A 57,671-nucleotide genomic window follows, 5' to 3' on the forward strand; every position below is an offset into this window, starting at 1 on the left:
TCTCTTGGCTTTCCCCAACCGAGTTCCTTGTCCAATTTGTTTGACAATCCTACAGGCGGGTCCCCTGAGGGACCCGCCGAGACTGTCGAAAAAACGGATTGCTTTCAGTTTTCGGAAAGGAAGATAGTATGAAAGACAGCGCAGCCCTTGGCGGCTCTGCCGCTTAGGGATGCGGCGTGCCCTTTACGGGTAAACCCATCAGGGGTGTCTTTCATGTTCAATCAATAAGTTTACAAAACTTTTTTGAAGTTTTGTAAACTTGCTCAGCCTGTCGAAAAGACTTTTTCGACAGGCTGAGCGGGTCCCCTGAGGGACCCGCCTTTGTTCTCAGATAATTTTTGTTCTCAGATAATTTTTGTTCTCAGATGGTTACAGTCCGCCGAAGACGGTCTGACCCCGGAACAGCACCGCTTTCAGCTCCAGGTTCCGGTCCAGCACGGCGACGTTGGCGTCCTTGCCTGCGTCCAGACTGCCCACCCGGTCATAGATGCCCAGGACCCTGGCGGGATTCACCGCCGCCGCGGTCACAGCGTCCTCCAGAGGAATCCCGAAGGAAACCGCCGTCCTCATGCAGCTCATCAGGTCCGTGACGGAACCGGCAATGGTGCCGTCCGCCAGAGTGGCCAGCTTGCCCTGGACCCGCACCGCCTGGCCGCCCAGGGTGTAGTCCCCGTCGGGCATGCCGGCGGCCCGCATGGTGTCGCTGATCAGCACCATCCGCTCCCGGCCCATCAGACGGAAGGTGGCCCGGACCACTGCCGGGTGGATGTGGATGCCGTCGCAGATCAGCTCGCAGTATACCTCCGGGCTGTCCGCCGCCGCCCCGACGACGCCGGGGTCCCGGTGGGCGAAGGGAGGCATGGCGTTATAGAGGTGTGTGACCTCCCGGGCTCCCGCCTGGAAGGCGGCCAGGGCCGTGTCATAGTTGGCGGTGGTGTGGGCCACGCTGACGGTGACATGCCTGCTGGCCTCCCGGATGAAATCCACGGCTCCCTCCAGCTCCGGCGCCACCGACACCAGCTTCACCAGTCCCTGAGAGGCCTCAATCAGCGCCTCCAGCTGAGGCAGGCTGGGCTTTTGGAGCCAGGCGCCGTTCTGAGCGCCCTTCTTCGCCTCGGAGAGGAACGGCCCCTCCAGGTTCACGCCCACCAGCTCGGCCCCCGGTTTTCCGGCGGCGCGGTGAGCGGCGGCGGTTTGGCAGATGGTCAGAAGCTGTTCTGCCGCCAGGGTCATGCCGGCGGGGCAGATCTGGGTGACGCCCCGGCTGAGCTCATAGGCCGCCATGGTCTCCAGACCCTGAGGGTCGCCGTCGGAGAAGTCCGCCCCCCGGCAGCCGTGGAAATGGAGGTCCGTCAGACCGGGAATCAGGAAGCAGTCCGCCGCGGCGATGGGGTCCCCGGCATCGGGGACAATTTTTCCGCCCTCGATGCACAGGTCCCGCTCCACAAAGCCCGCCTGGGGGTCAAATACCCGTGCGCCGGTGAGTCTCATACGGTCATGACCCCTTCCCGGTTATCCAGACGGCTCAGGGCCGCCTTGTCCGCGACCAGCACCACGTCCGGGTGGAGCCGGAGGATGGAGGCGGGAAGCTTGGGGGTGACGGGGCCGGTGAGGGCCTTGGCCAGGGCGTCGGCCTTGTCCTCGCCGCTGACCACCAGAAGAATTTTCTTTGCCTGCATGATGTGCCTGATGCCCATGGTCAGAGCCTGGCGGGGCACCTCGTCCTCGGAGGCGAAGAAGCGCTTGTTGGCGTCAATGGTGCTGGGGGCCAGCTCGATGATATGGGTGCCCAGCTCAAAGCAGTCTCCCGGCTCGTTGAAGCCGATGTGGCCGTTCCGGCCCATGCCCAGCAGCTGGAGGTCCACACCGCCCAGACTCTCAATAAGCCGGTCGTAGCGGGCGCACTCCGCCCCGGCGTCCTCCGCCAGGCCGTTGGGCACATAGGTGTTTTCCGGCAGGATGTCCACATGGTCAAAAAGGTGCTCCTGCATGAAGTAACGGTAGCTCTGGGGATGGGTCCCGCTGAGGCCCCAGTACTCGTCCAGGTTGACGCTCTTCACCCGGGCGAAGGACAGGTCTTTTTTCCCGTACCACTCCACCAGCTGTTCATAGGTCCCCACAGGGCTGGAGCCGGTGGCCAGACCCAGGACGCAGTCCGGCTTCATGATCACCTGGGCGGAGATCACATTGGCTGCCTGACGGCTCATGGCGCGGTAATCCGCGCATTCGTAAATTCTCATGGCAATCTCTCCTTTTGACGTTCTTGACGTTGGTTTCGGCGCTTCATCCCGCCGCCCGTGCCCCGGCGGAAGCCGGCTTTCAGGACTTTTGTGCTTTTCGCCAGAATACATGAAAATACTATACTAAATTTTGTCAATCCAATCAATGGATTTTCGTCCGTGCTTTTTGTTTTTTTCTCCGCCGGGCCGGGGAGCCGGTCTGCCGTTTAAATGCTGTTAATTTCCCTCTGCCGCTTGCAATTCCGGTGGAACGTGCTACAATGGAAGCCGGAAAAGTCCCGGCGTCGGTTTGGCCGGGGGCCGGGAGACCGATTCTAATTTTTCTAAAGAGGGTGACTCAGGAACTATGGAATGGACGATGACAGCCAACGCGCCGGGCACGGCTGCGCTGATGCAGGGCAACGAGGCCATCGTGCGGGGCGCGGTAGAGGCGGGCATCCACTTCGCGGCGTCCTATCCCGGTTCCCCTTCCTCCCAGATTCTGGGGATGCTGGGGAAGATTGCCCGGGAGCGGAATTTTTACGCCGAGTGGTCCACCAACGAGGTCTGCGCCATTCAGGCCTGCATGGGCGCGTCCTTCGCCGGGGCGCGGGCGCTGTGCGTGGTAAAGCAGAATGGTCTTCTCTGCACGGCGGACGCCCTGCACTGCGGGGCCCAGCAGGGCGTGAAGGGCGGTCTGGTGGTGGTGACCAGCGACGACCCAAGCGCTCACTCCAGCACCAATGAGTTCGACTCCCGCTGGCAGGCCCAGTCCGCCAGCGTGGCGCTGCTGGAGCCCACCACCATGCAGGAGGCCAAGGACATGATTCCCTATGCCTTCGAGCTCTCGGAGCGCGTCGGGCAGATTGTGATTGTCCGGCTGACCACCCGGGTCTGCCATGGCCGGGGCTGCGTGACCCTGGGGGAGCTGCCGGAGGAGAACAGGCCCCTGGAGCGGGTCCGGGAATGGGACCGGATGGTGTGCGTGTCCTACATGCACGGCCCCATGCTGGAAAAGCTGGAGGCCCTGCGGGGGGCCTTCAATGAGAGCCCCTATAACCACTATTCCGGCCCGGAGGGGGCCCGGGACCTGATTGTGGCCGGCGGCACCGGGCGGCTCTACGCCCAGGAGGCCGTGAAGCGGCTGGGTGTTCAGGACCGGGTGGGACTCCTCAGCCTGGGCGCCCTGTGGCCCCTGCCGGAGGACTACATACTCAAACACCTCCGCGCCGCGGAGCGGGTTTTGATTCTGGAGGAGGTGGACCCCTTCCTGGAACAGGGCCTGGAGGCCCTGGCGGGCAGGGAGAGGCTGTCCCTGACCTTCCTCGGCCGCGACCACGGGGCCCTGCCCAAAATCGGAGAGCTGGACCCGGACAATGTGGAAAAGGCCATTTCCGTTCTCACCGGCGCGCCCCTGCCGGAGAAGCGCCTGCCGGAGGGGGCGGGGAAGACGCCTCTGCCTGTCCGGGAGCTGACATTCTGCGCCGGCTGCCCCCACCGGGCCACCTTTTACCTGCTGAAAAAGGCCCTGCGCCAGGAGAAGAACCCCGGCATTGTGGTGGGCGACATCGGCTGCTACTTCATGGCGGGCCAGTCCGCCGGGCAGTACGGCTATCAGGCCTGCAACTGCATGGGCTCCGGCGTCAGCATGGCCGAGGGCCTGGGCCAGCTGACCCACTACGGACTGGACCAGAAGGTAGTCACCATCTGCGGCGACTCCACCTTCTTCCATACCATCATGCCCGGCATCGTCAACGCCGTCTATCAGAGCGCCAACATGCTCCTGATTGTGCTGGACAACTCCGCCACCGCCATGACCGGCTTCCAGCCCCATCCCGGCACCGGCCTCACGGCCATGGGGGACCGGGCCAGACCCATGGATATTCAGAAGATTCTGGAGGCCATCGGCTGCGAGGTGGAGGTGGCCGACCCCTTCGAGACCGTCCAGGCGGAGAAGACCCTCCGGCGGATGCTGGCCCGGCGCGGCATGAACGTCCTGATTATGCGCCAGCCCTGCGCCACCCTGAAAACCAAGGAGCGAAAGGGGAAGAAGCCCAGGGTCTGGGTGGACCAGAGCAGGTGCATCGGTGAGGGCTGCGGCTGCGACAAGCATTGCAGCCGGGTCTGGGGCTGCCCCGGCAACACCTGGGACTTCTCCACAGGCAAGGCCCAGATCGACCCGGTTACCTGCGTGGGCTGCGGCGTGTGCGCCAAGCTCTGCCCCGCCGGGGCCATTCAAGTGGAAGGAGGAGAGGAAGCATGATTCAGCTGAAATACGACCCTCTGAACATCGTGGTCTGCGGCATCGGCGGCCAGGGCAACGTCCTGGCGGCGGAGGTGGTGGGCAGCGCCATGATCGACCGGGGCTGCCGGGTGGCGGTGGGTGAGACCTACGGCGCTTCCCAGCGGGGCGGCTCGGTCATGAGCCATGTCCGGGTCTCCCTTCAGGACGACCCCAGCGTGCTGATTCCCTCCGGCGAGGCCCACATCATCATCGGCTTTGAGCCTCTGGAGACCCTGCGCATCGCCCGGAAATACGCCGGGGCGGACACCGTGGCGGTTTACGACCCCCGGCCCGTCTATCCCCTGGGCGTTCTCCAGGGCGTCCAGACCTATCCGGATTTGGACGCGCTCCAGGAGGAAATCCGCAGTCTGACCACCCTGGCCCTGGCGGTGCCCGCGGCGGACATCGCCATGGAGGCCGGGGACTCCCGGGCCGCCAACATCGCCCTGCTGGGGGCCTTCAGCCAGGTCCCCGGAGCGCCTCTGAGCCGGGAGGACCTGGAGAAGATTCTGGCCCGGCGCTTCAAGGGCCCGGTGCTGGAGCTGAATCAAAAGGCCTTCGCCATGGGCTGCGGGGCCGCAGGGAAAGGAGGGGCGCAGTGATGAATTCCATTCAGGTGCGCTTTCTCCACCCCTTCAGCGGCGAGGCGCTGACCGTGTCCCTGCTCAGGGACACCCGTTTCTCCGGGCTGACGGCGCTGCTGTATGAAAAGGGCTTTCTGGAGCCCCAGAAGCCCGGCTACCGCTATCTCTATCAGGAACACCTGTGCGGCACGGGCCGCGTCTTGGGGGACTATATCCCGGAGAGCGCCGGGGAGATGACCTTGGAGATCTTCGCGTTCCCGGAAGTTCTGGTTTAAAGGAGGGAGAACGACCATGCTGAGTACGATTGCGCTGGATACCCAGGTGCTCCGGCCGGGCCTTTGCACCGGCTGCGGCGCCTGTCAGGGGCTGTGCCCTTATTGGAGCTCCGTGAAGGGACGGACGGTTCTCCTCTTCGACTGTGAGCGGCTGGACGGCCGCTGCCAGCGGTTCTGTCCCCGGATGCCCACGGACCTGGACGCCCTGCGGAGGAAGTTTTTCCCGGCGGAGACCATTCTCCCCGAAATCGGCCCCTATCGGGGGCTCTGCCTGACCCGGGCCGCCGACCCGGCGGTCCGTGCCCGCGCCCAGCACGGCGGCACCGTGACCGCCCTGGTGGAGCTGGCGATGAAGGAGGGCTTTATCGACGCCGCCGTTCTCACCCGGTCCCACGGCGGACTGGACCCCGAGGGGGTCCTGGCCGCCACGCCGGAGGAGGTCCGGCAGTGCGGGGGGAGCAGCTTCCAGATTCCCCCTACCCTGGCGGAGCTGAACCGGGCCTTGAAGGAGGACCGTTATCACAAAATTGGCGTGGTGGGCACCCCCTGCAAGACCCTGGCGGTCTATAAGATGATGGCGAACCCCCTGCCGGACAACGACAACCACGCCGGGAACATCGGCATGGTCTTCGGTCTCTTCTGCGGCTGGGGCCTGGACTGGGAGGGCCTCCGCGACCTGGCCCTGTCTCACTGCAACCTGAACATGCTGAGCCATATGGATATTCCTCCCAGCAAGTTCCACTCTCTGGAGCTGACCGAATACAGGAGGAGCGTGTCTGTGGATTTGGATGAAGTCCTGCCGCTGGTCCGGCCCGCCTGCCGGGCCTGCACAGACATGACGGCGGAGTTTGCCGATCTCTCTGTCGGCGGAGCCCGGAGCGCCAACGGCTGGGACGTGGACAAGGGGTGGAATCAGGTGATTGTCCGGTCCGAAAAGGGCGAAGCCCTGCTGAAGCTGGCCCGGGAACAGGGCGTGCTGGAGTTCAGGGACCCCATGGAGGGGGGACTGGAGAAGCTGAAAAAGGCGTCTCTGGGCAAGAAGCGCACCGGCGTGAAGGCCGTGCGGGACCTCACCGGCGGCCTGGGCTATCTGGAGCCCAGCGCGGCGCTGTTTGAAAATCTGTAAGTCTGCAAAAACTGGAAAAGACCCGTTTCCCGGCGCTGCTGAGAGCCCGGGAGACGGGCCTTTTTTACGTGTTCGACTTCTTTTGCGCGTTCGACTTCTTTTGCGCGTTCAGTCAAGGAATGCCGCTCGCAAGGTCTCTGCCACGGTCCGGCAGCGGTTCGGGATTTTCTCCCGGAGCTCCGGAGCGGCGGTCTCCATGATATAGGGCCGGCCCACCCGCTCCAGCATGGGCAGGTCGTTGTAGTTGTCCCCGAAGGCCATGACCTCCTCCAGGCCGATGCCCAGGGCGGCGCAGAGCCGGGTCAGCCCTGTGCCCTTGTCCGCCAGGGTGAAGTCCACCCAGGCCTCTCCGGCAATGGCGGCCCGAAAGACGCCGCCCCAGCGGGGGGACAGGGCCTGCCAGGTCTCCTCCAGACAGCCGGGGCACCAGGCGGAGACCTTGACGATGTCCTCAGGGACCTGGTCCGGCGAGGCCAGGGTCACGGTGCGGTTGCCCACAAAATCCCGGACCAGCTCCAGCATGCCCGGCCTCTTGGGGAAGATGTAGCTGGTGTTCTCCCCGGAGACCAGCACCTCCGCCTCTGGCAGGGCGGCGATGTCCCGGCACAGGGCTTCCGCCCGGGGGCGGTCCATGACGGTCTTGGCCAGAACGGGGCCGGGGCTGCCGGGGCCGAAGACCACCGCCCCGTTTTCACAGAGAAAGGGGAGCCGGTCCGCCGCCGGGGCGAAGAGCCGCCGGAGGCTGCTGTACTGCCGCCCGCTGGCGGGGCAGAAGAGAATGCCCCGCTCCGCCAGACGGCGGATTTCCTGAAAAATTTCCTCCGGGATTTCCGTGGCTCCGTTTTGAAGCAGGGTCCCGTCAATGTCGCTGGCAATCAGGCGGATCATGCCGCGTCCTCCTTTTCCTCCGCCGGCGCTACCGGCAGGTATCCTGATATTCCGAGGGGCTCATGCCCGTCACCTTCTTGAAGGTGGCGGAGAAATGGGTGATGTCCCGGTAGCCCACCTGCTCCGCCACCTCGTAGACCTTCACCCGGCAGTCCCGCAGCAGCTCCATGGCCTTCTGAATGCGGTAGCGGGTCAGGTAGTTCAGCAGGGTGTAGTCCGTTTCCTTCTTGAAGGTGTGGCTCAGGTGCCCCTCGCTGAGGCCCAGGTTCTGGGCAATGGCGCTGATGGTGATGCCGGGGTCGCTGTAGTGGACGCCGATGTAGTCCATGGCCTCCAGGACGTATTTGCTCTTGTCCCCCTTTTTCAGCCCCGGCAGGGGAAGGGGGCCGCCGCCCCGCTCCGTCCGCCGCCGCAGGGCCGTCACCGCCTGCTCCAGGTCGCCGTCGTGGAAGGGCTTGAGAAGAAAGTCCACCGCCCCCAGCCGCAGGGCGCTCCGGGCGTAGGTGAAGCTGTCATAGGCGGTGAGGATGATGACATAGACCTGGTTCCCCCTCTCCCGGAGGCGGCGGACCATCTCCAGACCGTCCATCTGGGGCATTTTCAAATCCGTGATAATCAGGGAGGGATTCAGCCGCTCCACGGCCTCCAGGCCCTCCAGCCCGTTGGAGGCCTCTCCCACGACGACGCAGTCCAGCGCCGCCCAGTCCACCGCCAGGACGATGCCCCTGCGGATCATCTCCTCGTCCTCCACTACCAGCACTTTCAGCATGCTTGTTCCTCCTCCCGCCGGGCGGGCAGCAGGGCCGTCACCGCGGCGCCTCTGCCGCCGGGTCCCGCTGCCAGGTACAGGCCGCAGTCCCCGCCGTAGTGCTTTGTCAGGATTGTGTCCACGTTGTAAAGACCCAGGTGCTTGCGCTCCTCTCCGCCGGGCCGGCGGTACCGGCCTGAGGCCATGTCCGGGGGCAGACCCCGGCCGTTGTCCGTGACGGTGATTTCCAGCATCCCCGCCGTCTCCCGGGCCGTCACCGCCACCACGCCGTCCTCCACGCCGTCCAGCCCGTGGAGGATGGCGTTTTCCACAATGGGCTGGAGAATCATCTTGGGAACCAGGCAGTCCTCCAGGTCCCGGGGCAGCTCCAGTTCGAAGGAGAAGGCCCCGGACATGCGGATGCGCTGGATTTCGATGTAGCGCCGGAGAATCGCCGCCTCCCGCCGCAGGGAGACGAACTCGTCCGGCGAGATGCAAAAGCGCAGGATGTCCGCCAGATCCGTGGACATCAGGGCCACCTGGGGCACCTTGTTGATTTTGCTGATCCACTTCATGGTGTCCAGGGTATTGCAGAGAAAGTGGGGATTCAGCTGGGCCTGAAGCATCCGGATCTGGGCCTCGTTCAGCTCCCGCTGGTTGTCAATCAGGGCCTCCCGGTTCTGCTTCAGGGCGGAGACCATGCCGTTGAACCGCCGGGCCAGCTGGCCCAGCTCGTCGTCCCGCTCCGCCGGGACGGACACGTCCAGGTTGTCCCGCTCCACCTCGCCGATAACCCGGTGCAGCCGCTGGATGGGCCGGAACATCTGGCGGCTGAGCTTCCAGCTCATGAGGATGGAGATAGCCACGCAGATCACCGCGCAGCCGAGGCTGACGGTGTACAAAAGCCGCCGGGTGGCCCGGGTAAACACCTGGGGCTGCTGGAGCACCAGCCAGAGCCCGCTGGCGGCATGATGGGCCTGGGCGTACAAAAAGGCCTCCGAGTCCCCCTCCAGACTCTGGCCCGCCAGCAGGCGGCTCCGCAGCCGGGGGGCCAGCTCCTCCGCCAGAGAGGGCTGCTCGCAGTACACCGGACGCCAGTACCGGCTGAGGAGAAGCAGGTCGCTCTGAGCGCCGTGGGTCCCCGCCAGCAGCTGCCGGAAATGGGAATCGTACAGACTGACCAGCAGATAGCCGGCGGGGCGGCCCCGCCCGTCCGCCAGCAGGACGGCCCCCTGGAGCAGGGGAGAGGCGGCGTCCGTCACGTCCTCGCAGGCCGTGAAGACCGGGGGCTCTCCCGGCCCGGCGGCGGCGAAGAGCGCGCCCCAGTCCGTGGGCAGACGCTCCGCCTGGGGAATCTGACGGGTGGAGTACCGCCAGAGGCCCTGAAGATCATAGAGGTCGAAGCTGGCCCAGCTCCGGGCCTGGGCGGTGGCGCTGAAGAGCTCGTTGTAAACCAGGGTGTCCTCCACGCCGCCGCCGGCCAGCGCGCCGGCGATGATGGGGTTTCCCTGGAGGCGGGCCGCGGTCTGGGCGAAGGCGTCAAAGGCGGCGTCCAGAGCCTGGGCCGCCGTCTCCAGACGCTCCTCCATGCCCCGGCGGGCCTCGTTGGTCATCCGCAGGCGGAAGATTTGCAGCAGCATGGCGGAGCACAGCAGCAGGGGCACCAGGGACGCCACCAGAAAGCCCCAGAACAGCCGGGTCTGAAAGGAATGCCGTTTCATGACGGGGCCTCCTCTCCGCTGAGGTAAAAGGCCCAGGACATCAAAAGCGCCTCCCGGCGGCCGCTGGCCCCGGCCACGTCGTAATCCACCAGAGGGATGTCCGCCAGGGGGGTCAGGGTTTCCGCCGCCCCGCCGGGCTCCCGGACGGAGCGCCGGCAGAGCTGTTCCGTCAGCAGCCGCTGAACCTCCGGGCTGACGGTGAAGTCCAGAAACCGCCGGGCGTTGTCCCCGTGGGCGGCGTTTTGAATCAGGGCGCTGGCGTCCGGGACGCAGCTGGTGCCCTCCGCCGGATAGACCATGGCCACGTCGTCCCCGGCGGCGATGCGCTTCAGGGCGGTCTCCTCCAGGGTCACCCCCGCCAGGGCGGCCCCGGAGGCCACGGCGCTGAGGACCTCGCCGGAGCCCTCCAGCTGCCGCCCGTCCAGGTGGGCGGCGAAGCGCCGGAGGGTGTCCCCGCCGCCGTCCTCCTCACCCAGGGCCTGGAGCAGGGTCACCAGGGCGGTGAAGCTGGAGCCGGAGACGGCGGGGTCCGCGAAGGCCACCCGTCCCCGGAGCTCCGGGGCCAGCAGGTCCGCCCAGCCGGTGAGCCGGCCGGGGCGCAGGAGCTTGGTGTTGTAGACCAGCACCACCGGCAGGGCGGAGAAGGGGGTCCACAGGTCCTGGGCGTCCCGGAACTGGGGCTGGAGGTCCTCCGCCTGGGCGCAGGCATAGGGGGTGAAGCAGTCCCGATAGGCCTCCAGACTCTCCACGCCGCCGCCGAACATCACGTCTGCCCCGGGGGCGTCCGCCTCCCGGCGGATGCGCTCCAGAAGCTCGTTGGTGCCCCCGGTCACCACCTCCACCCAAATGCCGGTCCGCTCCTCGAACTCCTTGACAATGGGCCAGTAGACCTCTTCCTTGTGAGAGGTGTAGAGGACCAGGCGGTTCTCCTGGCCGGGAGCGCCCTCCGGGGCCGCTCCGCCGCCCCCGGCGCAGCCCGCTGCCAGCACCAGGGCCAGAAGGACCGCCGCCAGCCGTATCCCCTTCATTTCCGGCACCTCCTTCCTTTGGCACTCAATCAATTCAACTACAGTATACCATATTCCGCCGGGGGTTTTCATCTGAATTTCACAAAAATCTCAGAGGGAGACAAAAAACCGCAGGTTTGTCCCCTGTTCTTTTTTTTCAGAACCCGCTAGAATAAAATTACCAACCGGCGAAGACTTTCCTATTTTCATTTTGTGGAAAACAACGAAGGAGGACCTGTATGAAAAGAATCACAGCTTTGTTCCTGTCTCTTGCCATGCTTCTGGCTCTGGCTGCCTGCGGCGGCGGAAGCAACCCGCCCGCCCAGACCGGCGGCGACGCCCAGACCCCCCCTGCCCAGACCGGCGGCGGCGAGCAGACCCCGCCTCCCGCCGATGACAAGGACCTCACCGAGACCCAGAAGATTATCAGGGAAGCCGAGGGCATGACCCTGGAGGAGCTGGCCCGGAAGGCCATCGAGGAGTCCAACGGCAAGATGTTCTACGGCGTGGGCAACTCCAGCCGCGGCAAGAGCGCCCTGCCCCTGTTCATCGAGTATCTCCAGACCATCGACCCCGGCTACAGCATGGAATTCGAGTGGCAGCAGCCCAAGAACAACAAGATTTTCGACCAGCTTACCGCCGACTCCCTGAAGGACACCGGCACCTTTGCCATGACCCTGATTCAGGACGGCAACCAGATTGAGAGCAAGATGGTTCAGACCGGCGTGCTGGACACCTTCGTGCCCAAGGACTGGGCCGACGCCAACGGCACCAGCGCCGACGCCTATGAGGGCTATCTCCCCCTCCAGACCCTGAACAAGGTCTTCATGTACAACAATACCGGCTCCAAGTCCTATGACAACTGCTGGGACTTTGTGGCCGAGGGCGAGCACGGACTGTACATGGACATCGACTCCGAAATCGTGGGCAAGAACTTCCTGTACATGCTCACCGAGGATACTTACGCCGGCTGGCTGAAGGATGCCTTCAACGCCCTGCCCGCCGAGGAACAGGCCTATTTCCAGCCCACCGTCAAGGCCATGGAGTCCGAGGCCGCCGACTTGGGCCTGGGCGCCGACGGAGCCTATGCCCTGGCCTGGATTAAGCTCTGGGTAGAGAGCTACAACGCCCAGACCGACGACGGCCCCATCTGCAACACCCTGGTGGACAAGTCCGCCACCGACCAGTTCGGCCTGCTGGTGTATTCCAAGCTCCGCAGCGTGGAGGAGTCCAGCTCCGTTTCCGTGAACAACATCAATGTGGCGGCCTATGACGACGGATTCACCGGCATCGGCGGCTATGGCTACTGCCACTACCTCTTTGTCACCGACAACTCCCCCCTGCCCTGGACCGCCTGCGCCTTCATCGCCTACATGACCTGCACCGTGGACGGCTTCTCCGCCTGGGGCAAGGACATGGGCGGCTATTCCTCCAACCCCACCGTGGCCGAGGGCACCGAGGCCCAGTATGGCCACTCTAAGGGCGGCATGGCCGAGGACGGCACCACCGTGGAATTCGAGGCCAAGAACGACCGGGGCTATGACTGGTGGACCACCGACGGCAAGCTGGTTCTGGAGGACCCCGAATACTGCGCTTCCGTCTCCTTCACCGTGGGCAGCTGGATTGAGATGCTGAGCAAGTATTCCGCCGGTTAAGAGCCGTCGGAAATGACGCTCCTTTGTCCCTCCTTTCCCCGGCGGAATCGTTTGCCGGGAATCCCGGCCCCGCCTGAGCGGGCGGACCTTTCAGCGCCATGAATCCGAAGGGGAGGGGACAGCCCCTCCCCTTCATTACTTCCAGGTCTTTCGAACCGAACAGCCGGAATGAAAAACCCGGAAAGCATACATACCAGACATACCAGAAAGGAGAGAGGCCTATGGGCGCCACCGTGGTATTTGACATGGGCGGCGTGCTGATGGACTATGATACCCGGGGCCTGACGGCGGCGGTCACCGCCGGCGGGGCGGACGCCGCGCTGCTGCACCGGGAGATGTTTGAGGGCCCCGACTGGCTCACGCTGGACCGGGGCGGCACGGAGGAACAGGCCCTGGCCCTCATGAAGCGGCGTCTGCCGGAGCGGCTTCACCCGGCGGCGGACCGGGCGATGGCCCGCTGGGACGAATTCCTGACGCCCGTTCCGGAGATGAACGCCCTGGCGGCGGAGCTCCATGGGCTGGGCGTGCCGCTGTATTTGCTGTCCAACACCTCCGCCCGGTTTTACAGCTTCCGGGAGCGGGTGCCCGCCTGGCCGCTGCTGAAGGGGGCTCTGCTCTCCTTCGAGGAACATCTGCTCAAGCCGGACCTGGACATCTACCGGCGGCTGTTCGCCCGCTTCGGCCTGCCGCCCCACGACTGCTTTTTCATCGACGACGTCAAAGAGAATATCGAGGCCGCCCGCTGGTGCGGGATGCAGGCCTTTCAATACCGGAGGAACCCGGAAAGCATCTCCAAGCTGCGTGACGCTCTGCGGCAGGCCGGTATCCCGGTCTCCCCGGAAGCTGAGAGGAGAGATCTATGAATCAATCGACTGCCGGCAGGGGCGCCATCCTGCTCAACAAGGTGAAGACGTTTTTCTCCAAGCCTCACAACGTCATTCTGGTGCTGATGGGCATTGTGCTGACCTTCAGCACCGTGGCCCCGATTCTGGCCATTGTGGAAGACACGTTCAAGATTCACCCCGGCACCATCGACGCCCACCTCACCGGCCAGGCGGCGGGCTATACCACGGTGAACTATGTGGACCTGTTTACCAGCCGCCTGGCAAAGACAAATCTCTGGACGCCCCTGCTGAACACGGTTCTGCTGGCGGTGGGCACCTGCGTGGTGTCCATCCTCTTCGGCGGCGTGTTCGCCTTCCTGATTACCCGGACGAATCTGGCCTGGAGGAAGTACCTCAGTTCCATTTTCATTTTCCCCTACATCATGCCCCAGTGGACCCTGGCGGTGGTGTGGCAGAATCTGTTCAACTCCAACGCCGTCACCGGCACCTCCAACGGCCTTCTGGCGGCCACCCTGGGCGTGAATATGCCGCTGTGGTGGTGCCAGGGCCTGTTCCCCAGCCTGGTGGTGCTGGGCCTGCACTACGCCCCCTTTGCCTACATCCTCATCGGCGGCATCTTCCGCAACATGGACGCCAACCTGGAGGAGGCCGCCACCATCCTGGACACCCCCAAGTGGAAAATCATGTGCAAGGTCACCCTGCCCATGGTGAAGCCCGCCATTCTCTCCACCATTCTGCTGGTCTTCGGCAGCTCCATGGGCTCCTACCCGGTGCCCCACTACCTGGGCCTCACCACCCTGTCCACCAAGTACGTTTCCATGAACTCCAAGTACACCGGCGAGGCCAGCATCCTGGCCATCATCATGATGTTCTTCGGCGTGGCCATTATGCTGCTCAACCAGCTGTCCCTGACCAGCCGGAAGAGCTACACCACCGTCACCGGCAAATCCGGACAGATTTCCAAGATTAACCTGGGCCGGGCGGGGAAGTATGTCATTGCCCTGGCTCTGGTGATTGTGACCTTCTTCACCAGCATCTTCCCCATCGTCTCCTTCGCCTTTGAGACCTTCCTGCCCAATCCCGGAGACTATTCGTTCCTCTACACCGGCGACGCCGATAACCTCACCACAAAGTGGTGGGTGACGGATGAGAACGTCTCGGAAAACGGCATGTACGGCCAAAAGGGCATTCTCCACAACGAAACCATCTGGCACGCCTTCCGGGGCACCATCTGGGTCAGCGTCTGCTGCGCCCTGATTGCCGGCACCATCGGCACCCTGATCGGCTATGCCGTGTCCAAGAACCGACGAAGTAAATGGGCCAATTACGTCAACAGCGTGGCATTTCTGCCCTATCTGATGCCCTCCATCGCCGTGGGCGTGGCCTTCTTCATCCTCTTCTCCAACGAGCATGTGAACCTGTTCAATACCTATACCCTGCTGATTATTGTGGGCACCATCAAATACATCCCCTTTGCCTCCCGCAGCTCCCTGAACTCCATGCTCCAGCTCTCCGGCGAGATTGAGGAGGCGGCCATCATCCAGGACATTCCCTGGATCAAGCGCATGACCCGCATCATCATCCCCATTCAGAAGTCCTCCATCATCAGCGGCTACCTGCTGCCCTTCATGACCTGCCTCCGGGAGCTGAGCCTGTTCATGCTGCTGTGCACCCAGGGCTTCATCCTGTCCACCACGCTGGACTACTTCGACGAAATGGGCCTGTATGCCTTTTCCAGCGGCATCAACCTGATCCTGATTATCACCATTCTGGTGTGCAACACCTTGGTGAACAAGGTCACCGGCGCCAGCCTCGATAAAGGAATTGGAGGATAATATCATGCCTGAAATCAAATTGGAACATATTACAAAGCGCTGGGGCAGGTTCTACGCCGTAGACGACCTGAACCTGACCATTCAGGACAACGCCTTTGTGACCCTGCTGGGTCCCTCCGGCTGCGGCAAGACCACCACTCTGCGGATGATTGCCGGTCTGGAGACCCCCACCAGCGGCCGCATCACCATCGGGGACAAGGTGGTGTTTGACAGTGCCCTGGGCATCAACGTCCCCGCCAACAAGCGGAAGGTGGGCTTCCTGTTCCAGAACTACGCCCTGTGGCCCAACATGACGGTGTATCAGAATATCGCCTTCGGCCTCTCCAATATCAAGGAGGCCCTGCCCAGGGTGGACTTCGAGACCAAAAACGCCGCCCGTCTGGCGGAGATTCTGAAGGAGCCCGGCGAGGTGGCTAAGATTGTGGAGGACTGCCGGGACAAAACCGGAAAAATTGACGAAAACAAGGCCTGCATCAAGCTGATTGACGCCTTCACCCTCTCCATGTACACCGCCAAAAAGCTCTTTGCCTATCACCTGGAGTCCGGCAGGGACGTATCCGGCGAGATTGCCGCCCTGGAAGCAAAGGTCAGCGCCGCCAGGGCGGGGCTGAACGAGGAGTTCCAGGTGGTCCAGGGGGGCCAGGTGGTGACGGAGGTCCGAAAGCTCACAAAGGAGGAGATCGACCTCTCCGTCCGCAGGGTGTCCCGCATTGTGAAGATCGGCATGTTCATGGACCGCTATCCGGCGGAGCTCTCCGGCGGCCAGCAGCAGCGGGTAGCCATTGCCCGGACCCTGGCCCCGGAGCCCTCGGTGCTGTTCATGGACGAGCCCCTCAGCAACTTGGACGCCAAGCTGCGGCTGGAAATGCGCTATGAGCTCCAGCGGCTCCACGTGGAAACCGGGTCCACCTTCGTCTATGTCACCCACGACCAGATGGAGGCCATGACTCTGGCCACCCAGATCTGCCTGATTAACAACGGCGTGCTCCAGCAGTATGACGCCCCCCTGACCGTCTACAACCGGCCCAGCAACCTCTTTGCCGCCGATTTCGTGGGCAATCCCTCCATCAACTTCGTGGAGGCCCGGGGGACTCAGCGGCCCGACGGCGGCGTGGCGCTGACCATCTTCGGGGACCGTCAGGCGGTCTTCCGGCCCGCCCGGCCCCTGAAGCTGGACGAGTGGTTCCGGGACCGGGACGCCCGGGACGCCGCGGCGGAGGAGGAGCACAGGAAAAAGCTGGCGGACAGGTCCTATGTGGAAAAGGGCAACAAGGATGAGACCTTCCGCTATCACATTGCCAAGGTGGACGAGGAGGACGACTCCCTCCAGGAGGCCCCCGTCCTTACCAACGAGGATTTTGTTCTGGGCATCCGGCCGGAGTTCATCGATATTGTGGAGGGCGGGGCCCTCTCCGGCGAGATCTACGGCGCCATGCCCACCGGCATGGAGTCCACCATCAAGGTCCGCATCGGGGACTTCCTGCTCACCGGCGTGGTGTTCGGCAGCACCCTGTTTACCATCGGCTCCCGGGTCCATATCGACATCTCCGGGGAGAACGTCATGCTCTTTGACCGGAAGAGCGGAAAATGCGTCGCCTTCGGCGCACTGGAGTGCTGACGCGGCGTAAGGCATCAATGGAAGCAGCACAGCAGCCGGAGGGAGAGAAGAGCGGTCCTCTCTCCCTCCGGCTGTGCCAAAACCGGGCGGGCCGGATGGAGGCAGGCCTCCGGTGGCCGGTCGGTCCGGGCAGGCATCGGCAGCCCCGGAATGACCGCCGGCCCCTGCCGGGAAGGGCGTCCCCGCGCCGTTTGGCGCGGTCCGGTGATGAAAACGAGAGGAACCCCCCAGGGGTTCCTCTCGTTTGTTTGTCTTGGGATGCCCGCATTTTCAGGAAAACCGCTTTCTCCCGATGCTGTGAGTCCGCCCCGGCGGTTACTGGGGCTTCACAATGAGGTTAATCAGGCGGTTCCTGACGAAGATGGTTTTCACCACCTTCATCCCCGCTGTGGCCTTCTGTACCTTGTCCACCGCCATGGCGGCGTCTGCCACGGCCTGTTCGGAGCTGTCCGTGGGCATGGTGACGGTGCCCTTCAGCTTTCCGTTCACCTGGACGGCGAACTCCACGGAGGAGGCCACGGTCTTGCTCTCGTCGTAGACCGGCCAGTCACTCTGACAGCACATTTTTCCGCTTTCGGCGGCGAAGCCGAAGCGCTCCCAGAGCTCCTCGGTGATGTGGGGGGCGAAGGGGTTCAGCAGCTGAATCAGAATCTTCATGTCCCCCTTGGTGACGCCGTTGGCCGTCAGCTCATTGACCGCCGTCATCATGGCGGCAATGGCCGTGTTCATTTTCAGGCTGTCAATATCCCCGGTGACCTTTTTGATGGTCCGGTGGAGAATGGCCTCGTTGGCGGGCGTCGGGTCAGTGGAGTCCCTGGCGTTCTCCGCCAGGTTCCACACCCGGTCCAGGAAGCGCTTGGAGCCCTTCACCGCCTCGGTGGACCAGATGGCCGCCTGCTCGAAGTCGCCCACGAACATGATATACAGCCGCATGGTGTCCGCGCCGTACTGGGCTACAATGTCATTGGGGTTCACCACGTTGCCCCGGGACTTGGACATCTTCTCGCCGCCCTCGCCCAGAATCATGCCGTGGCTGGTCCGCTTGCCGTAGGGCTCCCTGGTGGGGACCACGCCGATGTCATAGAGGAACTTGTGCCAGAAGCGGGAATAGAGCAGGTGCAGGGTGGTGTGCTCCATGCCGCCGTTGTACCAGTCCACGGGAGACCAGTAGTTCAGAGCCTCCTTGCTGGCCAGGGCCTTGTCGTTGTGGGGGTCCATATAGCGGAGGAAATACCAGCTGGAGCCCGCCCACTGGGGCATGGTGTCCGTCTCCCGCTGGGCGGGGCCACCGCAGCAGGGGCAGGTGGTGTTTACCCAGTCGGTCATCTTTGCCAGGGGGCTCTCGCCGGTGTCGGTGACCTCATAGCTCTCCACCTCGGGGAGAAGCAGGGGCAGCTGGTCTTCCGGCAGGGGGACCCAGCCGCATTTCTCGCAGTGCACCAGGGGGATGGGCTCGCCCCAGTAGCGCTGGCGGCTGAACACCCAGTCCCGGAGCTTGAAGTTGGTCTTGGGCCGTCCGTAGCCCTCTTTGGTCACGTGCTCCTTCATGGCGGGAATGGCTTCCTTCACCGTCATCCCGTTGAGGAAGCCGGAGTTGACCATGATGCCGGTGTCGTCCTTCAGGACAAAGGCCTCCCTGGTGATGTCGCCGCCCTGGACCACCTCCACAATGGGCAGGCCGAAGGCCGTGGCGAAATCCCAGTCCCGCTGGTCGTGGCCCGGCACGCCCATGACGATGCCGGTGCCGTAGCCCATGAGGACGTAGTCGGAGACGAAGAGGGGCACATGCCTGCCGTTGGCGGGGTTCACGGCCTCGATGCCCTGGAGGCGGACGCCGGTTTTCTCCTTGTTCAGCTCGCCCCGCTCGAAGTCGGATTTCCTCGCGGCCTCGGCCTGATAGGCGGATACCTCGTCCCAGTTCTGAATCTGGTCCTTCCACTGCTCCAGATAGGGGTGTTCCGGGGAGATGACCATGTAGGTCACGCCGAAGAGGGTGTCGCAGCGGGTGGTGTAAACCGTCAGCCTGTCGCCGTTGGTGGCGGTGAAATCCACCTCGGTGCCCTCGGACCGGCCAATCCAGTTCCGCTGCTGAATCTTCACCCGGTTGATGAAGTCCACATCCTCCAGGTCGTCAATCAGCCGGTCGGCGTATTTGGTGATGGCCAGCATCCACTGGGCTTTCTCCTTGCGGATGACCTCGCCGCCGCAGCGCTCGCAGACGCCCTCCACAACCTCCTCGTTGGCCAGGACAATCTTGCAGCTGGTGCACCAGTTCACAGGCATGGACGCCTTATAGGCCAGGCCCTTTTTGAACATCTGGAGGAAAATCCACTGGGTCCATTTGTAGTAATCCGGGTCGGTGGTGTTTACCTCCCGGTCCCAGTCGAAGGAGTAGCCCAGCATATGGAGCTGCCTGCGGAAGTTCTCCACGTTGTCATGGGTCACTTTCGCGGGGTGAATTTTGTGCTGGACGGCATAGTTCTCCGTGGGCAGGCCGAAGGCGTCATAGCCGATGGGGAAGAGGACGTTATAGCCCTGCATCCGCTTCTTCCGGCAGATGATGTCCATGGCGGTGAAGGGCCGGGCGTGCCCCACGTGGAGCCCCTGGCCGGAGGGGTAGGGGAATTCAATCAGGCCGAAAAACTTCTCCCGGGTCGTGTCGCCGTTGACGGCAGTGAAGGGCTTTTCCTCCAGCCATCTGGCCTGCCATTTCTTCTCAATGGCGGTAAAATCGTATTTCATCATGCGTTTCTCCTTTATTTCACTGAAAACTTTTCAGATGCTTGCCGTTTGGGCCCTCAGGGCCCGCTGACGCCTTCCCCGTCTCTCAGAAAGGAGACATATCTCCGTTCGGGAAGGGGCGCTTCCGGCTGAAAGGTCAGCCGGCCCCGGTCCCCCTCCGACAGGCGGCGGTATTCCTGTTCGCTGACGCTCAGCCAGACTTCCGTTCCGTCCGCCAGACGGAAGCCGATGTGATGAGAGAGCTCCGGGCGGCTCCTGGGCCGCTGCCTGGTCTTGGTCCGCCTGCCGGTGACGGCGGCGGGGACGGTCTGCGGGGGAGACGGTTGTTTCCGGGCTTTTTGCCAGGATTTTGGCGCGGGGATTTCCTGCCCCTTGGATTGCAGGTATAAACGCTGAATCCACCGCTGAAGGCCATAGACGATGCCCAGCACGGCAACATTCAGAAACAGCTCAAAGAAAAACCTGCCAAACTCAGACCCGGTGAAAAACCGCATCAGCCACTGGGGAAGATAGGGGATGCACTCCCAGACGAGCAGTATGGCCACCTGCCAGGTCAGCAGCATAATGCCGATCCAAAAGACATGCTTGAGGAATTTCAAAGCGGATCCCCCTCCCTAGAGTCTGTTTTAAAACAGACTCTTAGACAGCCGGAAAGAAAACACCCCCGGCCAAACCGGCCAGGGGCGTCAATCAAAAACGCGGTACCACCCTGTTCAGCCGCCGGGGAAACGGTGGCGGCCCTCATGGCCCGGTAACGGGGGCAGGCCGTTCCGCCCTACTGCCGGTTCAGGCGGGAGACTCCGGGACCAGTCATCCACGGACTTCCCCCGCCGGCTCGCAGCGTCCGCCGGCTCTCTGAGGGCGGGAAGGCCCGTCTTTTTTCCCTTCATCGTCTTTCAACAGGCCCTATTGTACGGGGAAGGGGGCCGTTTGTCAAGGGTAAACAGGGAGATTCTTTGCTGTTTTTCGGAATTTCCGGGTCCTCCGAAGGGGAATTTCAGAAAACGCACCGGGCCGTGAAGCAGGAGCCCCGGGGTCCCAGGCCCTCCATCTGGTAGACGTCCGGACCCTCCCGGACGCCCTCCAGCCGCAGCTCCTCCCCCAGACCGGCCTCCCGGCTGTAGTTGATGTAAAACTCCCTGGGGACCCGCACCTGCAAGTCCTCCGGCAGGGCGTCCCACACATAGTCGCCGTAGTTGCCGCTGAACAGGTGGCCGTTTCCGTCCAGGTCCGACCAGCGGACCGTCCGGGAGCCCCGGTCCTCCCGGCCCTCCCTGGGCAGGGTGATTTTCCGGGGCTCCGGGCAGTCGATCTCCCGGGGGCAGACGGTGATGGCCTTGGCGGTGAAGGCGCTGGGGCGCAGAATCTTCCGGGTGACGGGGTCCACCAGAATCCAGTCGGTTTTCGAGGAGACCCGGAGGGCTCCCGTCCGGTCCCGCATCTCGTAGACCCGCTGCATGTGGGCCCCTCTGGCCCCGTTTTCCCATGTGGTGATGTCCAGCACGTCCCCGGCGTGAGGGCAGTCGTGAATCCGAAGGACCGCCCGGGAGATCAGGAAGACCTCCCGGTTGGCCCAGAGCACATCGTGAGTCAGGCCTCTGGCGTCGTAGTCATAGCCGGCGAAGGCCCCCAGCTTGCTCAGCAGGGCCGACACCCGGGCCCGCTGTTCCCGGTCACAGTCCCAGAATACCAGTTCCTCCTGGCGGGAATAGCTGTTTTCCGTCAATGTCTGTCTGAATGCTTCCATAGTATCCTCCGGCAAAAAATGTTTTCCGGAGGACAGTATAGCACCATTCGCCCCTTTTCTCAAGAGAGCATTTGTCAAGGGGGATTTCACCCAAAAGGTGAAATCCCCCTACAGGCCGGAAGTTATTCTCAGGAGCACTTCAGTTCTTTCGTATGTTCTCTCGTCAATCTGCTTATCCGTTGAAAAAACTTGCCCAAGTCTGAAATTGCTCATACTGTTCCGGGGTGTTGAGACGCCGGGCGGAATCGTCCTCAATGTCCGGTGTCCGGTCGTCATCGGACATCGAGATGAAGCAGAGGGTCTCCGGGGCGAAGACGCCCTCCGCCTGTAGCGTTTCGAAGACCAATGCCACCGTCTCCAGAAACTGCTCCTGGAACTGCTCATGAACCTCGTCATAGGCATCGTCGTCCGTATCGGAGAGGGTCGCCTCTTGGTCGTAGAGTTGCCGGCTGACCTGATTGAGTTCACTGTTGGTCCCATCGGAGTAGCCCCACTCGTCGGGAATATAGCGGTTCAGACTGAAAGAGCCGTCCGCCACATGGCTCACCAGTTCCTCGGACCAGTACTTCCGTAACTCCGCCAGACGCTCCGGTGTCCGGTCCGTCTCGTCCCGCCTTGCCAAGGCCTCCTCGGTGTTCACTGCCAGGAAAAGGGTAATACAATCGCTGTCGGTGACCAAGGCCGCACTGTAGATATGCTCCTTCCCAATTTCCAAGCGAATCTTCTCCATTGTATGCCGTACCGCTTTCTCAATGGCGGGCTGTAGGTCTAAGAAAAATTGTTCCACCTCTGATTATCCTCCTTTTTTGCGAATTGATATGAGCAAAGTATAGCACAAAGCCAACTGGCATTCAACTTCTGTTACAGGGTCTTCACCTACTTTTGCAAGCAATGCCCTGGTATATACCGAGGCCCGCTTGTTGGTGGCTGAAGGCCCCTAAGCCCCCGGTGATCGGCGCAGCTGCGTCCGATGCACAAGCCGCCGTTGGCGTCTGCTGTATATACCAGCAGGGGAGGACTGGCAGCGGAGCCACCCCCGCCCCCGGAGGGCGCACGATGGCCGCAGGCCATACCACCACCAGCTTGCGGGTGGTGAGTAAGTGCGCTCTTCGCAGAGGGCCGGCAAAGAGAACGGAGCGCCCAGGTCATTCCCAGACGCTCCCGCTTCGGTTCCCTCCTGCTGGTCGATCACCGCCTTTCCAGCCTGTGTCATTCTGCCACAAATGAGCCGCCAGCCATGTAATGTATTCGGTGGTGAAACCACCCTTTACACAATACATCTCAATAGGCATTGCCGGTCCTGCTGTCCGGTTCTTACAGGACGTTTTCCATCAGCCGGGTGAGGATGACTGCCGCCTGGGCCCGGGTGGCGCTGCCGCCGGGGGAGAGGGTGGCGGCGCTGGTGCCGTTGACCAGACCCTGGGCGTTGGCCCACTGGAGAGGCTCCACGGCATAGGAGGCAATCTGTCCCGCGTCGGTGAAGGCGGAGAGGTCCGCCCGGTCTGACACGTCCCCGCCCTTATAGCGGACATAGCGGAAGAGGAAGGCGGCCAGCTGCTCCCGTGTAATCCGGTTTCCGGGGCGGAAGGTGTTGTCGTCATAGCCGTTGACTATGCCGTTCTGTACAGCCCAGGCCACGGCGGAGGCGTAATAAGCGCCGGGGGCCACGTCGGAGAAGCCGGAGGAACCGGCGGCGGGAGAGCCCTCCAGCCGGTAGAGAATGGCCACGATCATGCCACGGTTGGTGGCTGCGTTGGGGGTGAAGGCGGTGGCGGAGGTGCCGTTCATCAGGCCCATCTCATAGACGCGGCGCACCGCGTCATAGCACCAGGCCCCCGGCTCGATGTCCAGGAAGGGCAGGCTGCCGTCGCCGGGGGCGAACACGGCCTTGACCTCCACGTCCCGTCCCGGCATGGTGAAGGTATAGCTGCGGGCTGCGGCGGAGACGGTCCGGATGCTCCGGCCCTGACTGTCGGTAACGGTGAGACTGTCCAGGACATAGCCGCTGTCCGGCACAGGGGTGATGGTGACGGTGGCGCCCTCCGCCGCCGAGGAGGGGCGGACGGAGAGGCTGCCGTGCTCGGTTTCCGCCGTCCGGACCCGCCAGAGGGGCCTGCTGCCGGAGGAGGAACCGCCGCCGGAGCCGCTGTCCTCCCGGAGCTGCACCCGGATGCTCCCCCCCTCCAGAGGACGGAGAGAGCGGTCCAGCAGCACCAGAGAGGCACGGGCCGGCAGGGTGCAGCTTCCGCCGGGGTACAGGGTTCCCAGAGAGAGGGAGCGGCCCTCCATCAGGCTGTCCCCCTCCGCCGTCAGGCAGATGGTGACGGAGGTCTGGCCCTGACCGGCATTCACCAGGCAGTCCGGGCTGTAGACGTCCCGGGAGGCGGGGGTGAAGGAGGCGTCGGGGCATTCTCCCTCCAGGGTCAGCTCCGCCTGAAGGGCGGAAAGCTTATCTTCCAGCCCCTTCAGGGTCAGGACGATGCCGTCGCCCTCCTGACGCCAGGTGAGAACCGGGTCCTGCCCCGCCGCCAGGGCGGGGGTCCAGAGCAGGCACAGGGCCAGAAGGCCCGCCAGAAATCTATGAATGTTCCGCATGGTCTCAGCCCTCCTTTAACTCAAAGACAGGCAGATCGCTGCCGCCGGGGCTGTCGATCCACAGGGTTTCCGCCGTGACCCGCTGGCTCTCCGGAGCCGTGGGCAGGTCCGTCCGGGACAGCACCGCCCGCATCCGGCTGGGCAGAAGGCGCTCCGCGGCGCAGCCGCTGACCTCGCCCTGAAGCTCCGCTTCCCGTTGGACGTTGGGGACGAAGAGGAAGAGTCCGTCGCTGATGTCGCTGACCGCGCCGTCCTCCGGAATCTCGGCCAGAAGCAGAGCCTTGCCGTCCAGGGGCCGGACTTCCTCCGTGGTGGTGAATTCGCCGTTCGCGTCCACTGTGGTCTTGACGAACTGGCCTTCAATCCGGACGATCTGGTACAGGGGATTGCCCCGGTAGGTTCCGGCGATGACCAGGGTTCCGGCGGGGAGCTCCTGGTTCGCGCCCTCGCCGTAGCGGTAGGGCTGGGCCAGGATGCCCGCCGTGCAGCCCTCCAGGAAGGCCACGTCATCCCCCGCGTAGCTGACCAGCTGGATGTCCGCGTCGGGAATTTCTTCCGGGTCCGCCGGGATGCCGGTGATGACGACGGTTTTGGCGTCATAGGTCCAGATGCGGGTGTCCGTCTCCGGCGCGCCGGGCTTCTGGAAATAGGTGAGATAGCTGTCCGTGTCGTCCTCCGCCTGATTGCCCTGGCTGAAATCTCCCTGGCGGGCGGAGACGGTATTCCCGGCTCCGTCGGTGATGGAGACGCTGAACGCGCCGTCGGCGGGGAACCGGGTGAGCTTCAGGCCGGAGACGGGGGTCTCCTCCTTCAGCGTCAGGGTGACGGTATCGCCGTCCCGGGTCAGCTCGTAGGCGTCGGGGTCCACGGTCTTGTCATAGGCGATTCGGAGCTCGGGCGCCTCGTCCTCGGCAAAGCAGCTGCCCAGGGTGTCGTAGGCCCGGACGGCGTAGGTATAGGTGCGGTGGTTGGCGGAGCCGATGATGTCGGTAAAGGTCCCGGCCACGGTGAAGGCGATGGGCTCATTGTTGCGCAGAATCTCATAGCCCTGGACCTGGTCCGGCGCGGCGGTGGAGGAGATTGTCAGAAGGACTTCCCTGTCTCCCTGCTTTTCCGCCGTCAGGGACACCGTGCCGGAGGCGGGCGTCTTTCCCGCCAGGCGGTCCCGGCGGCTCTGGTCGCTGAGGTACCAGACCGCCCGCTCCTCCTCCGGATAGGCGGCAAGGGCGTTCCGGGTCTCCTCGCTGAGGCTGACGCCCCAGCGCTGGAAGAATTCCGTCAGATTCCGCCCGGCGGTTCTGGAGGCCGTCAGGGCCAGCCGGTCGCCGTAGCTGCCGCTGCCGGCAGAGGTCTTCCAGTCCTTGAAGAAGCGGCTGTAAAAGTCCATGTTTCCGCCGTCATAGGCCAGATGGAGCTGCCAGTAAAGGCCCAGCTGGGTGAACACGTTGCTGGACTCCCCGGGGAGACCCGCCGCCGTCTTGGAGAAAACGGAGGGCCAGCGGTTTTCCTTTTCCAGCCGGGAGGGGAGGATGTTTTTCCCGCCGTCGGCGGTCTGGACCATGAGGGAGTAGAGGTTGTTGGTGATTTCCGCCTGTCCCAGCTTATCCATGTTGTGGCCGATTTCGTGGGCGATGCCCCAGCCGAAGAGCCGGTTGATCTGCGCGCCGGGCTCCAGGCTGCTGAGGGGCTTGCCGCAGACCATGCCGCTGCAGGAGCCGTAGCCGATGCCGATGTGGCTGCCCGCCGCGTACATGAAGGCCCCGGCGAACATCTGCATGCAGCGGATGTTCTGGCGGGAGGTCATGCCGCCGGCCCCGGTCTCGTCAATGCCCTGGGTGGTTTCGCAGATGCGCATGACGTCCTCCCAGGCCAGCACATTGTCATAGAGGGTTTCCACAGCCTCCGCCCGGTTGGGGCCCAGGGCGCTCTGCACCGCCGCCGCCGGCAGGGACAGCAGCACGGAGGGCAGGGACAGCTCCGTGACGTTGAGGCAGTGGGTGTCCCGGTTGGCGCTGGTGATGCCCTGGGCGGCGCAATAGTCGGTCAGGGCGTCCACATAGAGGCCGATTTCCGTCCGCCGGTCGTTTTCGCTCATGTCAAACCAGCCGTCCAGAGCCAGCAGGGGAATCTCCACCGTCCGGCGGATGTGGAGCTGGATGTCCTGAGGGGCGCTGCCGCCGTAGGTGACGTACAGACTGCCGCCTCTGGGCGTGTTCTGGCTGCCGATCTGGGGAACGGTCAGCACATTCCGGCCGTTTCTCAGGGTCCCCATGGAGGCCCGCCAGGTGGAGGCCTCGGCGTTGAACTGGGTGGCGTACACCGTCACCGTCTCCCCGGCGGGGATGCCGGCGGCGTAAATCGTGATGTCCTCCCCGGCCTTGGCGGCGGCTCCCAGGGGCTGGAGGTCGCTGGCGCTCTGTCCGAACTGCTGGCCGTCGGCGCCGCCGCTGCGGCTCCGGAGACCCCGGAGCACTCTGCCGGGACCCTTGCCCTGAAGCAGGTCTTCCGCCAGATCCAGCTCGTCGGCCAGAATCTCCGGGTTGAGATAGTAGTTCCCCTCGTCGCTGTTCAGGCGGGCCCGCAGGGCGTCGATGTCCGCCTGGGAAACGCCGGGGCGCAGGGTGGTGCGGAGCTCGTCGGAGAAGAGGTCCGCGATGTTGTCCGGCAGGCACCGGGCGGGGTCGTATTCCAGGAACATCAGCTCAGAGAGGCTCACCGCCGAGTAGCCCGCCTGCTCGATGGTGACAGCCGCCCGGACCACGTCCGTCACCGGCTCAACAGGCAGCACGGCGAAGCGGGTGGAGGCGGGATTGTTCCGCACCGGCAGCCAGGTCTCCGCGTCGGAGGCGCTGCCGCCCTCCAGCGGGTTCGGGGCCAGCAGGGTGCCGGGGCCGTTCAGGTCGTCGCCCTCCCGCCAGACGGTGACGGTGTAGAGCCGGAGGTTGGAGGCATAACTCCCGTCCAGCCGGGGCACCCAGATCACGGCGCTGATGTCCGCGGGCTCCTTGAAGTCGCAAAGAACCTGCTTGTTGTCCCACCAGTTGCCGTCTCCGTAGGAATGAGAGGTCCAATGGGTGGAGAAATCGCCGTCGGCCATGAATTCCGGCTGGAAGGGCCGGCTGGCCGGGTAAGAGGTGGGCGAGACATTGTTGGGCGCGGCCAGCCAGACCCGTTCAAGGTTCTGCCAGTCCAGCACGCCCGCCGTGGGAATGCCCTCGGGGCGGCTGTAGTCCGGCGCCTCAGGCGTGCCCAGGGAGGTGCGGGAAGGGCCGCTGAGACCGGCGGAGTTGCCCGCCGTGATGTAAATAGAATAGGTTGTGCCGTTCTGCAGTCCGGTGATGACGGTGCTGGTGCCGGTGAGGCGGCTGCCCCACTGGACAAAGCTCCCCGTCTCTCCGGCCCGGTACCAGACTTCATAGTAGGACGCGGATTTGGAGGCCTTCCAGGACACGGACAGGGCGCTGTCCAGAGGACTGACGCTGACCATATCCGGCGCGCTGGGGGCCTTGACGGGCTGAGGCGCCGCGGTGACGGCTTCGGAGGTCCGGCCCTCCCAGCTTCCGTCCACAGGGGTGACGGTGAAGACATAGGTTTTCAGATTCTCCAGGCCGGTGACTTCCGCGCGGGGCACATCCACCCGCAGAGACCGGGGGGTTCCGTCGTCCCGCAGCCAGTAGTCCACCCGGTAGCCGGAGACGTTGGGCAGCTCCTGCCAGCGGAGACTGACCCGGCTGTCGCCGGGGTCCGCCGTGAGATTTTTGATTTCACTGTTGGGGGGCACGGGGTTTTCAGGGACGATATCCCGGAGGAACTGGATGGACTCCAGAACGGTAAAGCCCGTGCCGTCCTGGGAGCGGGTGACGGTAATGGTAATCTCCTTGACAGCTGTCCGGCGGCCCAGGGGAATGGTCACCAGGGTCTTTCCGGGGAGGGGGCCGATGGCCCGGACGCCCTCCGGCAGGCTGTGGTCAAAGGGGATTTCCTCCAGACTGCCGTCCTCATATTCCACAGTGACGGAGCCCGCCTCCGGCGCTCCGGGGCCCTCGGGGGCGAGGATGCGCAGCTCCGCCAGCTCCTGAGGCTCCCTCAGGGGAATGGTCAGGCTCAGGTTTTCGCCGGCGGGGGTGAAGGTCACCGCCTGGCCGTCTCCGCTGAACAGGGCCTCCGGGTCGCCGTTCACGGTGACGCCGGTCCGGTTCAGGGCCTCCCACATCCCGTCGGCGTCCACCGGCGGGGCCAGCAGGGCGGTGTCCCGCACCTGAGAGTCGCCCTGGGCGTTCAGATTGCGGCTGGCATAGGCCAGGTCGTAAATATCAATGGCCCCGTCGCCGTTGAGGTCGTACTGGAGCAGGTCCCGGCGGGACTCCGAGCCCAGGGCGTCGGCAACGAGCTCCCGGTCCGCTTTGGTGATCCGGCCGTCGCCGTTCACATCGCCCAGGGTGAAGGTGGCGTCGCTGGTGCCCAGGGTGATGTGCTGGGAGCAGTCCTCCAGGATTACGTCCTGGCGGAAGGGGACAAAGCCCTCGCCGGTGAATTCCAGCGTGTAGGCCCCCTGGGGCAGGCCGGAAACGCTCAGGTCCAGAAAGCCGGGCCAGTTTCCGCCGCCCAGCTCTCCGCCGTCCTGATTCCGCAGGGTCACGGCGGCGGGGAAGCCGTCCAGGTCCGTTTCGTCTTCGCGGGTCAGGTCCAGGGTTCCCAGGGAGCGGCGGCCCTGGAACAGCTCCGCCTGAACCGACCGGTCCCGCAGAGCCTCCAGGCTTTGGGGATAGTCCACCCGGAGGGTGGCGCTGACGGAGCCGGTTTCCCCCTCCGCCGCCCGGGCCGGCGGGAGGGCGGGCAGCAGCAGTGCCGCCGACAGCAGCAGGGATAGGATTCGTTTGTGCAGGCGCATACAGGCGTCCTCCGTTTCCATACTGCCGGGAGGAGGACTGGGCTCCCTCCGGCAGACGCAGTTATATAGGGGCACGTTCATGATATGAACAGTTCCCCCGGCTGATTATAGCAATTTTTCCGGAACCTGGCAAGCCATTCACTGGCTTTTTTTGACGGAAGGCGGAAGCGTTGGAAAAACCGGTGTTTGAGGGCCGGCAGGGCCCGAAAACAGGCCGGGCACCACACTTTTTCTGCCGGCAGAACACCCTGTGGGGCCCGGTCCCCGGACCAGGCCATTCCCCCGGGAGCGCCGGAGCCCCAAAAGACGGGGCACAGCACCCGCCGGCAGAACACCCAGTGGGGCCTGGTCCCCTGACCAGGCCATTTCCCCGCCGAAGCCCATCCCCGTTCTTCCCTTGCAAAGCCCGCGGGCTTATGGTATACTACCAGTCTGGATTTTCAGGAGCCGTGCCCGCCGGCGGACCCATGTCCCCCGCCAGTCCCCCGCGTCCGCCGGCGGCTGCGCTTCTTACCCTACAAAAGGAGGGCTTTTATGGCCACTTTACAGGAAGAGATCTCCCGGCGGCGGACCTTTGCCATCATCTCCCACCCGGACGCCGGCAAGACCACGCTGACGGAAAAACTGCTGCTTTACGGCGGAGCCATCGCCCAGGCCGGCGAGGTCAAGGGCAAGCGGGCCCGGGCCGCCACCAGCGACTGGATGGAGATTGAGAAGCAGCGGGGCATTTCCGTCACCTCCTCGGTCATGCAGTTCCAGCACGACGGCTACTGCGTCAACATCCTGGACACCCCGGGGCATCAGGATTTCTCCGAGGACACCTACCGCACCCTTATGGCGGCGGATTCCGCCGTCATGGTCATCGACGCCGCCAAGGGCGTGGAGCCCCAGACCCGGAAGCTCTTCCGGGTCTGCGCCCTGCGGCACATCCCCATCTTTACCTTCATCAACAAAATGGACCGGGACAGCCGGGACCCTCTGGAGCTGTGCGGCGAGGTGGAGGCGGAACTGGGCATCGACACCTATCCCGTCAACTGGCCCATCGGCTCCGGAAAGGAGTTCCAGGGGGTCTATGACCGGGAGTTGGCCCGCATCCTCTTCTTCTCCGGCGAGGGACACGCCAAAAAGGCCGAGGCCACCGCCGTGGACCTGGACGACCCCGCCGTCGGGGACCTGATCGGTGAAAACCGCTGGCGGCAGCTCCAGGAGGAAGTGGAGCTGCTGGGGGCGGGCCGGGACTTTGACCTGGAGGCCGTCCGGGCCGGGACCCTCTCCCCGGTGTTCTTTGGCTCCGCCCTGACCAACTTCGGCGTGGAGCCCTTCCTGAAAGCCTTCCTCCGCATGACCACGGCTCCCCTCAGCCGCAGGGCAGGGGAGGAGGAGATCGGCGTCTTCTCCCCGGAGTTCTCCGCCTTCGTCTTCAAGATTCAGGCCAATATGAACAAGGCCCACCGGGACCGGCTGGCCTTTATGCGCATCTGCTCCGGCCGCTTCCAGCGGGACGCGGAATACTTCCACGTCCAGTCCGGCCGGAAAATGCGTCTCTCCCAGCCCCAGCAGATGATGGCCGCCGAGCGGGAGATTGTGGACGAGGCCTATGCCGGGGACATCATCGGCGTCTTCGACCCCGGCCTCTTCTCCATTGGGGACACCGTCACCGTGCCCGGCAAGAAGTTCCGCTACGCCGGCATCCCCACCTTCGAGCCGGAGCACTTCATGCGGGTGGCCCCCAAGGACACCATGAAGCGCAAGCAGTTCATCAAGGGCACGGAGCAGATTGCCCAGGAGGGCGCGATTCAGATATTCAAGCGCCCCGGCGGCGGCCTGGAGGAGGTCGTGGTGGGCGTCGTGGGCACGCTCCAGTTCGACGTGTTCCAGTACCGCATGCGGGCGGAGTACGGCGTGGAGCTCTATATGGAGGGCCTGCCCTACGACCACCTGCGTCTCATCACAGCGTGTCCCTGCAAGCCCGACGAACTGGTGCTCTGCACCGGCGCGGCCATTTTGGAGGATTTCAGAGGCCGGCTGCTGGTGGCCTTCGGCGGCGAGTGGTCCGTGGGCTTTTTGACGAAGCACAACCCCGGCCTGACGCTGGAGGATTCCCTTTCCGTCTCGTAAGCGGTCGGAGGCTCCCGCCGCGGGCGGTTTGCCGGCGGAGGGCCTGAGAGCCTGATTAAAATCCGTCGAAACGCCGTCACAGGGCATCTTTTTCCGCCGATGCTGCGTTGGTTTGACTTGAAATCCGCCAGGATTCCTGCGTCAAACCGCCTTGCCCGGCAAAAAAATCTGCCCCAATCCGGCACTCCGCCGGATTTTAAACAGGCTCTGAGAGGTGCGAAGAGGTGCGATATGAAATCTGTTTTGATTGTGGAGGACGACAGGGCCCTGGGGGACGGGCTGTGCCTGGCCCTGAAGAGTCCGGAGCTGGACCTGACCCTCTGCCGGACCCTGGCCGCCGCCCGGGCCGCCCTGGCGGCGGGGAACTTCGGGCTGCTGATACTGGACGTGAATCTCCCCGACGGAAACGGCCTGGACCTCCTGCGGGAGGTCCGGCGGACCAGTGGGGTTTCCGTCATCCTGCTGACGGCCAACGACCTGGAGACGGACATCGTGGCGGGTCTGGAGTGCGGGGCCGACGACTATGTGACCAAGCCCTTTTCTCTGGCGGTGCTCCGGGCCAGGGTCAATGCGCAGCTCCGGCGGACCGGCGGCCCCCGGCCGGCCGGGCCGGTGGAGCAGGGCCCCTTTGTCTTTGATTTTGAGAACATGGAGTTCCGCCGGGAGGGACAGCCCGTGGAGCTGAGCAAGACGGAACAGAAGCTGCTGCGTCTTCTGGTGGAGAACCGTGGCCGGACCCTGACCCGGGCCCAGCTGGTGGACCGGGTCTGGACCGACGGGGCGGAGTACGTGGATGAAAACGCCCTGTCGGTGACGGTGCGCCGCCTCCGGGGCAAGCTGGAGGAGGACCCGGCCCATCCCCGGTATCTGAAAACGGTCTACGGCATCGGCTATACCTGGACCGCCGCCCCCTGAAACCCGGCGCTCCCGGGCCGGGAATGGCAGACGGGGGAGTCTGCGCGCCGGAGAAGAAGCGTTCCGGCGGCTGCGGATGCAGAGAAACAGGAAAGGAGTCCGGTGTGATGGACAGAGGGTGCTGGCTGTGGATTCCGGCGGCGGCTGCGACGGCGGCGGTTCTGCTTTTGTGGTGCCGCTGGCGGATGAACCGCATGCTCTCCCGGCTGAACGATATGCTGGACGCTGCCGTCCGGGGGGAGTTTCAGGAAACGCGCTATGATGAGAGCCGACTTTCCGCCGTGGAAGTCAGGCTGAGCCAGTACCTGGCCGCCTCCGCCGTCACCGCCGGGCGTCTCCGGGAGGAGAAGGAGACGGTCAAGACCCTGATTGCCGATATTTCCCACCAGACCAAAACCCCCATCGCCAACGTCCTGCTGTACGCCCAGCTTCTGGAGGAGCAGGTTCCGGAGGACTGCCGGCCCTATACGGCGGCGCTGAACGCCCAGGTCCAGAAGCTCCGTTCTCTCATTGACGGCATGGTGAAAACCTCCCGGCTGGAGGCGGGGGTGCTGGTGCTCCACCCCCGGCCCGGCTCTCTGGGGCCCCTGCTGGAGGAGGCTGCCGCCCAGTTCGCCGTCCCGGCGGCGGAGAAGGGTCTGACGCTGACCCTGGTTCCCACGGAGGTCCGGGCCGTCTTTGACGCCAAGTGGACCGCCGAAGCGGTGTGCAACCTGCTGGACAACGCCGTGAAATACACCCCCGCCGGGGGGCGCGTCACCCTCAGCGCCGTGCCCTACGAGCTGTTCTGCCGCGTCGACGTGGCCGACACCGGCCCCGGCATTCCCGAGGAGGAGCACGCCGGGATCTTCCGGCGCTTTTTCCGGGGAGAGGCCGCCTGGGAGACCGAGGGCGTGGGCGTGGGGCTGTATCTGGTCCGGCAGATTGCCGCGGGCCAGGGGGGCTATGTCAAGGTGTTTTCCCGGCCCGGGGAGGGGGCGAGGTTCTCGCTGTTCCTGCCCAGGCGCTGAGAGTCCCGGCGGTTTTCCCCGTGAAGCCGGAAAAGCTGAAAATTCGGAAGATTTGAAAAAGGGGCTTGACAAACGGGAAAAAATCCTGTATCCTACATGCCATCGACCCACAAGAGCATATGACAGAAATACGATGACAGGGAAAAAGTCTTTTCGGGACGTTTCAGAGAGCTGCCGGGCGCTGCAAGGCAGTACGGAAGGAAAAGACGTCACTGGCCCTTGAGTAGGTTCGCTGAGACCGGCGGCGGTTTAGGCGGAAACGGGTTTCCTCACCGTTATCAAAGAGGCGGGATTCGTCCGGCGCGCCGGACTGATGCCGGGAGCGGGCGCATAGACGCCAATGAGAGTGGTACCGCGGAAGCTGAGCTTTCGTCTCTTCAGGGAGAAGAGACGGAGGCTTTTTTGTTTCCCCGCGGTCCCGTGAATCCGATATCCTGAATATCCTGATTATTTTCAAAACCTAAGGAGTGTGACAGTCATGGGAATGACAATGACGCAGAAGATTCTCGCCCATCACGCCGGTCTGGAGTCCGTCCGGGCGGGCCAGCTGATTCAGGCGAAGCTGGACCTGGTGCTGGGCAACGACATCACCACCCCTGTGGCCATCAACGAGTTTGAGGCCGCCGGATTTGACCGGGTGTTTGACAAGAGCAAAATCGCCCTGGTGATGGACCACTTTGTGCCCAACAAGGACATCAAGGCCGCCACCCAGTGCATGCAGTGCCGGACCTTTGCCCGCCGCTTCGACATCGACCACTATTTCGACGTGGGCGACATGGGCATCGAACACGCCCTGCTGCCGGAAAAGGGCCTGGTGGCTCCCGGCGAGGCCGTCATCGGCGCCGACTCCCACACCTGTACCTACGGCGCCCTGGGCGCCTTCTCCACCGGCGTGGGCTCCACCGACATGGGCGCGGCCATGGCCGCCGGCGAAACCTGGTTCAAGGTTCCCTCCGCCATTAAGGTCAGCCTCACCGGCAGTCTCCGGCCCCACGTCTCCGGCAAAGACGTGATTCTCACCCTCATCGGCATGATCGGCGTGGACGGGGCCCGGTATCAGTCCCTGGAGTTCACCGGCCCGGGCGTTGCCTCCCTCTCCATTTATGACCGGCTGACCATTGCCAACATGGCCATTGAGGCCGGCGGCAAGAACGGCATCTTCCCGGTGGACGAGATTACCCGGGCCTATGTGGCGGAACGGGTAAACCGGCCCTGGACCGCCTATGAGGCGGACCCCGACGCCGAGTATGAGCGGACCATTGAGATTGACCTGAGCCAGGTGGACTGCACCGTGGCCTGGCCCCACCTGCCTGAGAACGCCCACAGCGCCCGGGAGGGCAAGGACATCGCCATCGACCAGATTGTCATCGGCTCCTGCACCAACGGCCAGCTGCCCGACCTGGCTGCCGCCGCCGCCGTGATGAAGGGAAAGCATCTGGCCAAGGGCGTCCGGGGCATTGTGATTCCCGCCACCATGAGCGTCTACCGGGCCTGCATGAAGGAGGGCTACGCCGATATCTTTATGGACGCCGGCTGCATCGTCTCCACCCCCACCTGCGGCCCCTGCCTGGGCGGCTACATGGGCATCCTGGCCCAGGGCGAGCGCTGTGTCTCCACCACGAACCGCAACTTTGTGGGCCGCATGGGCCACGTGAAGAGCGAGGTCTATCTGGCGTCCCCCGCCGTGGCCGCCGCCTCCGGCATTGCCGGACACATCGCGCACCCCGATGAAATTTGAAGACAATTAAGAATTTCTGTGAATTAGGAATGAGGAATGAGGAGTTAGGAATTTTTCCCGGCTTCGTTACAATTCCTAATTCCTAACTCCTAATTCCTAATTAAAAGAAAGAGTGATTCCAATTAGAAATGAGGAATGAGGAATTTGAGGTTCCTGATTCAATTCCTAATTCCTAACTCCTAATTCCTAATTTCTAACTCCTAATTCCTGATTTAAACGGAGGTTTATGCTATGAACGTACAGGGAACTGTCCATAAATACGGGGACCACGTGGACACCGACGTGATTATCCCCGCCCGCTATCTCAACACCCAGGACCCCAGAGAGCTGGCCGCCCACTGCATGGAGGATATCGACAAGGAATTCACCGGCAGAGTGCAGGAGGGCGACATCATGGTGGCCGGGGCTAACTTCGGCTGCGGCTCCTCCCGGGAGCACGCCCCCGTCGCCATCAAGGCCAGCGGCGTCAGCTGCGTGATTGCCGCCACCTTTGCCCGGATTTTCTACCGCAACGCCATCAACATCGGCTTGGCCATTCTGGAGTGCCCCGCCGCCAGCGCCGGCATCTCCGCCGGGGACCAGGTATCCGTGGACTTTGACACCGGCGTGATTACCAACCGCACCAAGGGCGAGACCTATCAGGCGGAGCCCTTCCCCCCCTTCATCAAGGACATGATTGCCCGGGGCGGCCTCATGGCGTCTCTCAGGGCGAAGAAGGCGGAGGCGTAACCATGGACAGGAGAATTGCGGTGATTCGGGGCGACGGCATCGGCCCCGAGATTGTGGGGGAGGCCGTGGGCGTGCTGGACGCCGTGGCGGCGAAGTTCGAACACAGCTTCCGCTATGCCGAGGCCCCCATGGGGGGAAACGCCATCGACGCCTTCGGCGTGCCTCTGCCGGACTCCAGTCTGGAGACCTGCCTGAGCAGTGACAGCGTGCTGCTGGGAGCGGTGGGCGGGCCCAAGTGGGACAGCCAGCCTTCCGCCAACCGCCCCGAAAAGGGCCTGCTGAAGCTCCGGGCCGCCATGGGGCTCTATACCAATGTCCGGCCCGCCCGGATGTTCTCCGAGCTGGCCTCCGCCTGTCCCCTCCGGGCGGACATCGCCAACCGGGGCATTGATTTCGTGGTGGTCCGGGAGCTGATTGGCGGACTGTACTTCGGCGAGCACACCACCGTGGAGGAGAACGGGGAGAAGAAGGCCCGGGATATCTGCGAGTATTCCGAGACGGAGATCCGCCGGGTGGCCCGTGTGGCCTTTGAAATGGCCCGGAAGCGCCGGAAGCGGGTGACCAGCGTGGACAAGTCCAACGTGCTGGACACCTCCCGCCTCTGGCGGGCGGTGGTGACGGAGGTGGCCGGGGAGTACCCGGATGTGGAACTGCTCCATATGTATGTGGACAACGCCTCCATGCAGATGGTAAAGGACCCCAGCCAGTTTGACGTGCTGGTGACGGAAAACCTCTTTGGCGATATCCTGTCCGACGAGGCCAGCCAGATTACCGGCTCCATCGGCATGATTCCCTCCTCCAGCATGGGCGAGGGTACCCGGGGCCTCTACGAGCCCATTCACGGCTCCGCCCCGGACATCGCCGGGCAGAACAAGGCCAACCCCATCGGCACCGTTCTGGCCGCCGCCATGATGCTGCGCTACAGCTTCGATATGGCCGCCGAGGCCGCCGCCATCGAGAACGCCGTGGACCAGACCCTGAAGGCCGGCTTCCGCTGCGGCGACATCATGGAGCAGGGCTGCACGCTGCTGGGCTGCACGGAGATGGGCGCGGAAATCCGCAAGCGCATCTGAATCAGAAAAGACCGCCGTCCGGCGGTCTTTTTTGTATCTTCCCTCTGATTCAGCCGTCTGACGGAGGCAGATTGCGGTCGCCCCACTCCTTCATCACATTCAGCACAGAAATGAAGCTCTGCCCCAGCTCCGTCAGTGTGTACTCCACCCGCGGGGGAACCTCGTGAAAATCGCGGCGCAGAAGAAACCCGTCGGCCTCCAGCTCCCGCAGCTGCTTGGTCAGGGAGGACTCCGTAATCTCCCCGAGCTGCCGCCGCAGCTGGCCGAAGCGGTGTATGTCGGACACGGCTATGTAGTAGAGTATTTCGATTTTCCACTTTCCGCCCAGCAGCTTTTGCAGAGTGGAAATGGTTCTGCACCGCTCAACGGCCTGTTTGGTTTTCCGCATGGCGTATTCCTCCCTCCGGATGGTCCTGCTGGCTACACCATATCAGACCCGCAGCAAAAAATCAAGACGCCGCCGGGCTTTACGCCTGCCCCCGCAGGAACGCCTGTAGGGGCGGGCCTCTGCGCCCGCCCGTTCTCCCAATGATGCTGGGCCTCCGGCAGACGGGCCGGGACAGGCCCCTACATAAAATCTTCGCCCTGTTCACTCCTCAAAAATCAAGGCGTCGCAAAAATCAGGGTACTGCAAAAAAGTACCGTACTTTTCTTTTCACGGCGGCCCGGTATAATGGACCCATCAAAGAGACGTCAGGGAGGTATGACGATGCACTACACAGGGACCATTTGGCGTCCGCCCTACGAGGCGGCGTCGCTGCTGCTGGAGGTCACGGCGGGCTGCACCCACCACAGCTGTAAATTCTGCACGCTGTACAGTGAGCTGCCATTCAAGTTTAGAATGTCGCCGCTGAAGGACGTGGAGAGCGATTTGCAGGAGGCGCAGATTTGGGCCGCGGACCCCATGGCCCGGCTGTCGGCCCGCTTACAGGGGCTTCCGGAGCCCGGAGGTGTGGAAAGGGTGTTTCTGACCGGGGCGAACCCCTTCGTCCTGCGCTGTGACAGGCTGCTGGAAATCGCCGGTCTGATCCGGCAGTATCTGCCCTCTGTCAGAACGGTGGGCTGCTTTTCCCGAATCACGGACATTGCCCTGAAATCTGATGAGGAGCTGGCGGCCCTTGGCCGGGCCGGCTACGACGGTCTGACCATCGGCATTGAGACCGGCGACGGCGAGGCTCTGGCGTTTATGAACAAGGGCTATGCGCCTGGGGACATCCTGACCCAGTGCCGCCGTCTGGACGAGGCGGGCATCGGGTACAGCTTTTTCTACCTGGCGGGGATTTCCGGAGCCGGGCGGGGCGAGGCGGGGGCGCGGGCCACCGCCGCCGTGTGCAATCAGCTGCGCCCCTGGCTGATTGGGGTGAATATGCTGACCGTCTACCCGGATTCCGAGCTCAGCCGGGAAATCCGGCGGGGGGCCTGGAGGGAGAGCGGGGAGCTGGAGAAGTACCGGGAGACCCGGACGCTGCTGGAGTGCCTGAACATTCCCACCGTCTTCGCGGCCATGGGGGCGTCCAACGCCTTTCAGTTTCAGGGCGCTCTGCCGGAGGAGCAGGACGCGCTGCTGGCGAGACTGGATGAAATCATAGCCTCCGGCCAGGAAGACCGGCTGCGGTCCTACCGGGAGCAGCTGCCCCATTTATAAGCATTGGGCCTCCCGGCTTCACAGGCAGCCCACGGCGCAAATGCGCCCCCTCGAAAACCACTTGCCGGTTTACGGGCCCACCAGCTCCGTAAAAGGCCGGAGAGTAGGGCGGCGGAAAAACGAAAAAACAAAAAAACGAAAAAACGAAAAAACGCCGGGGAACGCATTGAGAGACGTTCCCCGGCATTTTGGTGAGACAGAGGATTCAGCGGTGTTCCGAAGGGCCTGGCTCTGCGCGCTCTTCTTCCGCGCGCTCCTTTTCCGTGCGCCCTTCTTCCGCGTGCCCTTCTTCCGCGTGCCCTTCTTCCGCGTGCCCTTCCTCTTCCGCGTCTCCTTCCTCCTGGGCCTTCAGACGCTCCAGCCAGGCCAGAAGGCCGGGCCGCCGGGTTTCCCGGCAGAGCCGGTCGATCAGGGCCCGGCGCTCCTCCAGACGGCCCATTCTGCCCAGGACCTCAATCCGTTCGCATTCGATGTGCTCCCGGAAGGTGATGACGCCTGTGTCCGCCCGTTTCAGCACGTCGTTTTCAGAAAAAGCCGGGGCGCACCGGTCCAGGGCCGCCAGGAATTTGTCTCCGTCCCGGTCCTGCTGATAGGCCCGGGCGGCTTCGTTCAGGGGTTTGAGGGCCTTCCGGAGCGGACGGGAATTGCTCCAGGCACAGGCAAACAGATACATCGCCAGCAGCGCGATGATGGCCAGAGTCCTGGCCATGGGCGGGAGCTCCAGAGCGTTCAGCCCGAAGCCCGCCGCCGCTGTCCCGGCGATTGTCAGCGCCAGCCGGAGCCGGTGGCCCTTGGAGGCCGCGAACCCCGCTGCGGTCAGGATTACGCCCAGGACCAGGGCCAGAATCCGGAGCACTCCGGCCAACTCGAAGCGGCCTCCTCCCCTCACGGCGGCCACAGCGACGCTCAGCATCACGGCCCAGAGGAGGAGGGAGAACAGGCCCAGAGCCGTCTTTCTGTTCATGGCGCGGTCTCCCCGACAGTGACCGCCAGATGAAATTCATCGGTAAGGGACAGCCGGTATCCAGGGATGTTCTCCCGGTTCCACTCCGGGGTCTGAGAGGACTGCCAGGTTCCTCCGGGCTCAAAGCTGAGTTCCGCCGGGACGTATACCGTCAGCGTCTCGCCGCCGGCGTCCCGGACCTGGTACTGCGTCAGGTTCTTCTCCGGCCCGAAGTACCCCGGCAGGTGGGTGGACATGCTTCCGGGGAGAAACCAGACCTCCCGCTCCGCCGTCTGGCTGGATTCAATCTGCTTCATATCCGCTCCCGTCTTCCCCAGCAGGGGCAGGACCTCGCTGTTCAGCATCAGGCCGCAGATGCCCACATGGATGGCCAGGGGCAGGACGGCCATTTTGGCCAGGTCCTTCCACACGCCGGAGGCCCTCCGCTTTTTCAGGGCCCGGGCGGCCAGCACCGTGATGAGAAGGATGACGGCCAGCCCCAGCGCCGCCGCGCCCAGCATCAAAAAGCACCAGGTCCGGGCCGCGCCGAGGATGCCGTAGGCGGTGCTTTTGCCCGCCTGGCACCAGCGCTGAACGGGCTCGGACAGGGCCCCCAGCACCAGCAGCAGGGCGGGGAAGATGGAGAAAAAGGGACTGATGACCAAAAACAGGTCGGAACGGCGGCTGTATGGCTGTGACATGACTGCGCACTCCTTTTCCGGCGGATTCTGCCTGAAATTTCTATGGAGAGTATAGCGCGGAACGGCGGGAAATGCAAGAGGCCGGAGCGCCGGGGGAATTTTATTCGGAAGAAGGGGGCGGGCTTTACACCTGACCCCCGCAATGATGCCTGTAGGGGCGGGCCTCTGTGCCCGCCCGTTCTCCCAATGGTTCCGGATTCCCGGCAGAGGGACCGGGACAGGCCCCTGCAAAATAAAATCTGCCAATAAGAACATCCCCCGGCGCCAAAGGCGTTGGAACAGCCGTCCGGCGGACCTTAAACCAGACGCCAGACTAAAAGGCGGTCCGCGCCTGTGCCCTTGAGGCTGCGGACGAGAGCGTCCCAGGCGGTCTGCCCGGCAGTCCCGTAATCGGCCTGGAAAAATTCGCAGATGAACCGGGAGAGCCCCTGGAAGTCCATGGCCTCCTCCAGCGCCAGGACCTGTTCCCCTTCGCGGAACACCACCACGTCAAAGTCGCCGGTGGCCCCCCGCCATGCCTCTCCCACCGCCTCCATGCCGCTTCGGACGTCCACACCGCAGACCGTCTGGAGATAGCGGAACAGGGCAAGGAAGACCTCGCCGGAACACCCGGCAGCTTCCATTGCGCCTGCGGGGGACTCCATTTCGTCGAGCATCCTGCTGATGAGACTGTCCGCCTCGCCGGGAGCCCCGTTTTGGATGAGGACTGCCAGCTCCTCGAAGCTGCCCCTGGCGCAGGTTCCGAAAATGCCAATCATGGACATGGTGTGTTCCTCCTGTCGTGATGTGAGGCGCTGCCGTGCCGTCGCGCCTGATGGATGATTCTGAGTATACCATGTCGGCCGCCGGGGCGCAAGACGGGACAGGCTTCAGGGAGTGTCCATCTGCGCATATTACAGCGGGGATGCCATGCAGAAGGATGGCCCGGTCAGGGGACCAGGCCATTTCCTCGGGAGCGCCGGAGCCCCAAAAGACGCAGCACCCGCAGGGACCCCCTGGCCGGCCCGTTTGCCGGGAATTTTGACGCTTGGAATCAGGCGGGTTCCAAAGTATGCAAGGTTCCCTTTGACAAAGGTCGGCCTTTTTGCTATCATCAGCTTAATGGCGTATGATGCGGAAAGTCCGGAGCGCGCTCCGGCGGGCGTCTCTTCCCCTGAGAGGGCCCGGCGCCGCCTACTTTTGAAAAGGAGCAGGGCTATGAAACACGTAAAATACGGCAAGTGCGTCCGCTGCGGCAAGACCTATGAGGCTGTGCCGGACCTGACCAGCTGCGAATGCGGAGGCATTCTGGACATCGTCTATGACTATGATTACATCAGGACCCGGCTGACCAAAGAGAAGCTGGCGGAGCGCGGGGAGCGGAGCATGTGGCGTTACCGGGAGCTGCTGCCCATTGAGGAGACCACGGAGCCCACGCCTCTGCGGGTGGGCTGGTCCCCCCTGTACGAGGAGCCCCGCCTGGCGGAGGCGCTGGGACTGAAACGCCTGTGGGTGAAGGACGACGGCCAGAACCCCACCGCCTCCTTGAAGGACCGGGCCAGCGCCATGGCCGTGGCCAAGGCCCGGGAGGCCGGGGCGAAGGTCATCGCCTGCTCCTCCACTGGCAACGCCGCCAGCTCTCTGGCGGGCAACGCGGCGGCGGCGGGCCTGTCCACCTATATCTTCGTGCCCTCCCGGGCCCCCAAGGGCAAGGTGGCCCAGCTGATGACCTTCGGGGCCACGGTTGTTTCCGTCCAGGGCAGCTATGAAGAGACCTTCGAGCTGAGCAGGGCCGCCATTGACAAATGGGGCTGGTACAACCGCAACGCGGCCATCAACCCCTATCTCTCCGAGGGCAAGAAGACCGTGGCCCTGGAGATTATGGAGCAGCTGAACTGGGAGGTCCCCGACTATATCGCCATCTCCGTGGGAGACGGCTGCACCATCGCCGGGCTCTGGAAGGGCCTGAAGGACCTGCACGCCATCGGCTTTATTGATAAGCTCCCCCGGCTGATCTCCGCCCAGGCGGAGGGCTGCTGCCCCCTGAACCGGGCCATTGAAACCGGGGAGCCCTGGCGTCCCATGGAGGAGAACACCCTGGCGGACTCCATCGCCGTGGGGGTGCCCCGGAACGCGGACAAGGCCCTCATGGCGATTCGGGAGAGCAGCGGCCTGACGGTCAACGTCTCCGACCGGGAGATCATGGCGGCCCAGAAGCTGCTGGGCCGGACCTGCGGCGTCTTTGGCGAGCCGGCCGGCGTCACCGGCGCGGCGGGGGTGAAAAAGCTCTGCGAGCAGGGGAAGCTGGGAAAGGACGACACGGTGGTCTCCGTGGTGACAGGGAACGGCCTGAAGGACGTTGCCAACGCCATCGCCGCCTGCGGCGAGCCCATCACCATCCCCTCCGACATGGACCGCCTGCTGGCGGCCTTCGCTGAGAAGGGCATCACCGTGGACTGAGCGCCGCCGCGAACGGGAAATAACAGAAAACAGCAAAAGGGCAAAGAAACAAAGAAACAAAAAACGAAAAATCCGGCTTCGACTGCGGGGCCGGATTTTTTGACCGGTTTTTGCCCGTTTTTTGGCCGGATTTTTGTCCGGATTTTAAGCCCTTCCCGTCCTGCCGCCCTCCGCCGGAGGGACGGTCCGGGAAAAAGGAAGCTGAGATGGAAAATGAAAAAATGCCGTTGCTTTAGCGGCGGGAGCGGCGTATGATAGAGTCAGCGCAGATGAGCGCCCGGCGGCTGAAACGGCTTTTTAGTGCCGGCGCACGCGTACAAAAAATTCATCCGGGAAAGGAAGCTGCGATGAAGGCATTGGAAGACAAGCACTGCTGGGCGGAGATTGACCTGGACGCCCTGCTGCATAATTTTTCCCTGGTGCGGCGTCTGGCGGGGGAGACCCCCGTCTGCGCCGTGGTGAAGGCCGACGCCTACGGCCACGGGGACCTGATGGTCTGCCGCGCCCTGGCAGAGGCCGGAGCGGCCTGGTTTGCCGTGTCCTGTCTGGCGGAGGCGAGACGCCTGCGCCGGGGCGGCGTCCGCCGGCCCATTCTGATTCTGGGCATGACCCAGCCCGGCCAGGCGGCGGCCCTGGCGGAGGACCGCATCACCCAGGCCCTGTTCAGCCCGGAGTACGCCCGGGCCCTCTCGGAGGCGGCCCGGGCCGCCGGGGTGACGGTGGACTGCCACCTGAAGGTGGACACCGGCATGGGCCGCATCGGCTTCGGGGCCCGGGAGGATTTTGAGGGAGCCGTGGAGGGCCTGCGGGCCTGCCGGGAGCTGCCGGGTCTGTCTGTCTCCGGCATCTTCCAGCACTTTTCGGCGGCGGATTCCCTGGCGGCGGAGGACCGGGCCTATACCGAAGCCCAGTACGCCCTGTTCCGCCGGGTTCTGGACCGGGTGGCCGGGGATGCGCCGCTGATGGTGCACTGCTGCAACTCGGCGGGGCTGGTGTCCCACCCGGAGTGGGCCCACGATCTGGTCCGGGCGGGCATCATTCTCTACGGCCAGGACCCCAGCGGGGAACTGCCCCTGCCCGGCCTCCGGCCCGTCATGAGCCTGAAGGCGGCGGTGAGCCACGTCAAGACCCTTCTGCCCGGGGAGTCCGCCGGATATGGCCGGACCTATACCGCGGAGCGGCCTGTCCGGACGGCTACCCTCTGCTGCGGCTATGCCGACGGCTATCCCCGGCTGCTGTCCGGCCTGGGCGTGGCCTCCCTCCACGGAAAGCCCGCCCCCATTCTGGGCCGGGTGAGCATGGACCAGGTGCTGGTGGACGTCACCGAAGCGCCGGAGACCGCCATGGGGGACGAGGCCGTTCTGCTGGGGGCCGGAGGCGGCGACAGCTTCGCCCGGGCGGCGGAAAAGATTGGGACCATCTCCTATGAACTCCTCTGCGCCGTGGCCCGAAGGGTGCCGAGGGTCTATCTCCGGGGCGGCGAGGCCGTGGCCGTGGACGACTATCTGGCGGATGTGAACTGAATTAGGAATTAGGAATGAGGAATTAGGAATGGCTTCTTAATTAGGAATGATTCCGTTCTTTCGGCAATTCCTAACTCCTAACTCCTAATTCCTAATTTCCGAAAGGGGTGTGCGTATGTGGCTGCTGTTCGCCTTTGGCTCCGCGCTGTTCGCGGGCCTGACGGCCATTCTGGCCAAGTGCGGCGTCCGGCGGACGGATTCCACCGTGGCCACCGCCGTCCGCACCGTGGTGGTGCTGGCGTGTTCCTGGATGATGGTGTTTCTCACCGGGGCCCAGGCGGGACTGGGGTCCATCGGGGGGAGGACGCTGCTGTTCCTGGCGCTGTCGGGCCTGGCTACCGGGGCCTCCTGGCTGTGCTATTTCAAGGCGCTGCAATTGGGGGACGTGAACCAGGTGACGCCCATCGACAAGAGCGGCACCGTGCTGACGATCCTGCTGGCGCTGGTGCTGTTCCGGGAGTCGCTTACTCCGCCGAAGATGGCGGGAACCGCCGCCATCGCCCTGGGGACCTGGCTGATGCTTGAACGGAGGGAGACGGACAAGACGGGGAAGGGGGGGCTGACCTGGCTGCCCTTCGCCCTGGGGTCGGCGGTGTTTGCCAGCCTCACGGCGATTCTGGGAAAAATCGGCATCAGCGGCGTGGACTCCAACCTGGGCACCGCCATCCGCACCGGCGTGGTGCTGGTCATGGCCTGGGGGATGGTCTTCGCCGCGGGAAAGGGGCCGGCCCTGCGGGAGGTGCCCGGAAACGAGCTGGGCTTCATCTGTCTGTCCGGCGTGGCCACCGGGGCCTCCTGGCTGTGCTATTACCGGGCCCTCCAGACCGGCCCCGCCAGCGTGGTGACGGCGGTGGACAAGCTGAGCCTGCTGGTGACGGTGGGGTTCTCCTGCCTGGTGCTCCGCGAGAGGCTGAGCCGCCGGGCTGGGCTGGGACTGGCCCTGATGACCGCCGGGACCCTGTCCATGCTGCTGTGAGGGTTTCCGGCGGCGGAATGATTTTAAATAAGAAAGGAAGGCGGCTATGAAGGAAGCGCGGAAAAAGCGGATTTTGCTCATCGGCACCGGCGGCACCATTGCCTCGGAGCTTACGGAGAGCGGCGGCCTGGCCCCGGAGCTGACCACGGAAGAGCTGCTGGCCCGGCTCCCCGCCATCTCGGACATCTGTGAGACGGACTGCCTCCAGCTGCTGAATCTGGACAGCACCAACATGACCCCGGCCCACTGGCTGGAGATGGTCCGCTGCATCCGGGACCGTTATGAGGCTTACGACGGCTTCGTGCTCACCCACGGCACCGACACCATGGCCTATACGGCGGCGGCCCTCAGCTATCTGATTCAGGACAGCCCCAAGCCCATCATCCTCACCGGGGCCCAGAAGCCCATCGGCTTCGACTCCACCGACTCCAAGACCAATCTGATGGACGCCTTCCGCTGCGCCGCCGCGGACCTGCCGGGGGTCTCCATCGTGTTCAACAGCCAGGTGATTCTGGGCACCCGGGCCAAGAAAACCCGGTCCAAGAGCTTTCAGGCCTTTTCCAGCATCAACTTTCCCCACCTGGGCATCCTCCGGGACGGGGTGCTGCTGCGCTACATCCGCCAGGACTGCGGCGGGAGCCCGGTGTTTTACGAGACCCTGGACACAAGGGTGTCCCTGCTGAAGCTGGTCCCCGGCATGGGCCGGGAGCTGGCGGACTTCCTGCTGGCCCGGAACGACGCCCTGATCATCGAGAGCTTCGGCGTGGGGGGCCTGCCGGAGCACGGCGGTTTCTACGACTGCATCCGGGACGCCATGGCGGCGGGGAAAATCATCGTCCTCACCACCCAGGTGGAAAACGAGGGCAGCGACGTGGGGGTGTACCATGTGGGACACGCTCTGAAAAACGAGCTGGGGGTTCTGGAGGCCTATGACATGACCACCGAGGCGGTGGTGGCGAAGCTGATGTGGATTCTGGGCCGGACGAGGCGCCGGGAGGAGGTGGAACGGCTGTTTTACACCCCCGTGGCCCGGGACATTCTCTGGCCTGTGGTGTGATACGCATTTCAAATAAAACGATTTCGGTTTATTTGAAACAGAACCGCATTCTGCATTTCTGTTCTGCGCCGGAATGGCGCAAAACACGTCTCATAAGAATCCAATGCGCCTTTGGCGGTATCAAAAGCTTTTGAATGGAGTCTAATATGAAAGACCGCCGGAAAGCCGGCGTATGGCTTGTTTTTCCGGCGGTTTCGTGATATAGTCGACGGGACTGAAGGGCGCGCCTGCTCAGTCCCGGGACGGTAAACTCCGAGTGAAGGCAGGCAAACCGGCCGCCCTCACAGACCGGCGGCGGACGCCCGGGAAATTTCCGGATTCCGACAGATAAGGAGGTCCTTTTGGATGTTCTCGATTTCCCCTATGAAAGATCTCTACGAAAGCCCCATGCCCCCCATGGCCCTGACGGACTATGAGGCCATGTCCAAATTTCTGAACCGGGGCGCGCAGCGCTGCAAGGCCTCCGGGCGGAATTTCGATTTGTTCCTGGACTGGGTGATTCACGCCCTGACCCAGAGCCTCACCGCCGACAGCGCCTCCCGCATCTTCCTGCCCAAAACCAAAACCTGCCCCTTTGAGCTGGACGATCTGATTCCCCTCTCCCCGCTCCGGTCCCAGCGGCGGCAGCGGGTGCAGCTGCGGGAGACGAACCTGATTGCCCCGGTGTGGAACAACAGCGATCTGGAGTCGGCCCTGGAGGCCTTTTACGACAGCGGCTTTGCCGGAACGGACCTGGAGGAGGTATTCGGCGGCGTCTACATCCAGGAGCTCCGCCTGGCCATCATCGACGCCCCGGCGGACGTGGACGTGCCCCAGGTGCTGCGGGTCTGGAGCCGGGGGAGCATCCTTCTGAACAGCTGGTCCCTGGGGGAGCTGGAACCGGTGCTGTCCACCGACGGCGAACACTGGTATCTTCAGGGGGAGGACGGCGAACAGAAGCTGCCGGTGCTGGAGACCCGCATGGCCGCTCTGTACAACTGCGGCCTGCGGCGTTACGCCGGCAGGGAGTGAGGACAGGCGCCCCCGGGTCCCCCCTCAGGTCCGCCGGGGAGGAAGCGCCCGGCTGAAGGAGCTTTTTGCAGGCCCCGCCTTCCGGTGAAATGGGGAAAGGACGCTTCCGGAGGAAGCGCCCTATTCGGAGATTTTTTGGATACTTTTCGGAGACTTTTCGAAAATTTTTCGGAGGCTTTTCGGGGGCTTTATGCAGGGGCCTGCCCCGTCCTCCGAAGGCATGGAGAGCCCGGAGGAACGGGAGGGGGCCGACCCCGGCAGAGGCGTGTAGGGGCCGCCGCCCTCGGCGGCCCGCTGGCAGCAATGATGAAGGCTGCTGTAAAATGCGCTGGGGGAGCGTCCGATTGGCAGATTTTATTTTGCAGGGGCCGGCCCGATGTTGTGAGGCCCTTATACCGGCGGCCCCTGCATCATGGTCCTGCTGTAAAATGCGCAGATGGACACGCCCCGTTGGGCGGCGGCGATTGACTGGAAAACGGGAGTATGTTATGATCGTCCACAATAAGAGCCTGTTTAAAATCCGGCGGAGTGCCGGATTGGGGCAGATTTTTTACCCAATGGGCATGTGATATCCGTAAGGCGGCAGAGCCGCCAACGGCTATCCAATTGTCGGGCAAGGCGGTTTGACGCAGGAATCCTGGCGAATTTCAAGTCAAACCAACGCAGCACCGGCGGAAAAAGATGCCCTGAGACGGCGTTTCGATGGATTTTAATCAGGCTCTAAGACGCGGCGGTGAAAGGAGCGAAGGCATGAACATCCACAAGGGACACAGGCAGCATATGCGTGACCGCTTCATACAGGGCGGCCTGGAGGGCTTTGCCGACCACGAGGCCCTGGAGCTGCTTCTGTATTACGCCATCCCTCAGAAGGACACGAATCCCCTGGCCCATGCCCTGATGGAGCGCTATGGGAGCCTGTCCGCCGTGCTGTCCGCACCCATTGAGGATTTGGTAAAAATGGAGGGCGTCGGAGAGCGGACCGCCGTTCTGCTGCACCTGGTGCCCCGGATAGAGCAGAAGGCCCATCTGTCGGAGCTGGAACAGGTGCTGGACAGCACCGGGCGCATCGGCGCGTATCTTCTGGAGCGCTTTTCCCTGGAGCGGGACGAGGTGGTCTATCAGCTCTGCCTGGACCAGAAGGGCCGTCTGCTGGCCTGCAAGTGCCTGGGGGAGGGCGGAACCGCCTCCGTGGACCTGGATGTCCGCAGGCTGGTGGAAAACGCCCTGCTGTCCACCGCCAGCGGGGTGGTCCTGGCTCACAACCACCCCAGCGGCGTGGCCCTGCCCTCTCCCGAGGATTACGCGGCCACCGACCGGGCCCGGGCGGCCCTGAAAACCGTGGGGGTGGAGCTGCTGGACCACATCATTATAGCGGACCGGGATTTTGTATCCCTGGCGGATTCCGGCTGTCTCCGTTAGTTTTAAAACAGACTCCAGTACCCGCATTCAGGCCGCCCTGCGGATGCCGTCCGGCCTGCAGGGATACGGCAATCTGCCGGTTCTATAGCAAGCGTCAAAATTCCCGACAAACGGGCCGGCCAGGGGGCCGGTCCCTACAGAGGCGTGTAGGGGCAGCCGCCCCCGGCGGCCCGCTGGCAGCAATGATGAGGGTTGCTATAAGCCTCCAGCGGGGCTGAACCCGGCAAATATTGTCGAACAAATGTTGTAATCCGGCCGGCGCTGTGGTACAATGAGAGGCGGAAGGAAAACGGTCCTTTTCATGGGGGCCGCCGGAGGGACGGCGGAAGCCGAAAACACGAAAACACGAAAACACGAAAAACTCTACAGCATGGGAGCGTGGAACGATGCCGAAATTTCAGGTTGTATCCGATTATCAGCCCTCCGGCGACCAGCCGGAGGCCATTGCCGCTTTGGCGGGGGGCATTGAAAACGGACTGAAGGAGCAGGTTTTGCTGGGCGTCACCGGCTCCGGCAAGACCTTTACCATGGCAAAGGTCATCGAGGCCGTCCAGCGGCCCACTCTGGTGCTGGCTCACAACAAAACCCTGGCGGCCCAGCTCTGCGCGGAGTTCAAGGAGTTCTTCCCCAACAACGCCGTGGAGTATTTCGTGTCCTACTATGACTACTACCAGCCCGAGGCCTATATCCCCCACACGGACACCTATATTGCAAAAGACGCCTCCACCAACGACGAAATCGACCGACTCCGCCTCTCCGCCACCTTCGCCCTGCTGGAACGGCGGGACGTGATTGTGGTGGCCTCTGTCTCCTGTATTTACGGACTGGGAGAGCCGGAGGATTTCGCGAAGCTGTCCGTCTCTCTCCGGGTGGGGGCGGAGTGGGAGCGGGACGAGATGCTGCGCCGCCTGGTGGAAATCCGCTATGAGCGGAACGACGTCGCCTTTGAGCGCAACATGTTCCGGGTCCGGGGGGACACGGTGGAGATATACCCGGCCTATTACAAGGACAGGGCCATCCGGGTGGAGTTCTTCGGGGACGAGATTGAGCGCATCAGCGAATTCAACCCCCTCACCGGAACCGCCTCGCTGAAGCTGAACCACGCCGTGATCTACCCCGCCAGCCACTACGTTACCACCAAGGACAAAATGGACAGGGCCATCGGGGAAATCCGGAAGGAGCTGGAGATACAGGTGGAGGGCTTCAACGCCAATAACCAGCTGGTGGAGGCCCAGCGCATCCGCCAGCGGACGGAGTACGACATGGAGATGATGCAGGAACTGGGCTACTGCTCCGGCATCGAGAACTATTCCCGCATCATCTCCGACCGGCCCGCCGGGTCCGCGCCCATGACGCTGCTGGACTTCTTCCCTGAGGATTTCGTGCTCTTCGTGGACGAGAGCCACGTCACACTGCCCCAGGTCCGGGCGATGTACAACGGCGACCACGCCCGGAAGGACGCCCTGGTGAAATACGGCTTCCGCCTCCCCTGCGCCTATGACAACCGCCCCCTGAAATTCGAGGAGTTCGAGGGCCGCATCGGTCAGGCGGTTTTCGTCTCGGCCACGCCGGGCCCCTATGAGCGGGAGCGGGCGGACCAGGTGGTGGAGCAGGTCATCCGGCCCACGGGACTGCTGGACCCCAGAGTGGAGGTCCGGCCCGTCACCGGGCAGATTGACGACCTGATAGAGGAGATCAACGCCCGGGCCGCCAGGGACGAACGGGTGCTGGTGACCACCCTCACCAAGAAAATGGCGGAGGACCTGACGGAGTACTTCAAGAACGCCGGAATCAGGGTCCGGTATATGCACGCGGACGTGGAGACCATCCAGCGGATGGAGATTATCCGGGACCTGCGGCTGGGGAAATTTGACGTGCTCATCGGCATCAACCTCCTCCGGGAGGGCCTGGACCTGCCGGAGGTCAGTCTGGTGGCCGTGCTGGACGCGGACAAGGAGGGCTTCCTCCGGTCCGAGACCTCTCTGATTCAGACCATAGGCCGGGCGGCCCGGAACGCGGAGGGTCTGGTGGTTCTCTACGCCGATACCATCACCCCCTCCATGCGGGCGGCTATGGACGAGACGGAGCGCCGCCGGGGGATTCAGGACCGCTTTAACCAGGAGCACGGCATCGTCCCCAAGACCATCATCAAGGGGGTCCGGGAGGTGCTGGAGATTTCCGCCGCCGCCGAGGAGGACACCACCCAGGCCCGTCGGCACAAAAAGCTGAGCCAGGCGGAGCGGGACGCGGAAATCCGGCGTCTGGAGAAGGAGATGAAGGAGGCCAGCAAGATGCTGGAATTCGAGTACGCGGCGGTGCTGAGAGACCGGATTATCGAGCTGAGGGGAGAGAAATAGTTAGGAATGAGGAATTAGGAATGAGGAATTTTCCGAAATTCCCCCAATTCTAACTCCTGATGAGAAATGGTCAGGAATGAGAAATTAGGAATGAGGAATTTTCCGAAATTCCCCCAATTCTAACTCCTGATGAGAAATGGTCAGGAATGAGAAATTAGGAATGAGGAATTAAAAATGAGAAATTTTCCGAAATTCCACCCAATTCCTAATTCCTAACTCCTAACTCCTAATTCCTAATTCCTAATTGAATGAGGTGTTTTATGAAATACGAATGGCTGGACGAATACCTCCTGGCCCTGCCGGGGGCGGAAAAGGACTACAAGCCCGAATGGGGCTGGTTCCGGTACATGCTCCGGGGCAAGCTCTTTGCCGCGGTCTGCACGCCGGACGAAAAGCACGGCACCTACGGCGGCCACGACCTGGTGAATCTGAAATGCGACCCCGCCCGGGGCGAAATCCTCCGGGCGGCCCACCCCGAAATTCTGCCGGGGTTCTACTGCGACAAACGGCACTGGATTGCCTGCCTCCTGGACGGGGACCTGCCGGAGGATATCCTCCGGGAGCTCTGCCGGGAGTCCCACCAGCTGATTTTGAAAAAGCTGCCCAAATACGTACAGAAGGAAATTAGTAATTAGAAATTAGGAATGAGGAATTGCGGCTCGTTTGGATAAATTCCTGATTCCTAACGCCTCATTCCTAATTGAGGGAAGTGTTTAGATGGAACTGACGCGGTATCAAAAAATCCTGCTGGCGGCGCTGGCGGGGATGCTGGTTTTGTTCAGCGTCCTCATGGCGGTCTTCCGGAGCAGTCCCGGCGTGCTGTTCGAGGAGAGCCTTCTGGAAATCGCCGGGGAAGGGGTCTACACCGGCAGAGTCATGGGGGAGCCGGTGGCCATTACCGTCACAAGGCCCTCGGATTCCAGGGCCGTGGTGGAGTTCGCCATCGGGGACCGGTTCCGTGACGTCTGCCAGGTGGACTATCCCCTGACGCCTGTCGAGACGGTCCGGGGCCCGGTGGACGGCATCCGGGTCACGAAAAACGGCGCGGTCCTGTTCCAGGGGGCCTACGCCCGGGACATGGATGGCGGCTGGTTCGATGAGAACGGGGACTGGGCCCCCCAGTTTACCGTCCGGGCCTATACCAGCGGCGACCCCTGGCGGTATTATGAGACGGACGCGGCCACCGCTGTGGCCTTCGCCCTGGGGCCCGGCACCGCCGCCCACGGGGACCCGGGCCTCTTTGCGCTGGCGGTGTTCCTGACGGCTCTGCTGGCGGTGTGGATTCTGTTTCATAAACAGCTGTTCCGCTTTGAGCACCGCTGGGCCCGGGACCCGGAGCCCACCGAGGGATATCTGTTTTTGGAGCGGGCGGTGTGGCTGCTGGCGGCGGCGGCCGTCGCCGGGGTCTATCTCGCGGCGATGGTGACGGTCAGTTAGGAGCGGTTATGGAAGAGGCACAGAGGAAGCGCCCTTTCACGGCAGAGGGCGGGACAAAAAAGAGGGCCGCCCTCTCAGCAGGGGAAAGGGCCCTGATAGAAGAGAGCGCCGCCCTCTCGACAGAGGGAGGCACTTTGAAAGAAGAGAGCGCCACCCGTCAGGGTGGCGGAGCAAAAAAAAGCGCCGCCCGTCAGGGCGGCGAAACAAAAAAAGCCTGTGCGGCGATTCTGGCGGCGGCGGTGCTGTGGGGCGTAATTGGCCTGTGGAACCGGCGGCTGATGGCGGCGGGGCTGTCCCCGGCGGGCATCGTGGCGGTGCGGAACTTCGGCGGCATGGCCCTGCTGGCGGCGTTCTTTGCCCTCCGGGACCGGCGGGTGTTCCGGGTGGAGCGGCGGCATCTGAAATACTTTTTCGGCACCGGCGTGGTGAGCGTGGCACTGTTTACCGTGTGCTATTTCTCCTGCCAGCAGCTCTGCTCCCTGGCGGCGGCCTCCGTGCTGCTGTACACGGCCCCGTCCTTTGTGGTGCTGCTGTCGGCGGTCCTCTGGAGGGAGCCCGTCACCGGGAAAAAGCTGCTGGCCCTGGGGCTGACCCTGGCAGGCTGCGCCTGCGTCTGCGGTGTGTTCAGCGGAGGACTGTCCGTGACGCTCCCCGGCGTCCTTCTGGGTCTGGGGTCCGGGTTCTTCTACGCACTTTACAGCATCTTTGGCCGGTATGCCCTGGCACATTACCCGCCTCTGACGGTGACGGTCTGGACCTTTTTGTTCGCGGGCCCGGCGTCCCTGGTCCTGCTCCGGCCGGCGGAGCTGGCAGCGGCGTTCTCCCGGCCCGGCAGCTGGCCGACGGCCCTGGCGCTGGCGGCGCTGTCCACGGCGCTGCCCTATGTCCTGTATACCTGGGGCCTCGCCCGGACGGAGCCGGGCCGGGCCTCCATCCTGGCCAGCCTGGAGCCGGCGGCGGCAGCCCTGACGGGGGTGCTGGCCTTCGGTGAGCCCATGGACCTGCTGACGGCGGCGGGAATCCTGTGCGTCCTGGCGGGCGTGTCTGTTTTGAGGTAAACGATATGGCAAAGAAAAAAGAGGAAAAAACCAACGTTATGCGGATTCTGGACCAGAAAAAGGTCCCCTACACCGCCCACTTCTATGAGGAGAGCCAGGGCCCCCAGGGCACCCGGGAGTATGGCGTCCACGTGGCCCAGGCCCTGGGCCAGGACCCCCGCCGGGCCTTCAAGACCCTGGCGGCAAAAGGGGCCTCCGGGGGATACTATGTGTTCGACATCCCTACACCCGATACCCTGGACCTGAAAAAGGCGGCGAAGGCGGCGGGGGAGAAATCCGTGGAGCTGCTGGCCGTGAAGGACATCACCGCCGTCACCGGCTATGTCCGGGGCGGGTGCAGCCCTGTGGGCATGAAAAAGCCCTATCCTGTTTTCTTCCACGAAACGGCCCTGGACTATGAGACCATCTATATCTCCGCCGGGAAAATCGGGGTCCAGGCGGAGGTGGCGCCGGGGGCGCTGCTGGCCCTGCTGGGCGCGGGGACGGCGGACCTGGTTACCTGACGCCCTCGCTCAGCAGGGTGAGACCCAGATGGAGCCCGGCGGCGAAGGCGTTGGTGGACCACTCCAGATAGGCATGGTCGATCTGGTCCAGAAGGTCCAGCCGGGCGTCGTCACCGATGGGAAGGGAATACAGGATATCTTTGATTGCCTGATTGGGAAAGTCATCTGTGTTCTCTAAAACGGATGTCCCATAGGTGTCAAAGAGTTTTTCAATTGTTGCATTCATGGCAAAACCTCCGCAATACTCTTATCATGCCATATATTATATGGCATGAAAAACAATATGTCAAGGAGTTTTTATGGAAACGCTGAAAATATTAGGGGAGCGGCTGCGACTTTTGCGAAAAGAGAAGCGGCAGCGTCAAATTGATATCGCTGAGATACTTGGTATCACGCAAGCGCACTATCAGCGTGTTGAAAAGGGAAAAATCAATATCCCTACCTTGACGCTCTGTTTTTTAGCAGATTATTACGGCGTCAGCACGGACTATCTGCTGGGCCGGTCGGATGAGCGGTAGGGGGCGGCCGAAAAAATTTTTGCGCCCATTGCACGGGAACGTGCAACGAAGGGGCAAAGGATGCCCAGCAATAAGCGAAGGCCCGCCGAGAACGGCAGCGACCCGCGCCCTGTGATCAGCGTTTGAATGCGGAGCAGGGCGGGACGAGCACCAGGGAGGCGGGCAGAGAAGCAGAGAAGCGAAGAGACAGACGGGCCAGCGGCAGCGAAAAGAGAAGGGCGGGCCTTTCGTCGACCTCCAAAACCCCCGCTTGCACGTCGTCGGCGCAAGCTGCACATCCCTCGCCCTGTCTCGCGGGGGACAGGTCTCGTCCGTTCCGCTGCGCCTCCTCTCCCTCCGCAACCACTTCGTTGGGTTGCGTCGGGGTGGGGCAGTGTCATAAAAATCCCCCGTTATCGGGGGGATTCAGGGGGGCGCCCCCCCTGACGGGGATTCCAAAGGGGCTGGCCCCTTTGGGTCCCCGCGGCAGCGGCCCTCGCTGGGAGGTGGCCCCCGTGGGAACGGCCCTCACGGGAGTGGTTCCCCACGGCAGCGCCCTCGCTGGGAGGCGGCCCTCACGGGAGTGAATCCCCGCGGCAGCGGCCCCCCGTGGGAACGGCCCTCACGGGAGTGAACCCCCGCGGCAGCGGCCCCGCAGGTCACTGCCGAGCCAGACAAAAAGGAGGTCTGCCATATGGCATTTATGGCTCTGTTTGGATGGATCTTTCTCCCTGTCATCATTCTCGGCCTGATAGCCCAGGCCGTCGCGGCTCCGCTGGTCTGGGCGCTGGAGCATCCGGGCATCATCAACGCCGTTGCCGCCGGCCTGCTGATGTTCAACGCCCTGCTTTTCCTGGTCCTGATACGCTGGCGCGGACGGCGGAAGCGGGCGGGGAAGCGGAGCGCCGTGCTGCTCCTGGCGGCTCTGTGGGAGGCCTGGGTGGTGCTGTGCTGCGCGGCGTACCTGCTCATCCGCCCCCTCCAGTATATCCCGGAGGACTTCGGAATCCCCTTCGACGCCGAGCACGTCTGCTACGGCGAGTGGGAACTGGTCTCCTGTCAGGGCATCCCGCCGGGCTACACCCGCACCGAGGAAGAAATTGCCTCCTGGCTCGGCACGCGCATCGCCTACGGGCCGGACCGCTTTTCCTCCAACGGGCTGGTCTACGCCCTGGATTCCGAAGAACCCTTCGACGAGTCCACAATCTGGCGGGAGTCCTCCATCTACATCCCCGGAAGTCAGGTCAGCACCTCCTTTGAGGCTCTGGGACTGGAGGACCGGAAACTCCGCAGCGTTCTTCTGAACTTTCAGGAGGACATCGGGAAAAGCCGCCCCATAGGGGCCCTCTTCTATCTGCTGGACCGGGACACCCTGATGGTCTATCACGACTGCATGTTTTTCCGGGCGGAACGCGTGGAACCCGCAGACGGCTCCGCCCCCTCCATCCCGGACCCGGCGGGACACCGTATCCCGGACCCGGAGAACCGCCCCTATTTCGGTACCTGGACCGTCACCGAGGCCCTGAGCCCGGCATCCCCGGAGCTTCTGGAGGAAACCGTTGGCGGGGAGTTCTCCTGCTGGGCGGAAAGCATACTCGTCTCCTTCTCCGGCACCGCCGGAGGCTGCGGCGTGGAGCGCTACAGAGAGCGGGACATCACAGCTGAGGAGTTCGCCGCGCTCTATGGAACGCCTCTGGAGGACCTGGGCGTGGAGCCCGGCACGTACCTCCATGTAACCGCGGAGCTCATAAGCGACAGCTTCCCCGACCTTGGCAGGCGCTTTGTGCTGCTGGATGGGAAGACCATGCTGCTTTGCGGCGGGGGCGCGTTCTTCCGGGCGGAGCTGGTCCCGGATTCCCAGCCCTCCATCTGGATTCCGGATGAAGCGTAAAAGGGGAGCGTCCAAAGCGGAGATTTTATGCAGGGGCCCGGCCCGTCACCGATAGCAGCCTTCATCATTGCTGCCGGCGGGCCCTACGGAGCGTGATTCCGGCAGAGGGGTGCAGGGGGCGGCCTCTGCGCCGCCCCGCCCAGACGGGCCGGGACAGAGCCCGGCCCCTACAGGGCATCCATGCTGTAAAATGCGCAGGTGGATACTCCCGGAGCAAAGGGAGTGTCCAAAGCGAAAATTTGATGCAGGAGCTTTCCCCAGCACGGCATCCATGCTGTAAAATGCACAGGTGGATACTCCCGGAGCAAAGGGAGTGTCCAAAGCGAAAATTTGATGCAGGAGCTTTCCCCAGCACGGCATCCATGCCGTAAAATGCGCAGGTGGACGCTCCCGGAACAAAAAAACCTCTTGACATAAAAAATACATTCCATTAGTCTGTAAAGCGTGACGAAACGCAAGCAAAGGAGAACCAACGCCATGCACAAATATATCACCGTCAAGGGCGCGCGGGTAAACAACCTGAAAAATATTGACGTGACCATCCCCCGGGACAAGCTGGTGGTTATGACCGGCCTGTCCGGCAGCGGAAAGTCCTCTCTGGCCTTCGATACCATCTATGCTGAGGGACAGCGCCGCTATGTGGAGTCCCTCAGCTCCTATGCACGGATGTTCCTGGGCCAGATGGACAAGCCGGACGTGGACTATATCGAGGGCCTCAGCCCCGCCATTTCCATCGACCAGAAAACCACCTCGAAAAACCCCCGGTCCACCGTGGGCACCGTCACGGAAATTTACGACTACCTCCGCCTCCTCTGGGCACGGGTGGGCACGCCCCACTGCCCCCGCTGCGGCAAGGTCATCCGGCAGCAGACCATCGACCAGATCATCGACCAGGTGCTGGCCCTGCCGGAGGGCACCCGCATTCAGGTGATGGCCCCGGTCATCCGGGGCAAGAAGGGCGAACACGCCAAGGTCTTCGAGGACGCCAAGCGCTCCGGCTACGTCCGGGTCCGGGTGGACGGGAATCTCTATGAGCTGGACGAGGACATCAAGCTGGAGAAAAACAAAAAGCACAGCATTGAGGTGGTCATCGACCGGCTCATCATCCGGCCCGACATCCAGCAGCGCCTGACGGACAGCGTGGAAACCGCCTCCGGCCTCTCCGGGGGTCTGGCGGTCATCAACCTTCTCCGGGAGGAACAGGACCTGACCTTTTCCCAGAATTACGCCTGTGAGGACTGCGGCATCTCCATCGAGGAGCTGACCCCCCGCATGTTCTCCTTCAACAACCCCTTCGGCGCCTGCCCCACCTGTACCGGTCTGGGGGTGCAGCTGAAGGTAGACGTCAGCCTGGTGGTGCCGGACCCGTCCAGGTCCATTCTGGAGGGGGCCATTCAGGCCAGCGGCTGGGGCAATATCCGCTCCGACGGCATTTCCCGGATGTACTTCGACGCCCTTTCCAAAAAATACCGCTTTTCTCTCGAAAGCCCCTGGAGGGAGCTGAGCCCCGAGGTGCAGGACGTGATTCTCTATGGCACCCGGGGGGAAAAGTTAGAGCTTCACTATGACCAGCCCCGGGGGAAGGGGGTTCTCTATCAGCCCTTTGAGGGCATCTGCAACAACATTGAACGCCGCTATCAGGAGACCCAGAGCGATTCCAGCAAAAAGGAGCTGGAGGAGATGATGGCGGAGTGCCCCTGCCCCGGCTGCAAGGGCCGGCGGCTGAAAAAGGAGTCCCTGGCGGTGACGGTGGGGGACAGGGACATTGACGCGCTGACCCGCCTCTCCGTACTGGATGAGCTGGAATGGGTGGAGCGCCTGACGCTGACAGAACAGCAGCAGCTGATCGCC

Annotated in this window: 46 protein-coding genes and 1 other annotated feature (1 of these 47 running past the window's edge); of the genes, 29 read left to right on the top strand and 17 right to left on the bottom strand. The window is 63.6% G+C overall.

The features are described 5' to 3' along the window. Positions 1-369: 369 nt before the first annotated feature. Positions 370-1,491, bottom strand: a complete 1,122-nt coding sequence (nagA, locus tag Q0063_RS02985; RefSeq protein WP_297870493.1) for an N-acetylglucosamine-6-phosphate deacetylase — start codon at positions 1,489-1,491, stop codon at positions 370-372. Further along, on the bottom strand, positions 1,488-2,240 hold the full coding sequence (gene nagB / locus Q0063_RS02990) for a glucosamine-6-phosphate deaminase (RefSeq protein ID WP_297870494.1): 753 nt from the start codon (positions 2,238-2,240) through the stop codon (positions 1,488-1,490). Before nagB ends, nagA begins: the two co-directional genes overlap by 4 nt. Positions 2,241-2,586: 346 nt before the next feature. Between nagB and Q0063_RS02995 the strand changes: the two genes are divergently transcribed. Genes Q0063_RS02995 through Q0063_RS03010 form a run of 4 tightly spaced genes read left to right on the top strand, consistent with a single transcriptional unit; the run spans position 2,587 to position 6,488 of the window. After that, positions 2,587-4,482, top strand: a complete 1,896-nt coding sequence (locus Q0063_RS02995) for a thiamine pyrophosphate-dependent enzyme (RefSeq protein WP_297870495.1) — start codon at positions 2,587-2,589, stop codon at positions 4,480-4,482. After that, positions 4,479-5,105 (top strand): indolepyruvate oxidoreductase subunit beta, encoded by a 627-nt coding sequence (locus Q0063_RS03000; RefSeq protein ID WP_297870496.1) that lies wholly within the window; start codon positions 4,479-4,481, stop codon positions 5,103-5,105. Before Q0063_RS02995 ends, Q0063_RS03000 begins: the two co-directional genes overlap by 4 nt. Further along, positions 5,105-5,362 carry a hypothetical protein gene (locus Q0063_RS03005; protein ID WP_297870497.1) on the top strand — a complete coding sequence of 86 codons (258 nt, stop codon included), beginning with the start codon at positions 5,105-5,107 and terminating at the stop codon, positions 5,360-5,362. The genes Q0063_RS03000 and Q0063_RS03005 overlap by 1 nt, the downstream gene beginning before the upstream one ends. Before the next feature lie 16 nt (positions 5,363-5,378). Continuing rightward, entirely contained in the window at positions 5,379-6,488 is a 1,110-nt protein-coding gene (locus tag Q0063_RS03010; RefSeq protein ID WP_297870498.1) for a Coenzyme F420 hydrogenase/dehydrogenase, beta subunit C-terminal domain, read from the top strand. 108 nt (positions 6,489-6,596) lie between these two features. On the opposite strand, the gene Q0063_RS03015 is transcribed toward Q0063_RS03010, so the two are convergent. From Q0063_RS03015 to Q0063_RS03030, 4 genes are read right to left on the bottom strand one after another with little or no spacing between them, the layout of a single operon-like run. Then, on the bottom strand, positions 6,597-7,376 hold the full coding sequence (locus Q0063_RS03015) for an HAD family hydrolase (protein ID WP_297870499.1): 780 nt from the start codon (positions 7,374-7,376) through the stop codon (positions 6,597-6,599). 28 nt (positions 7,377-7,404) lie between these two features. After that, positions 7,405-8,145: a response regulator gene (locus Q0063_RS03020; RefSeq protein ID WP_297870500.1), complete on the bottom strand. Its 741-nt coding sequence runs from the start codon at positions 8,143-8,145 to the stop codon at positions 7,405-7,407. Continuing rightward, on the bottom strand, positions 8,139-9,845 hold the full coding sequence (locus Q0063_RS03025) for a sensor histidine kinase (RefSeq protein ID WP_297870501.1): 1,707 nt from the start codon (positions 9,843-9,845) through the stop codon (positions 8,139-8,141). The genes Q0063_RS03020 and Q0063_RS03025 overlap by 7 nt, the downstream gene beginning before the upstream one ends. After that, entirely contained in the window at positions 9,842-10,873 is a 1,032-nt protein-coding gene (locus tag Q0063_RS03030) for an ABC transporter substrate-binding protein (RefSeq protein ID WP_297870502.1), read from the bottom strand. Before Q0063_RS03030 ends, Q0063_RS03025 begins: the two co-directional genes overlap by 4 nt. Before the next feature lie 218 nt (positions 10,874-11,091). On the opposite strand from Q0063_RS03030, the gene Q0063_RS03035 reads away from it, so the two are divergent. From Q0063_RS03035 to Q0063_RS03050, 4 genes are all read left to right on the top strand, one after another. Then, positions 11,092-12,507: a hypothetical protein gene (locus Q0063_RS03035; protein WP_297870503.1), complete on the top strand. Its 1,416-nt coding sequence runs from the start codon at positions 11,092-11,094 to the stop codon at positions 12,505-12,507. A 221-nt stretch (positions 12,508-12,728) separates the two neighbouring features. Beyond that, positions 12,729-13,370, top strand: a complete 642-nt coding sequence (locus tag Q0063_RS03040) for an HAD family phosphatase (protein ID WP_297870504.1) — start codon at positions 12,729-12,731, stop codon at positions 13,368-13,370. After that, positions 13,367-15,187 (top strand): iron ABC transporter permease, encoded by a 1,821-nt coding sequence (locus Q0063_RS03045; protein ID WP_297870505.1) that lies wholly within the window; start codon positions 13,367-13,369, stop codon positions 15,185-15,187. Before Q0063_RS03040 ends, Q0063_RS03045 begins: the two co-directional genes overlap by 4 nt. A 4-nt stretch (positions 15,188-15,191) precedes the next feature. Beyond that, on the top strand, positions 15,192-16,805 hold the full coding sequence (locus tag Q0063_RS03050) for an ABC transporter ATP-binding protein (RefSeq protein ID WP_297870506.1): 1,614 nt from the start codon (positions 15,192-15,194) through the stop codon (positions 16,803-16,805). 315 nt (positions 16,806-17,120) lie between these two features. Here Q0063_RS03050 and leuS read toward each other — a convergent pair whose 3' ends face one another. The 6 genes from leuS to Q0063_RS03080 form a co-directional block, all read right to left on the bottom strand. Then, positions 17,121-19,547, bottom strand: a complete 2,427-nt coding sequence (gene leuS, locus Q0063_RS03055; protein ID WP_297870552.1) for a leucine--tRNA ligase — start codon at positions 19,545-19,547, stop codon at positions 17,121-17,123. A 56-nt stretch (positions 19,548-19,603) separates the two neighbouring features. After that, on the bottom strand, positions 19,604-20,146 hold the full coding sequence (locus tag Q0063_RS03060) for a DUF2500 family protein (protein ID WP_297870507.1): 543 nt from the start codon (positions 20,144-20,146) through the stop codon (positions 19,604-19,606). A gap of 398 nt (positions 20,147-20,544) precedes the next feature. Continuing rightward, complete coding sequence (locus tag Q0063_RS03065) at positions 20,545-21,294, bottom strand: acyl-[acyl-carrier-protein] thioesterase (RefSeq protein ID WP_297870508.1); 750 nt, start codon at positions 21,292-21,294, stop codon at positions 20,545-20,547. Positions 21,295-21,466: 172 nt separating this feature from the next. After that, on the bottom strand, positions 21,467-22,081 hold the full coding sequence (locus tag Q0063_RS03070) for a DUF4303 domain-containing protein (RefSeq protein ID WP_297870509.1): 615 nt from the start codon (positions 22,079-22,081) through the stop codon (positions 21,467-21,469). Positions 22,082-22,608: 527 nt separating this feature from the next. Further along, complete coding sequence (locus Q0063_RS03075) at positions 22,609-23,889, bottom strand: S-layer homology domain-containing protein (RefSeq protein ID WP_297870510.1); 1,281 nt, start codon at positions 23,887-23,889, stop codon at positions 22,609-22,611. Between the two features lie 4 nt (positions 23,890-23,893). Then, the gene (locus tag Q0063_RS03080) at positions 23,894-28,780 is read right to left on the bottom strand and encodes a M60 family metallopeptidase (protein WP_297870511.1); all 4,887 of its coding nucleotides are present in this window, start codon (positions 28,778-28,780) and stop codon (positions 23,894-23,896) included. 534 nt (positions 28,781-29,314) lie between these two features. Between Q0063_RS03080 and Q0063_RS03085 the strand changes: the two genes are divergently transcribed. From Q0063_RS03085 to leuB, 6 genes are all read left to right on the top strand, one after another. Beyond that, positions 29,315-30,898, top strand: a complete 1,584-nt coding sequence (locus Q0063_RS03085) for a peptide chain release factor 3 (RefSeq protein WP_297870512.1) — start codon at positions 29,315-29,317, stop codon at positions 30,896-30,898. A 231-nt stretch (positions 30,899-31,129) separates the two neighbouring features. Further along, positions 31,130-31,813, top strand: coding sequence for a response regulator transcription factor (locus Q0063_RS03090; RefSeq protein WP_297870513.1), 684 nt, complete (start codon positions 31,130-31,132; stop codon positions 31,811-31,813). Between the two features lie 107 nt (positions 31,814-31,920). Further along, positions 31,921-32,823: a sensor histidine kinase KdpD gene (locus Q0063_RS03095; protein ID WP_297870514.1), complete on the top strand. Its 903-nt coding sequence runs from the start codon at positions 31,921-31,923 to the stop codon at positions 32,821-32,823. A gap of 124 nt (positions 32,824-32,947) precedes the next feature. Then, positions 32,948-33,203, top strand: a binding site (T-box leader). A gap of 98 nt (positions 33,204-33,301) precedes the next feature. Next, positions 33,302-34,561, top strand: coding sequence for a 3-isopropylmalate dehydratase large subunit (gene leuC / locus Q0063_RS03100; protein ID WP_297870515.1), 1,260 nt, complete (start codon positions 33,302-33,304; stop codon positions 34,559-34,561). Between the two features lie 231 nt (positions 34,562-34,792). Beyond that, positions 34,793-35,290, top strand: a complete 498-nt coding sequence (leuD, locus tag Q0063_RS03105; protein WP_297870516.1) for a 3-isopropylmalate dehydratase small subunit — start codon at positions 34,793-34,795, stop codon at positions 35,288-35,290. 2 nt (positions 35,291-35,292) lie between these two features. Further along, on the top strand, positions 35,293-36,363 hold the full coding sequence (gene leuB / locus Q0063_RS03110; protein WP_297870517.1) for a 3-isopropylmalate dehydrogenase: 1,071 nt from the start codon (positions 35,293-35,295) through the stop codon (positions 36,361-36,363). Positions 36,364-36,412: 49 nt separating this feature from the next. Here leuB and Q0063_RS03115 read toward each other — a convergent pair whose 3' ends face one another. Beyond that, entirely contained in the window at positions 36,413-36,751 is a 339-nt protein-coding gene (locus Q0063_RS03115; RefSeq protein ID WP_297870518.1) for a helix-turn-helix domain-containing protein, read from the bottom strand. A gap of 321 nt (positions 36,752-37,072) precedes the next feature. Here Q0063_RS03115 and Q0063_RS03120 point away from each other — a divergent pair, with 321 nt between their 5' ends. Next, positions 37,073-38,008 (top strand): radical SAM protein, encoded by a 936-nt coding sequence (locus tag Q0063_RS03120; RefSeq protein WP_297870519.1) that lies wholly within the window; start codon positions 37,073-37,075, stop codon positions 38,006-38,008. Positions 38,009-38,213: 205 nt separating this feature from the next. Here Q0063_RS03120 and Q0063_RS03125 read toward each other — a convergent pair whose 3' ends face one another. From Q0063_RS03125 to Q0063_RS03135, 3 genes are all read right to left on the bottom strand, one after another. Next, a complete protein-coding gene (locus tag Q0063_RS03125; RefSeq protein WP_297870520.1) occupies positions 38,214-38,972 on the bottom strand; it encodes a hypothetical protein in 759 nt (252 codons plus the stop codon). Continuing rightward, positions 38,969-39,652: a hypothetical protein gene (locus tag Q0063_RS03130; RefSeq protein WP_297870521.1), complete on the bottom strand. Its 684-nt coding sequence runs from the start codon at positions 39,650-39,652 to the stop codon at positions 38,969-38,971. The genes Q0063_RS03125 and Q0063_RS03130 overlap by 4 nt, the downstream gene beginning before the upstream one ends. A gap of 296 nt (positions 39,653-39,948) precedes the next feature. Beyond that, positions 39,949-40,416 (bottom strand): hypothetical protein, encoded by a 468-nt coding sequence (locus Q0063_RS03135; RefSeq protein ID WP_297870522.1) that lies wholly within the window; start codon positions 40,414-40,416, stop codon positions 39,949-39,951. Between the two features lie 433 nt (positions 40,417-40,849). Here Q0063_RS03135 and Q0063_RS03140 point away from each other — a divergent pair, with 433 nt between their 5' ends. From Q0063_RS03140 to ybaK, 11 genes are all read left to right on the top strand, one after another. After that, a complete protein-coding gene (locus Q0063_RS03140; RefSeq protein WP_297870523.1) occupies positions 40,850-42,091 on the top strand; it encodes a threonine synthase in 1,242 nt (413 codons plus the stop codon). A gap of 347 nt (positions 42,092-42,438) precedes the next feature. Next, positions 42,439-43,614, top strand: a complete 1,176-nt coding sequence (gene alr / locus Q0063_RS03145; RefSeq protein ID WP_297870524.1) for an alanine racemase — start codon at positions 42,439-42,441, stop codon at positions 43,612-43,614. Positions 43,615-43,729: 115 nt separating this feature from the next. Beyond that, positions 43,730-44,590 carry an EamA family transporter gene (locus Q0063_RS03150; RefSeq protein ID WP_297870525.1) on the top strand — a complete coding sequence of 287 codons (861 nt, stop codon included), beginning with the start codon at positions 43,730-43,732 and terminating at the stop codon, positions 44,588-44,590. A gap of 46 nt (positions 44,591-44,636) precedes the next feature. Next, entirely contained in the window at positions 44,637-45,647 is a 1,011-nt protein-coding gene (locus Q0063_RS03155) for an asparaginase (RefSeq protein WP_297870526.1), read from the top strand. Positions 45,648-45,992: 345 nt separating this feature from the next. Beyond that, positions 45,993-46,658 carry a hypothetical protein gene (locus Q0063_RS03160; RefSeq protein ID WP_297870527.1) on the top strand — a complete coding sequence of 222 codons (666 nt, stop codon included), beginning with the start codon at positions 45,993-45,995 and terminating at the stop codon, positions 46,656-46,658. Positions 46,659-47,408: 750 nt separating this feature from the next. Further along, the gene (locus tag Q0063_RS03165) at positions 47,409-48,077 is read left to right on the top strand and encodes a RadC family protein (RefSeq protein ID WP_297870528.1); all 669 of its coding nucleotides are present in this window, start codon (positions 47,409-47,411) and stop codon (positions 48,075-48,077) included. 386 nt (positions 48,078-48,463) lie between these two features. Next, the gene (uvrB, locus tag Q0063_RS03170; RefSeq protein ID WP_297870529.1) at positions 48,464-50,434 is read left to right on the top strand and encodes an excinuclease ABC subunit UvrB; all 1,971 of its coding nucleotides are present in this window, start codon (positions 48,464-48,466) and stop codon (positions 50,432-50,434) included. 260 nt (positions 50,435-50,694) lie between these two features. Next, complete coding sequence (locus Q0063_RS03175; RefSeq protein ID WP_297870530.1) at positions 50,695-51,069, top strand: MmcQ/YjbR family DNA-binding protein; 375 nt, start codon at positions 50,695-50,697, stop codon at positions 51,067-51,069. A gap of 82 nt (positions 51,070-51,151) precedes the next feature. Continuing rightward, complete coding sequence (locus Q0063_RS03180; protein ID WP_297870531.1) at positions 51,152-51,871, top strand: hypothetical protein; 720 nt, start codon at positions 51,152-51,154, stop codon at positions 51,869-51,871. A gap of 134 nt (positions 51,872-52,005) precedes the next feature. Then, complete coding sequence (locus Q0063_RS03185) at positions 52,006-52,929, top strand: DMT family transporter (RefSeq protein WP_297870532.1); 924 nt, start codon at positions 52,006-52,008, stop codon at positions 52,927-52,929. A 5-nt stretch (positions 52,930-52,934) separates the two neighbouring features. After that, positions 52,935-53,432, top strand: a complete 498-nt coding sequence (ybaK, locus tag Q0063_RS03190; RefSeq protein ID WP_297870533.1) for a Cys-tRNA(Pro) deacylase — start codon at positions 52,935-52,937, stop codon at positions 53,430-53,432. Here the strand turns inward: ybaK and Q0063_RS03195 are convergent. Further along, positions 53,425-53,658: a hypothetical protein gene (locus Q0063_RS03195; RefSeq protein ID WP_297870534.1), complete on the bottom strand. Its 234-nt coding sequence runs from the start codon at positions 53,656-53,658 to the stop codon at positions 53,425-53,427. The genes ybaK and Q0063_RS03195 overlap by 8 nt on opposite strands. 73 nt (positions 53,659-53,731) lie before the next feature. On the opposite strand from Q0063_RS03195, the gene Q0063_RS03200 reads away from it, so the two are divergent. The 3 genes from Q0063_RS03200 to uvrA form a co-directional block, all read left to right on the top strand. Then, on the top strand, positions 53,732-53,950 hold the full coding sequence (locus tag Q0063_RS03200) for a helix-turn-helix domain-containing protein (RefSeq protein WP_297870535.1): 219 nt from the start codon (positions 53,732-53,734) through the stop codon (positions 53,948-53,950). Positions 53,951-54,623: 673 nt separating this feature from the next. Then, complete coding sequence (locus tag Q0063_RS03205; RefSeq protein ID WP_297870536.1) at positions 54,624-55,820, top strand: hypothetical protein; 1,197 nt, start codon at positions 54,624-54,626, stop codon at positions 55,818-55,820. Positions 55,821-56,297: 477 nt separating this feature from the next. Continuing rightward, positions 56,298-57,671 carry the start of an excinuclease ABC subunit UvrA gene (gene uvrA / locus Q0063_RS03210; protein WP_297870537.1) on the top strand. The gene runs 1,455 nt beyond the window's last position, so the window shows 1,374 of its 2,829 coding nt (coding positions 1-1,374); the start codon lies at positions 56,298-56,300; the stop codon falls past the right edge of the window.

The organism is uncultured Oscillibacter sp. (genome assembly GCF_947654275.1).
Classification (GTDB): domain Bacteria; phylum Bacillota; class Clostridia; order Oscillospirales; family Oscillospiraceae; genus Oscillibacter.

Coding starts and splice junctions, on each gene's coding strand:
- nagA (WP_297870493.1), bottom strand. CDS start 1,491: ATGAGACTCACCGGCGCACGGGTATTTGACCCCCAGGCGGGCTTTGTG.
- nagB (WP_297870494.1), bottom strand. CDS start 2,240: ATGAGAATTTACGAATGCGCGGATTACCGCGCCATGAGCCGTCAGGCA.
- Q0063_RS02995 (WP_297870495.1), top strand. CDS start 2,587: ATGGAATGGACGATGACAGCCAACGCGCCGGGCACGGCTGCGCTGATG.
- Q0063_RS03000 (WP_297870496.1), top strand. CDS start 4,479: ATGATTCAGCTGAAATACGACCCTCTGAACATCGTGGTCTGCGGCATC.
- Q0063_RS03005 (WP_297870497.1), top strand. CDS start 5,105: ATGAATTCCATTCAGGTGCGCTTTCTCCACCCCTTCAGCGGCGAGGCG.
- Q0063_RS03010 (WP_297870498.1), top strand. CDS start 5,379: ATGCTGAGTACGATTGCGCTGGATACCCAGGTGCTCCGGCCGGGCCTT.
- Q0063_RS03015 (WP_297870499.1), bottom strand. CDS start 7,376: ATGATCCGCCTGATTGCCAGCGACATTGACGGGACCCTGCTTCAAAAC.
- Q0063_RS03020 (WP_297870500.1), bottom strand. CDS start 8,145: ATGCTGAAAGTGCTGGTAGTGGAGGACGAGGAGATGATCCGCAGGGGC.
- Q0063_RS03025 (WP_297870501.1), bottom strand. CDS start 9,845: ATGAAACGGCATTCCTTTCAGACCCGGCTGTTCTGGGGCTTTCTGGTG.
- Q0063_RS03030 (WP_297870502.1), bottom strand. CDS start 10,873: ATGAAGGGGATACGGCTGGCGGCGGTCCTTCTGGCCCTGGTGCTGGCA.
- Q0063_RS03035 (WP_297870503.1), top strand. CDS start 11,092: ATGAAAAGAATCACAGCTTTGTTCCTGTCTCTTGCCATGCTTCTGGCT.
- Q0063_RS03040 (WP_297870504.1), top strand. CDS start 12,729: ATGGGCGCCACCGTGGTATTTGACATGGGCGGCGTGCTGATGGACTAT.
- Q0063_RS03045 (WP_297870505.1), top strand. CDS start 13,367: ATGAATCAATCGACTGCCGGCAGGGGCGCCATCCTGCTCAACAAGGTG.
- Q0063_RS03050 (WP_297870506.1), top strand. CDS start 15,192: ATGCCTGAAATCAAATTGGAACATATTACAAAGCGCTGGGGCAGGTTC.
- leuS (WP_297870552.1), bottom strand. CDS start 19,547: ATGAAATACGATTTTACCGCCATTGAGAAGAAATGGCAGGCCAGATGG.
- Q0063_RS03065 (WP_297870508.1), bottom strand. CDS start 21,294: ATGGAAGCATTCAGACAGACATTGACGGAAAACAGCTATTCCCGCCAG.
- Q0063_RS03075 (WP_297870510.1), bottom strand. CDS start 23,889: ATGCGGAACATTCATAGATTTCTGGCGGGCCTTCTGGCCCTGTGCCTG.
- Q0063_RS03080 (WP_297870511.1), bottom strand. CDS start 28,780: ATGCGCCTGCACAAACGAATCCTATCCCTGCTGCTGTCGGCGGCACTG.
- Q0063_RS03085 (WP_297870512.1), top strand. CDS start 29,315: ATGGCCACTTTACAGGAAGAGATCTCCCGGCGGCGGACCTTTGCCATC.
- Q0063_RS03090 (WP_297870513.1), top strand. CDS start 31,130: ATGAAATCTGTTTTGATTGTGGAGGACGACAGGGCCCTGGGGGACGGG.
- Q0063_RS03095 (WP_297870514.1), top strand. CDS start 31,921: ATGGACAGAGGGTGCTGGCTGTGGATTCCGGCGGCGGCTGCGACGGCG.
- leuC (WP_297870515.1), top strand. CDS start 33,302: ATGGGAATGACAATGACGCAGAAGATTCTCGCCCATCACGCCGGTCTG.
- leuD (WP_297870516.1), top strand. CDS start 34,793: ATGAACGTACAGGGAACTGTCCATAAATACGGGGACCACGTGGACACC.
- leuB (WP_297870517.1), top strand. CDS start 35,293: ATGGACAGGAGAATTGCGGTGATTCGGGGCGACGGCATCGGCCCCGAG.
- Q0063_RS03115 (WP_297870518.1), bottom strand. CDS start 36,751: ATGCGGAAAACCAAACAGGCCGTTGAGCGGTGCAGAACCATTTCCACT.
- Q0063_RS03120 (WP_297870519.1), top strand. CDS start 37,073: ATGCACTACACAGGGACCATTTGGCGTCCGCCCTACGAGGCGGCGTCG.
- Q0063_RS03125 (WP_297870520.1), bottom strand. CDS start 38,972: ATGAACAGAAAGACGGCTCTGGGCCTGTTCTCCCTCCTCCTCTGGGCC.
- Q0063_RS03130 (WP_297870521.1), bottom strand. CDS start 39,652: ATGTCACAGCCATACAGCCGCCGTTCCGACCTGTTTTTGGTCATCAGT.
- Q0063_RS03135 (WP_297870522.1), bottom strand. CDS start 40,416: ATGTCCATGATTGGCATTTTCGGAACCTGCGCCAGGGGCAGCTTCGAG.
- Q0063_RS03140 (WP_297870523.1), top strand. CDS start 40,850: ATGAAACACGTAAAATACGGCAAGTGCGTCCGCTGCGGCAAGACCTAT.
- alr (WP_297870524.1), top strand. CDS start 42,439: ATGAAGGCATTGGAAGACAAGCACTGCTGGGCGGAGATTGACCTGGAC.
- Q0063_RS03150 (WP_297870525.1), top strand. CDS start 43,730: ATGTGGCTGCTGTTCGCCTTTGGCTCCGCGCTGTTCGCGGGCCTGACG.
- Q0063_RS03155 (WP_297870526.1), top strand. CDS start 44,637: ATGAAGGAAGCGCGGAAAAAGCGGATTTTGCTCATCGGCACCGGCGGC.
- Q0063_RS03160 (WP_297870527.1), top strand. CDS start 45,993: ATGTTCTCGATTTCCCCTATGAAAGATCTCTACGAAAGCCCCATGCCC.
- Q0063_RS03165 (WP_297870528.1), top strand. CDS start 47,409: ATGAACATCCACAAGGGACACAGGCAGCATATGCGTGACCGCTTCATA.
- uvrB (WP_297870529.1), top strand. CDS start 48,464: ATGCCGAAATTTCAGGTTGTATCCGATTATCAGCCCTCCGGCGACCAG.
- Q0063_RS03175 (WP_297870530.1), top strand. CDS start 50,695: ATGAAATACGAATGGCTGGACGAATACCTCCTGGCCCTGCCGGGGGCG.
- Q0063_RS03180 (WP_297870531.1), top strand. CDS start 51,152: ATGGAACTGACGCGGTATCAAAAAATCCTGCTGGCGGCGCTGGCGGGG.
- ybaK (WP_297870533.1), top strand. CDS start 52,935: ATGGCAAAGAAAAAAGAGGAAAAAACCAACGTTATGCGGATTCTGGAC.
- Q0063_RS03195 (WP_297870534.1), bottom strand. CDS start 53,658: ATGAATGCAACAATTGAAAAACTCTTTGACACCTATGGGACATCCGTT.
- Q0063_RS03200 (WP_297870535.1), top strand. CDS start 53,732: ATGGAAACGCTGAAAATATTAGGGGAGCGGCTGCGACTTTTGCGAAAA.
- Q0063_RS03205 (WP_297870536.1), top strand. CDS start 54,624: ATGGCATTTATGGCTCTGTTTGGATGGATCTTTCTCCCTGTCATCATT.